Origin of the sequence: Mycobacterium sp. IS-1264 (assembly GCF_001954195.1) — a bacterium.
GTDB lineage: Bacteria > Actinomycetota > Actinomycetes > Mycobacteriales > Mycobacteriaceae > Mycobacterium.
In genome coordinates, this window is record NZ_MBES01000080.1 from 1 (window position 1) to 50097 (window position 50097).

Genomic DNA, 50097 nt, shown 5'->3' on the forward strand with positions numbered 1-50097 from the left:
CCCCCCCCCCCCCCCCCCCCCCCCCCCCCCCCGCCCCCCCCCCCCCGGCCGCCCCCCCCCGCCACCCCGCCCCCGCCGCGCCCCCCGGCGCCGCAAGTCGGGTTCGGGCGACGACAACGACGACGGACCGTCACCCGACGATCCGCCCAACACCGTCGTGCACGAGCGGGCCCCGCGCTCCGGCAAGGCCGACGACAATGACTCCAACGGCTCGGCCGCCGCCGAGATCAAGGGCATCAACGGCTCCACTCGACTCGAGGCCAAGCGCCAACGACGCCGCGACGGCCGCGATGCCGGGCGCCGTCGCCCGCCGGTGCTGACCGAGGCGGAATTCCTGGCGCGGCGCGAGGCCGTCGAACGCATGATGGTGGTGCGTGACCGGGTTCGCACCGAACCGCCGCACCCGGGCGCGCGATACACGCAGATCGCGGTGCTCGAGGACGGCATCGTCGTCGAGCATTTCGTCACCTCGGCCGCGTCGGCCTCCCTGGTGGGCAACATCTACCTGGGCATCGTGCAGAACGTGTTGCCGTCGATGGAGGCGGCCTTCGTCGACATCGGCCGCGGCCGCAACGGCGTGCTCTACGCCGGCGAGGTCAATTGGGAAGCCGCGGGTCTGGGTGGCGCCGACCGCAAGATCGAGCAGGCGCTCAAGCCCGGCGACTATGTCGTCGTCCAGGTCAGCAAGGACCCCGTCGGACACAAGGGTGCCCGGCTGACCACGCAGGTGTCGCTGGCGGGTCGCTACCTGGTTTACGTGCCGGGTGCATCCTCGACCGGGATCAGCCGCAAGCTGCCCGACACCGAACGCCAGCGGCTGAAGGAGATCTTGCGGGAGGTGGTGCCGTCGAACGCCGGCGTGATCATCCGCACCGCGTCGGAGGGCGTCAAGGAAGAGGACATCCGCAAGGACGTCACCCGCCTGCAGGAGCGCTGGGAGCAGATCGAGGCCAAGGCGACCGAGATCAAGGGGAAGGCAGCGGGCGCCGCCGTGGCGCTCTACGAAGAGCCCGATGTCTTGGTCAAGGTCATCCGCGATCTGTTCAACGAGGACTTCGCCGGCCTCATCGTCTCCGGTGATGAGGCGTGGAACACGATCAACGAGTACGTGAATTCCGTTGCCCCGGAACTTGTTTCGAAGCTCACGAAGTATGAGCCCGCCGCCGGGCCGGACGATTCGGCCGGGCCGGATGTGTTCGCGGTGCACCGCATCGACGAGCAACTGGCCAAGGCGCTGGACCGCAAGGTGTGGCTGCCCTCGGGTGGCACGCTGGTCATCGACCGGACCGAGGCGATGACGGTGATCGACGTCAACACCGGGAAATTCACCGGGTCCGGCGGCAACCTCGAGCAGACGGTCACCAAGAACAACCTCGAGGCGGCCGAGGAGATCGTCCGCCAGCTGCGGCTGCGTGACATCGGCGGCATCGTCGTCATCGACTTCATCGACATGGTGCTGGAGTCCAACCGCGACCTGGTGCTGCGCCGGCTCACCGAGTCGCTGGCCCGCGACCGCACCCGCCACCAGGTGTCGGAGGTGACTTCGCTGGGCCTGGTGCAACTGACCCGCAAGCGGTTGGGAACCGGACTGATCGAGGCGTTCACCACACCCTGTCCGAACTGCGCTGGGCGCGGGCTCCTGCTGCACGGCGACCCGGTCGATTCGGCCCCCGCGACCGGGCGCAAGTCCGAATCCGGCGGTCGGCGAGGCAAGCGATCGAAGAAGAGTCGATCCGATGAGCCCGCGGTGGCCAAGGTGCCCGCGCACGCTCCCGGCGAGCACCCGATGTTCAAGGCGATGGCAGCCGGTCGTGGCGACGGCGAAACCGGCGAATCCGATGAGGACACGGACACCACCACCGATATCGACGAGCGGACCGAGGAAAAGGTTCCCGCCGGCCTCGAGGACGCCGACCGGACCGACCTCGAGGACTCCGACGAGGACGTCGAGGACACTGACGAGGACGTCGACGAGTCTGACGAGGCCGACGAGGACTCCGACGACGAAGACGATGAGGACGAGCTCGACGACGAGGACCTCGATGACGAGGACCTCGACGACGATGACGAGGATCTCGACCTCGACGACGACGACCTGGACGTCGAGGATTCCGACGACGACTCCGACGCCGAGACGGGCGGGGCGGAACCCGGGGTGGTTGCGGGACGTCCGCGCCGGCGCCGCGCGGCGGGTAGGCCGGCCGGCCCGCCGATCCACGTGGACTGACCGCGGTCAGGCGAGCCGGTTTGACCCTGTAGCCGCTGGTCACGTACCCTTGGACAGTTGTCGTCAGGCCTGCCGGGCCGACGACAGCGGGAGAGATAAGGCCCGCGCCCTAGACTCCCGTGACCCAGACCCACCACGCGCACGCAACCGGTGACGCGTGCCCACGAGTAAACAGAGGTGCACCCACGATGGCGACCTACGCAATCGTCAAGACCGGCGGCAAGCAGTACAAGGTCGCCGTCGGAGACGTGGTCAAGGTCGAGAAGCTCGACTCCGAGCCGGGCGCCAAGGTGTCGCTGCCGGTCGCGCTCGTCGTCGACGGGGCCAAGGTCACCTCGGATGCCGCGGCGCTGGCCAAGGTCGCGGTGACCGGTGAGGTGCTCGAGCACACCAAGGGCCCCAAGATCCGCATCCACAAGTTCAAGAACAAGACCGGCTACCACAAGCGCCAGGGACACCGTCAGCAGCTGACGGTCCTGAAGGTCACCGGGATCAAGTAGCGGAGGCGACAGATATGGCACACAAGAAGGGCGCATCGAGCTCGCGCAACGGGCGCGATTCGGCCGCGCAGCGGCTGGGCGTCAAGCGGTTCGGTGGCCAGGTCGTCAAGGCCGGGGAGATCATCGTCCGCCAGCGCGGCACCAAGTTTCACCCCGGCAACAACGTGGGCCGCGGCGGTGACGACACGTTGTTTGCAACGGCGGCCGGTGCGGTCGTGTTCGGCGTCAAGCGTGGCCGCAAGACCGTCAACATCGTCGCCGCCGGGCAGACCACCGACTGAGGTCGCTGCGCCCGTGCATGCGGGTAGCTGAGAGGACCCCCGATGCCTCGGTTTGTCGATCGAGTCGTCATCCACGCGCGGGCGGGTTCCGGCGGTAACGGCTGCGCGTCGGTCCATCGCGAGAAATTCAAGCCGCTGGGCGGACCGGACGGCGGCAACGGCGGCCGCGGCGGCAGCATCATCCTGATCGTCGACCCGCAGGTGCATACGCTGCTGGACTTTCATTTCCATCCGCACGTCACCGCGCCGTCGGGCAAGCAGGGGATGGGCAACAATCGCGACGGCGCCGCCGGCGCGGACCTGGAAGTCAAGGTGCCCGACGGCACCATCGTGCTGGATGAAAACGGGCGGCTGCTCGCCGACCTGGTGGGGGCGGGCACCCGCTTCGAGGCTGCCGCCGGTGGTCGCGGCGGGCTGGGCAACGCCGCACTCGCCTCGCGGGCCCGCAAGGCCCCGGGCTTCGCGCTGCTCGGCGAGCCGGGCCAGGCTCGCGACCTCACCCTCGAACTCAAAACCGTCGCGGATGTCGGCCTGGTCGGATTCCCGTCCGCCGGGAAGTCCTCGCTGGTGTCGGTGATCTCGGCGGCGAAGCCCAAGGTGGCCGACTACCCGTTCACCACGCTGGTTCCCAACCTTGGCGTGGTCTCCGCCGGCGAGCACGCATTCACCGTGGCCGACGTGCCCGGCCTGATACCGGGCGCGTCGCAGGGCCGCGGCCTGGGCCTGGATTTCCTCCGGCACATCGAGCGCTGTGCCGTGCTGGTGCACGTCGTCGACTGCGCGACCGCGGAACCCGGCCGCGACCCCGTCTCCGACATCGACGCGCTGGAGACCGAGCTCGCGGCGTATACGCCCACGCTGCAGGGGGATCCGGCGCTGGTCGACCTGGCCGAGCGGCCGCGAGCGGTGGTACTCAACAAGATTGACGTGCCGGAAGCGCGTGAGCTAGCCGAGTTCGTCCGCGACGACATCGCCGAGCGTGGCTGGCCGGTTTTCCTGGTATCAACGGCAACCCGGGAAGGGTTGCAGCCGTTGATCTTTGGGCTCTGGGCGATGATCTCGGAGTACAACGCATCGCGACCGGCGCCAGTGGTTCGGCGCCCGGTGATCCGGCCGGTGCCGGTGGACGACAGCGGCTTCACCGTCGAGCCCGACGGGCACGGCGGTTTCACCGTCACCGGCGCGCGCCCCGAGCGTTGGGTGGGCCAAACGAATTTCGACAACGACGAGGCAGTCGGCTATCTCGCGGACCGGCTGGCGCGCCTCGGTGTCGAGGAGGAGCTGCTGCGGCTGGGCGCGCAACCGGGATGCGCGGTGACCATCGGCGAGATGACGTTCGACTGGGAGCCGCAAACCCCCGCCGGCCACCAGGTCGCGCTGTCGGGCCGCGGCACCGACGCGCGGCTGGAACGCACTGAGCGGGTCGGCGCCGCGGAGCGCAAGGCCGCCCGGCGTCAGCGGCGCGAGCACGGTCCCGAAACCGGTGGGGCCTCGTGAGCGCGCAGCGAGAAGCCATCCGGACCGCGCGCAGTCTGGTCGTCAAGGTAGGGACGAACGCCCTGACCACGCAAGAGGGGGTGTTCGACGCCGGGCGGTTGGCCGGACTGGCCGACGCGATAGAGGCGCGCATGAAAGCGGGCACCGACGTCGTCATCGTGTCCTCCGGCGCCATCGCCGCCGGCATCGATCCGCTCGGATTGGCCCGTCGCCCAAAGGATTTGGCGACCAAACAGGCGGCCGCCAGCGTCGGCCAGGTCGCGCTAGTGAATTCTTGGAGCGCGGCGTTCGCGCGCTATGGCCGCACGGTCGGGCAGGTGCTGCTGACCGCACACGATATTTCGCTGCGGGCCTCACACACCAACGCGCAGCGCACCCTGGATCGCTTGCGCGCGCTGCATGCGGTGGCGATCGTCAACGAAAACGACACGGTGGCCACCAACGAGATCCGGTTCGGCGACAACGATCGGCTCTCGGCGCTGGTGGCTCACCTGGTCGGCGCCGAGGCCTTGGTGTTGCTCTCCGACATCGACGGCCTCTACGACTCCGATCCCCGGAAGGTGCCGGCGGCGCGCTTCATTCCCGAGGTGGCGGGGGCGGCGGACCTGGACGGCGTGGTTGCCGGCCCGGGCAGCCACCTGGGCACCGGGGGGATGGCGTCGAAGGTGTCGTCGGCGCTGCTGGCCGCCGACGCCGGGGTTCCGGTGCTGCTGGCCGCCGCGACCGACGCCGCGACGGCGCTCACCGACGCCGCGACGGGAACCGTGTTCGCCGCGCGTCCCGCCCGGATGTCGGCCCGCCGATTCTGGGTGCGCTATGCCGCGGAATCGACCGGCACGCTCTCGCTCGACGAGGGGGCGGTGCGCGCGGTGGTGCACCAACGCCGTTCGCTGCTCGCCGCGGGCATCACCGCAGTGTCGGGCCGGTTCTACGCCGGAGATGTCGTCGAATTGCGCGGACCGGACACGACCGTGGTGGCACGCGGTGTGGTTGCCTACGACGCGGCCGAGCTGGCCACCATGATGGGCCGGTCCACGTCCGAGCTACCCGGCGAGCTGCGCCGTCCCGCGGTGCACGCCGACGATTTGGTGACCGTCTAGCTCATTTTGCTGGCATGGGCTTGAGATACAGTGCGCCCCAAGCGATCTCGGCCAGTGTCTCTGCCAGCTCTGCGTCGTAGTCGCGCGGATTGACCGGAAGGTTCTGATGACACGCCCGCTCAACCATCCACACCAGTGCGCTAGCAGTGGTGGCGGCAGGTAGTTCGCGACGGATTGCGCCGTCGGCCTGGCCGTCTTCAATGACACGAGTCATGCGCGCGGTGATGGCGGTCAGCAGATCGCGGTACGTCTGCCCCGTTTCCGGGTCGTAGGCCGCCATCTCGTTGAGGGCAACTAGCACCGCTTGGTGACGCCGATAGGTTTCGACGATGCCGGTCATCGCGGCGCGCACGGCGTCTGGATCGCGTCGCCGCGCAACCCCCCACCAGCGCTCGGCGCCGGCGACAAGATCACCGAATACCTGGACCGCGAGGCAGCGCAGCAGGTGGCCCTTGTCCTCGAAGTAGATGTAGAAGCTGGCCCGCGAAATGCCGGCCTCGGTGGACAGCCGGTCCACGCTGAGCTCGGTGAAACTGGCACCGTCGCGCATCAGCCGCTCGGTGGCATCCAGCAACCGGCGCTCCATCTGCTCGCGCCGCTGCTGGCGCGTCTGCTCGCGCCTGGCCTGCGGCTTCCGGGTGACCGACGGCATTTTCCGAGCATAACCGACAGTTCAACATATTGACTAGACAGAGTGTCTAGGCATATCGTCGGTGAACGGCTTTCGGTTCGTTGGAGGATCCCATGACGGCTACGCCCGCCACTGCCCGCGCCTACGACACCATCGATTTGTCCTCGCGCGCGTTTTGGTCCACCACCGCGGCGGACCGGGAGCGTGCGTTCGCCGTGCTGCGGGCCGAGCGCCCGGTGAGCTGGCATCCGCCGGTAGAGGACGCCCTGATGCCCGATCCCGACGATCCCGGCTATTGGGCCGTCACCAGACGGACGGACATCGTCGCGGTCAGCCGCAACAATGAGGTGTTTCTGTCCGGCCAGGGCGTGATGTTCGAGAGCATCCCGGTCGAGCTGCTCGAAGCGTCGCAGTCGTTCCTTGCGATGGATCCGCCACGGCATACCAAGCTGCGCAAGCTTGTCGGCGCCGCGTTCACCCCGCGCCAAGTGCGCCGCATCGAGGATTCGATCCAGGCGAACGCCAAGACCATCGTCGACGAGCTGCGGGCGGCCGGCAGCGGCGCGGATTTCGTCGACCTCTGCGCCAAGGAACTGCCCATTCGCACGCTGTCGGACATGGTCGGGATCCCGGAATCCGAGCGTGAGCACATGGCGCGCGCCACCGATGCCATGGTGTCGTGGGCCGACCCGGACTTCCTCGACGGCCGCAACCCGATGGAGGTGCTGTTCGAGAACCAGATCTACGTGCATCAGGTGGCCGGCGCGCTCGCCGCGGAGCGCCGCGCTCACCCGGGCGACGATCTGATCAGCGGCCTGGTGAACGCCGAGGTGGACGGCGACCGGCTGTCCGATGCCGACGTGGCCGCATTCTTCGTGCTGCTTTCCGTGGCGGCCAACGACACAACCCGCCAGACCACGAGTCATGCGATGAAGGCGCTCACCGACTTCGGAGACCAAAGGGCATGGCTGCTCGAGGATTTCGACAACAGGATCGGCACCGCGGTCGAGGAATTCGTCCGCTGGGCCTCGCCGGTGATGACCTTCCGCCGCACGGCCGCAACGGATTTCGAGCTGGGCGGCCAGTCCATCCTGGCGGGGGAGAAGGTGGTCATGTTCTATTCGTCCGGCAACTGGGACACCGAGGTCTTCGACCATCCGGAGCGGTTGGACTTGAGCCGCAGCCCCAACCCGCACGTCGGCTTTGGCGGCGGCGGACTGCACTTTTGCCTCGGGGCTCACGTGGCCCGTGCGCAGCTGCGCGCCATCTTCGGCGAGCTGCTCCGGCAGCTGCCGGACATCCAGGCGGGCGATCCGACCTACGTGGCGGGCAATTTCATCCACGCCGTGCGCAGCATGCCCTGCACCTTCTGATTGTTTGCAAGAGTTCGTCGAGGCCCCACGCCGAGCCTGTAAATCTGCAGACCCTCACTCGAACTTCTTCTGCAGATTTACAGGCTCGGCGCTAACAGCGTCCCTCCCAGTTCCCGCCCTAGTTCGGAGGCCAACAGCGTCAGCAGTTCCGAGCACCCGCCGTCGACCTTGACGGTGGCTAGGTCGTCGCCGCGGGTGGGGCCGCGGTTGACGATCGCGATCGGTATGCCCAGTGTGTCGGCGTGACGCACGAACCGGTAGCCGGAGAACACCGTCAGCGACGAGCCCGCGACCAGCAGCGCCTCGGCATGATCGACCACTGAGTAAGCTTGGGCCACAGTATCTTTGGGCACGCTCTCGCCAAAGTAGACGATGTCGGGCTTGAGCATGCCGGCGCAGCGCGGGCAGTCGAGGTAGCGAAACGACGCGGTATCGGCGACAACAGCGTCGGCGTCGGGCGCCACCGCCAACCCGCCGATGGCTTCGGCGCGCTCGATGAATCCGGGGTTGAGCGCCTCGAGTCGTTCGGCTAGCGCGGCACGGCTCATGGTGTAGCCGCAGCTCAGGCAGATCACCTGGGCGTAGGTGCCGTGCAAGTTGACCACGTTCGCGCTGCCGGCCTTGGTGTGCAGCAGGTCGACGTTCTGGGTGATGATTCCGGTCACCACGCCGGCGCGCTCCAGCGCGCCCAACGCACGGTGCCCGGCGTTGGGCTGCGTGTCATCCATGTGCCGCCAGCCGACATGGTTGCGCGCCCAGTATCGCTGCCGGAACACCGGATCCGACGTGAACTGGCCGATGGTCATGGGGTTGCTGGGCGGCGAATCGGGGCCACGATAGTCGGGAATGCCCGAGTCGGTGGAAATCCCCGCGCCCGTGAGCACCGCGACCCGGCGCCCCGCCAACAGCGCGACCAACTCCGGAGCGTCCACGGCTCAAGGCTAGCCACTGCTGCGATGCCTGCGCGAGCGCGCTTGTCTGCACACCGACACACCGCCAGTGCCGGCATTCTGCGCACGCTCGCCCCGGTGCGTTAGCCGAGACGGGATGATGGCGTCGATACTGACCTCGGCTTATGGTGGGTGACATGGCTCCGAATGTCGCCGAGTACTTCGACGTGCTGATCATCGGCGCCGGATTCTCGGGCATCGGTGCTGCCCACCGCATACACGAGCGCAATCCGCAGCTGAGTTATGCGGTACTCGAACGGCGTGCGCGAGTCGGCGGAACGTGGGACCTGTTCCGCTATCCGGGCGTGCGTTCCGACAGCGATATCTACACGCTCTGCTTTCCGTGGGAGCCCTGGACGCGGCCCGAGATGATCGTCGACGGTGACAACATCTGGGAGTATCTGGACGAGACGGCGCGCAAGCATCACATCGACGAGCACATCCGATTCGACACCTACGTGCGTTCGGCGGACTGGAGCTCCGACACCGACACCTGGACGGTGCAGACCGGGCGGGACGGCGCCGAAAAGACGTACCGATGCCGATTCCTGTTCTTCGGGACGGGCTATTACGACTATGACAATCCGTACAACCCGACGTTCCCAGGTATTGCGGATTTCGCCGGAGAGGTGATCCACCCGCAACACTGGCCAGAGTCATTCGAGTATGCCGGCAAGCGGATCGTGGTCATCGGCAGCGGTGCCACGGCGGTCAGTCTGATCCCGTCGTTAGCCGAAAAAGCGGCGCACGTCACGATGCTGCAACGCACGCCGTCCTACATGATCTCCGCGGTGAAAAAGGAGCCGACGGCGATTGCGCTGCGAAAAGCGTTGCCGCTGCGGGTCGCTCACTGGATCGTTCGGTGGCGCAACGCATTCGTCGCTCAGCTGATGTGGGTTGTCGCGCGCAAGACGCCAGAATTCAGCAAGCGGGCGCTGCGCCGCATCGCGGAACGCAATCTGCCCGAAGGCTATCCGATCGACACCCACTTCACGCCGCCGTACGACCCGTGGGATCAGCGCTTGTGCTTCATCGTGGAGGGTGACCTGTACAAGGCGATCAGTGACGGCAAGGTCGAGGTGGTGACCGACCACATCGATCACTTCGACGCCACCGGCATCGCGCTGAAGTCGGGGCGGCGCATCGAAGCCGACATCGTTATCACGGCGACCGGGCTGCGGTTGCAGGCGCTGGGCGGCGTCACCGTCAGCATCGACGGCCAGCAGATCGATCCCCACGAGCACTTCCTGTACAGGCGACACATGCTCGAAGATGTTCCGAACATGGCCTGGAGCTTCGGCTACATCAACGCGTCCTGGACATTGGGCGCCGACCTGACTGCACGGTCCGTCGCAAAACTATTGGAGTACATGAACTCTCGCGGCTACACCCACGCATATCCGCATCTGGGCGAAACGGAGATGCCTGAGCAGCCGACGTTCCATCTGGAATCGGGTTACGTGAAGCGTGGTCGACATGTGCACCCGAAATCCGGCACGCGTCGACCGTGGAAGGTGAGCCATAACTTTTTGAGTGACGTGCTCAGCAGGCGCTTCGAGCGCATCGAGGACTCAATGGTCTTCGGCCGTGCCCAGGCCGAACGCCGGGAGCCGCTCAGCGCGCCGCGCTCGGCCAGTGGATGAGTCTCGACGGGCGATAGGCCATCGCGGCGGCGGGCTCAGGGCTGAGCTTCTCGGCGATTCTGCGAGGGTGGCGGTTATGTAGTCGAGACTACGGGTATGCCTCGTGACCGATAGCCGTCATGGCATCGCCTCAGCCCATGCGATGTGGCCCTCGAACTCGAGCCTTGCGGCGATGTCGCGGTAGCGGTCCCGGAAGTGCTTATAAGCCGCGGCGTCGCCATTCGCTTGCGCTAGCAAGGAACGCAGCCGCAATAGCCAGACCTCATGCAGCACCAACCCCGGGTCGGCCTGAATGACCGCCAGGCGTTCGATCGCGGTCCGCGCTGCCTCAAGGTCGCCGTCGCCCGCTCGTTTCAATAGCGCTTCAACCAATACCGCGATCGCCAAAGCATCCCAGATGGAGCCATTCGAAGCGGACAGGTTGTCAACCACAGCGTTGGCGGATTCGATGGCGCCGTCAAGATCGCCCAATTTGGCCCTATCCCTTGCGATGTGGATCTCCATAATCGGCAGACCTATCAACCCAAATCGCTCCGTTAACAATCTCTCTCGCACCCTCTCTAAAAGAGCTAGGCCAGGTTCACGATGTTTGCCGCCCTGATGGAGAAGAACGATGCCGCGAACGATTTGGGCGATCTCGAGCGCAAGGTTATCGCCGAACTTCTCTGCTACTGATAGGAATTCGGACGTATCGCGTACGGCCGTCGCGCTCGGCAGCAGCACGCCGGCCGCGATCCCGTGAGGGTGCGTGAACCACATCACCCCGGCAAGTATCGTCGGGTCACCCAAGCGTTCATGAGCCATAGCCAAGGCCTCGTCGAAATCGCTCTTCCAGCCGGGGATTCCGAGGAAGCAGCGGGCGACGCCCCGCATTCCGATGGCGAATGTCAATGGAGATGGGAACACCAGGTTCCCCCTGGCGGGGTCACCCTCAGCGAGTTCGACAACCAGTTGCGCCAAGCGTAAGACGTCGGCCATTTCGCCGGTCTCGTACTTCGCGAGCATTGCCGGAAATGCCAGAGCGACGGTCAGCGTCGGATCTGCGATCGACTCGAGCAGTTCGGCGAGTTCGCCGGCAAGGCGCGAAGCCTCCCGGCGCTGCGCGTTCATGTAGTGGGCTATCACCAGCCCCGCCATGCCGATGGCGAGCGACCGCTGGTCGCCGGCGGCTGTGCACAGGTCACGCAACTCGTCGAAACCGGTGTCAGCGCTAGTGATTCGCCACGCGGTTCCACACAACATCGTGCGCGGGGCAATGCGCACCGACATCCGATCCGGGTGGTCGGCGGGAATCCGATCGGCGACCTCACGTGCGCGCCGCCAGCTGGTTTGCGCCGCGGCGATGTCACGAGCGCTGGCCCAAGTGGCCGCCCGCATGTGCCAGTCATAGGCGGCGTAGAGGTCACCGGCGGACTCCAGGTGCTCGGCGATTGCCGCAGCGTTCTGATCCACCGATTCCGGCTCGCGAGCTTGGATCGCGGAGGCGACCCGACGGTGCAGCTCGGCGCGATCGGATTTGAGTTGTGATTCGTAGGCCACGGCGCGGATCAGCGGATGGTGGAACACGTACTCTCGCTGTCGCGTGAATCGGATGCGATCGATCATGCCGCCGATCACGAGGCCCTCCAGCGCAGGATCGACCCCTAGCGTTTCGAGCAGGGGCTGGCTGAACCGCGAGCCGATGACCGCAGCCGCGCTCAGTGTGTGCTTGGCGCGCGGATCGAGGCGGTCGATGCGCGCGGCGATGGTCGCCTGCAACGTCGCCGGCACACTGACCTCGGCGACTTGTGCCGTCGACACGTAGGCGCCGCGGCTTCCATGCAGCACGCCGCGCTCCGCCAGTTCCCGCACCATCTCCTCCGCAAAGAACGGATTGCCGGCGGCCTGCTTGGTGATCATCGTGGCCAATCCCCCGACCGACGGGTCCGGCCCGAGGAGGTGCGAGACCAGCGCTGCGGTCTCCGGTCCGCTCAGTGGCTCGAGGGCGAGGGTCTGTGCGCCGGACACCCGGCTCAGCGCGGCGCGATATTCGGGGCGGTAGGTGATGATTACCAGCGAGGGCGTCTGCGGGATGACGGTCAGAAAGTCGACCAGCATCGACTCGCTGACCTCATCGATCCAATGCACGTCCTCAATGACGTAAACCGACGGGGCTTTGCGTGTGAGCGAGGCGGCATTGACCAGCGCGGTCAAACGCCGCCGCCGCGCGTCGGGGTCGATCAGCGGCAGCTCCACACCGGCATCGGCGATGCCCAGCAGGTCGTAGACGAGTAACAGATCCTCGGGGTCCGCGCCGGGCATCCGCGCCTGTACCTGCGAGCGGGCGGCCGGGCCATCCAGCTCACTGACGCCAATAGCCACACGCAGTAGCCGGGCCACTGTGTAAAAAGGGACATCATTGGCGTGCGACTCGCAGTGCGCGGTGAATGCGTCCATGCCCCGAGCGGCGGCCAGCGCGGTGACCTCGCGAGCCAGCCGGCTTTTGCCGATGCCCGGCGATCCGACCACGGTCACCACCGTGCCGTTGCCAGCGACGGCGCGCTCTAGCAGATCCCCGACAGCGGACAGCTCCCATTGCCGATCGATCAGCTTCGATTCAGGACGTCCGGCTGGGCGATGTCCTTCACGCATGCCCAACAGCCGACGGGCGCGAACCGGCCCCTTGGCTCCCTTGATCTGGACCAGCTCTGATTCGCCGAGAGTCGTCGCGTCCTCGACAAGGCGCACCGTTGAGCCGCTGAGCATCACCCCGCCCGGTGGGGCGGCGGATTCCATCCGCTGGGCCATCCCGACTTGTTCGCCGATGGCTGTGTAACCCAAAGCAACCGAACCGATTTCGCCGGCAATCACCTGCCCGGAGCTCAGACCCACACGCAGCTGCAAGACGGCGCCGTCGCGCGCCTTGACCTCTGCCGCAAGTCTCGCTGTCTCCGCCTGGATCCCCAGCGCCGCAAGACAACCGCGCACAGCGTGGTCCTCCAACGCGACCGGCGCACCGAACACCGCCATGATTCCGTCGCCGGTGAACTTATCTACCGTGCCTCCGAACCGCCGGACAGCGATACTTGCGCGGTCCACCAGCTCCGTCATGATCTCCCGCAACCGCTCGGCACCCAAGGCTGCCGCGATATCCATCGAATGCACCACATCTGCGAACAGCACGGTTACTTGCTTGTACTCCGCGTGCGTGTCGGCCGCGGTAAGCGCTGCGCCGCACTCATGGCAAAACCGCGCGTGCTCCAGCGCCTCGGTGCCGCACGTCCGGCACACTGCTCCTGCCGCCATCCGACCCTCCGCCAATCCTGGTCTCCAGCATGTGCAGTGGTCCTCAAAGGATAGGCCGTTGGACACTCCACTAGGACGGATCGGCTTCACATCGGTGACGCCGACGCGAAGATTTTGCGGCCAGTGCTCTCCGGCGCTCAGCCGAGGCAGTCGGCCGCGGTGGTGAGTTCGGCGGACATGTTCTGCTCCATCATCTTCAGCGCCGCCGCGCCCAGGTCGGCGTCGATGTGGGCGACTCCGTCGGTGGGAATCACCACCTGGAAGTGGCGCACGTAGGCATCGAGCGCCGTGTACAGGATGCACTGCTCGGTGACCTGGCCGGTCAGGATCAACCGCTTGGTCTCGAGGCGGGCGAGCAGATAAGCCAGCGCCGTGGCGTAGAAGGCGCTGTGCCGGACCTTGGTCATGACGCGGCAATCCCCGGACGGCACGATCGGTTTCACCAGATCGGGCCGCGCGCCGTCGAGGGCGGAGCGAACGATGTCGGAGAACTGGGCGGTGAAATCGCCGTAGTTGTCGTTGACGTACACCAGGTCGACGCCGCCGGATTCGCGTGCGCGCCGGACCAAATCGGCTAGCGGATCGATGATCTTGCCGACATTGGGTATTAGATCTTCAGCATCGGGATGCTGATAGGTGTTCATCATGTCGATCACGACGACGGCGGTGTCGCTCATCTGTTGTGGATACCCGGCGCGTGCTTATTGACACTGGCCAGGCGACAATGGAAGGGCGATGGACTTTTACAACTGCTACAGCCAGGGCTTTGTCCGGGTCGCCGCGTGCACGCACCACACCACGATCGGCGATCCGGCGGCCAATGCCGAGTCGGTCCTGCGGTTGGCGCGCGAGTGCCACGACGACGGCGTAGCCCTGGCCGTCTTCCCGGAGCTGACGCTGTCCGGTTACTCGATCGAAGACATCGTGCTGCAAGACCTGTTGCTCGACGACGTCGAAGCCGCCGTTTCCGACATCGTCGCCGCCTCGGCCGATCTGTTGCCGGTGCTGGTGGTCGGCGCCCCGCTGCGATACGGGCAGCGCATCTACAACACCGCCGTCGTCATCCACCGGGGTGTGGTGCTGGGGGTGGCGCCCAAGTCGTACCTGCCGACCTACCGCGAGTTCTACGAGCGCCGACAGATCTCGCCGGGGGACGACGAGCGCGGCGTCATCCGGTTCGGCGATATCGAGGCTCCGTTCGGTCCCGATCTGCTGTTCGCCGCGTCCGACCTACCCGACTTTGTACTGCACGTCGAAATCTGCGAGGACATGTTCGTGCCGATCCCGCCCAGCGCGGAGGCGGCCTTGGCGGGTGCCACGGTGCTGGCGAACTTGTCCGGCAGCCCGATCACGATCGGTCGCGCCGAGGACCGCTGCCTGCTGGCCCGCTCGGCATCGTCCCGGTGCCTGGCCGCCTACGTCTACGCCGCAGCGGGCGAGGGCGAATCCACCACCGACCTGGCCTGGGACGGCCAGACGATGATCTGGGAGAACGGCGTGCAGCTGGCCTCGTCCGAGCGCTTCCCCAAAGGGGAGCGGCGGTCGGTCGCCGACGTCGACCTCGGGCTGTTGCGCTCCGAGCGGTTGCGGATGGGGACGTTCGACGACAACCGCCGTCACCATCGCGTGTCGGCGGAGTCATTCCGCCGCATCGAGTTCGGGCTGGACCCGCCGGCCGGCGACATCGGGCTGCGGCGCGTGGTCGAGCGCTTTCCGTTCGTTCCCGCCGATCCGCAACGGCTGCAACAGGATTGCTACGAGGCGTACAACATCCAGGTCGCCGGGCTGGAACAGCGGCTGCGTGCCCTGGACTACCCGAAGGTCGTCATCGGCATTTCCGGCGGGCTGGATTCGACGCACGCGCTGATCGTCGCGGCGCGCGCGATGGACCGCGAAGAACGGCCGCGCAGCGACATCCTGGCCTTCACGCTGCCCGGCTTCGCCACCGGAGACCGCACCAAGCGCAACGCGATCGAGCTGTGCCGCGCGCTCGGTGTCACCTTCTCCGAGATCGACATCCGCGACACCGCGGCACTGATGCTCAAGGAGATCGATCACCCGTTCTCGCGTGGCGAAAAGGTCTACGACGTCACATTCGAGAACGTCCAGGCCGGATTGCGCACCGACTACCTGTTCCGGCTGGCAAACCAGCGCGGCGGCATCGTGCTGGGCACCGGTGATCTCTCCGAGCTCGGGCTGGGCTGGTCGACATACGGTGTCGGCGACCAGATGTCGCACTACAACGTCAATGCTGGCGTCCCCAAGACCCTCATCCAGCACCTGATCCGCTGGGTCATCTCGTCGGGGCAATTCGAATCTGACGTGTGCGAGGTGCTGCAGTCGGTGCTCGACACCGAGATCACCCCGGAACTCGTCCCCAGCGGTGAAGAGGAGGAGCTGCAGAGCAGCGAGGCGAAGGTCGGGCCGTTTGCCCTGCAAGACTTTTCGCTGTTCCACGTCCTGCGCTTCGGATTCCGGCCGTCGAAGATCGCGTTTCTGGCCTGGCATGCGTGGAGCGATCCCGAGCGTGGCACGTGGCCTTCCGGATTCCCCGAGGACAAGCGACCGTCCTATTCGCTCAAGGAGATCCGGCACTGGCTGGGCGTCTTTGTGCAGCGGTTCTACTCGTTCAGCCAGTTCAAGCGCTCGGCATTGCCCAACGGGCCCAAGGTGTCTCACGGCGGTGCGCTATCGCCGCGCGGGGATTGGCGTGCTCCATCCGACATGTCCGCGCGGATCTGGCTCGACGAGATCGAGCGCGAAGTGCCCGAAGACTAGGGAACGCTCACTAGCGCAGCGCGGCCTCGATCGCGGCGGCATCCGGTGCGCAGTCGCCGGCACCCGCAACCAGTGTCGACAGCGCGGCGGCGGCGCAGGCGCACTGCAGCGCCCGCAGCCGCTCGGCTCGCACCCCCGGATGGCGTGGCCAGTTCGCGGCCAGCACTCCGGCGAAGACGTCGCCGGCACCGGTGGTGTCCACCGCTTTGACGGCCGGGGCGGGTACCCAGAACTCGTCGTCGGCGCTGACGCAGCTCGCTCCGCGCGCACCCAAGGTGGTCACCAAGTAGGTTGGGCGCCAAGGCCATTCATCGGCTTCGGCTTCGTTGGCGATCACCACGTCCGCAACGGAGGCCAGCTCGGCCAGCGAGCTTTGGTCCTGGCCGGCCGGTGAGGCATTGACCATGACGACGGCTCCCGCGGACCGCGCCGCACGAGCGCCGGCCACCGCCGTCGGAACCGGAATTTCCAACTGGGTCAACAACACGTCGCAACCGGTGATCACCGAGCGCGCGGCGCCGGCCAACATCAATCGCCCGTTAGCGCCCGGTGCCACCACGATGGTGTTCTCCGCGGCGGCGTCGACGACGATGATCGCCGTTCCGCTCGGTCCGTGTACCGCGATGGTGCCGTCGAGCCCAACCCCGTTGACCGAGAGGTGCGTCCGTAACTGTTCGGCGGCCGGATCGTCGCCGAGGGCGCCGACGAATTGCACGCTTGCGCCGGCGCGAGCGGCGGCGACCGCTTGGTTGCCGCCCTTGCCGCCGGGCGCGTAGGTCAGCGACGACGCCAACACCGTCTCGCCAGGCCGGGGCAGGGCATTGACGTCGAACGTCAGGTCCATGTTCACGCTGCCGACGACACAAACGCGTGCCATTCCACCGACGTTAGTCGCGTCCGTCCCGCGTTTCGACGTTGAACGCTTAGTGCAAACGCCAATTTCTTGAGTTCCGCGCGCTACTCTGCTGCGTTAGCGATGCCGAATCCAGAAAGGCGGAAGGCATTGACGTCGAGCGAGCTAAAAGACACCGAGCCGGCCCCCGATACGGCGAGGGAAGCCGCGCCGGAATCCGCCCCCGGCCAAAAGACCCCCTGGGGCGCGCGGCGGCCGTTTGTGTGGCGCCGTTTCCGGTTCGGCATCCAGTCCAAGATCTTGGTGGCGATGCTGCTCGCGGGCATCCTCGGCGTCGCGGTGATCGGTCTCATCGGGGCCTTGACCGGCCGCGGCGCGTTGCGGCAGGTCGAGTCCGAGCGGCTGATCGAATTGCGCGAGTCGCAGCGGCGGCAGATGGAGGCGCTGTTCCGGGAAGTGACGAATTCGCTGGTCGTCTACAGCAGCGGATTCAGCATCAACGAGGCAACGGCGGCGCTTACGGCGGGCTTTAACCAATTGGCCAACGCCACGATCACACCCGCGCAGCAGCAGGAACTCGTCAATTACTACGACACTCAAATGATTCAGCCGATCAAGCGCACGACCGGCGACATGATCGACGTCAACGCGGTGCTGCCGAGTTCGCCCTCGCAGAAATACCTTCAGGCGCACTACACCGCACCGCCCCGGCCGGCCGCCGACGCATTGCCCGTCGCGGATGCCGGTGACGGCAGCGCATGGACGGCGGCCAATGCCCGCTTCGACTTCTACCTCCGAGACATCGTCACCCGCTTCGAATACAAGGACGCGCTGCTGATCGACCTGCAGGGCAACGTCGTCTACAGCGTCATGAAAGGGCCCGACCTCGGCACCAATATCCTGACCGGCCCGTATCGCGAATCAAACCTGCGCGAAGCGTACGAAAAAGCGTTGCGCTCCAACGACGTAGAGTTCGTCTGGATCACCGACTTCCAGCCGTATCAGCCGCAGCTCGACGCGCCGACGGCGTGGGTGGTGTCTCCGGTGGGCATGAACGGCAAGGTCGACGGCGTGATGGCGCTGCCGCTGCCGATCTCCAAGATCAACCGGATCATGACCGCCAACAAGCAGTGGCAAGCCGCCGGCATGGGCCCCTCGACGGAGACGTATCTGGCCGGCCCCGACAACTTGATGCGTTCCGATTCACGGCTTTTCCTGGAGGACCCGCAAGAGTACCGGCGCGAGGCCATCGCCGCCGGCACCCCGCCCGACGTCGTGGACCGGGCGATCCGGTTGGGCGGCACGACGCTGGTGCAGCCGGTCGCAAGCGCCGGTCTGCGCGCCGCCCAACGCGGGGAAACTGGAGTCGTCACCGGCACCGATTACACCGGTAACAGGGAATTGGAAGCGTACGCTCCGCTGAACATTGCCAACTCCGACCTGCACTGGTCGATCCTGGCGACGCGCGACGACTCCGACGCCTTCGCGCGGCTGGGCCACTTCAGCAAGACCCTCGTCATTGCGGTCACCACACTGGTTTTCGTCATCTGCGTGGCGTCGATGTTCATCGCCCAGGCGGCGGTGCGACCGGTCCGGCGCCTCGAGGAGGGCACGCGAAAAATCAGCTCGGGCGACTACGACATCAACATTCCGGCACGGGGACACGACGAAATCAGCGAGCTCACTGCGGCTTTCAATGAAATGAGCCGCAATCTCGCGATCAAGGAAGAACTGCTCAACGAGCAACGCAACGAAAACAATCGCCTGCTGCTGACGCTGATGCCCGAGTCGGTTGTCCAGCGCTATCGCGACGGTGAGGCGACCATCGCGCAGAAACATCAGGACGTCGCCATCATCTTCGCCGACATCGTCGGGCTCGACGAGCTGTCCAACGACCTTGCGGGCCATGAATTGGTCGGCATCGTCGAAGACCTGTTCCGCCAGTTTGATTCCGCGGCCGAAACGCTTGGCGTGGAACGGATCCGCACGTTCCACAACAGCTACCTGGCCACCTGCGGAGTGATCACCCCGCGCCTGGACAGCATTCACCGAAGCGTGGACTTCGCGGCCGAAATGCGTCGCATCATCGATCGCTTCAACAGCCAGACCGGTCACGAGCTTGGCCTTCGGGTTGGCATCAACACCGGCAACGTGATCAGCGGACTGGTCGGCGGCTCGAGCCTGGTCTACGACATGTGGGGGGCCGCAGTAAGCCTGGCATACCAAATGCACAGGGGCGCACCGCAACCCGGCATCTATGTCAGCTCCCAGGTCTACGAAGCGATGCGGGACGTGCGCCAGTTCACGCCCGCCGGAACGATTTCGGTCGGCGGAACCGACCAACCGATGTACCGCCTCTCGGAGCGATGATGAACACGTTTCACTCCTCGTGGTTCTACTGGTCGATCGGTATCGCGGTCGGGTTTCCGGTCGGGCTGATCATCCTGACCGAGCTGCAGCAAACGCTCGCCCGCCGGCATAGCCACCTGGCCAGGCAGGTAAGCCTGCTGCGCAACTACCTGCTGCCGCTGGGCGCACTGCTGCTGTTGCTCGTTAAGGCCTCGGAGATCCCGGCCCGAGATGTCCCCGTGCGGATGCTCACCACGCTGTTCGGCTTCCTGGTGCTGGTGCTGCTGCTGTCCGGGTTCAACGCCACCGTGTTTGCGAACGCGCCCGAAGAGAGCTGGCGCAAACGGCTGCCCGCGATCTTCCTCGACGTCGCACGCTTCGCCCTGATCGGTGTGGGCCTGGTTCTGATCCTGTCCTACATCTGGGGCGTCCGCGTCGGCGGCTTGTTCACCGCGCTCGGCGTGACGTCGGTCGTCATCGGCCTGATGCTGCAGAACTCCGTCGGCCAGATCGTCTCGGGCTTGTTCATGCTGTTCGAGCAGCCCTTCCGGATCAACGACTGGCTGGACACCGGGACGGTGCGGGGGCGTGTCATCGAAGTGAACTGGCGGGCCGTGCACATCGACACCGGCAGCGGGATGCGGATCACGCCGAACTCGGTACTCGCCACGACGGCGTTCACCAACCTCAGCCGCCCGCCGGGCTCGCACAAATTGGCGATCACGACCACATTTTCGGTGGCCGACCCGCCCGACCGCGTTTGCGCGATGCTGTCGCGGGTCGCCCTCGGGCTACCGCAGCTCATGAGCGACGGCGTGCCGCGCTCGGTGCCGATCGGCGGCGGCGAATACCGAACCACCATCCGGTTGGGCTCACCGGCCGACGATGGCGCCGCGCGCACGACGTTTCTGCGCTGGATCTGGTATGCCGCACGGCGGGAAGAGCTGCACCTGGACAACTGCGACGACGACTACTCGACCATCGAGCGTGTCGAGAAAGCGGTGCGCACCGTGGTGGCACCGGCATTGCGGCTCAACACCGACGAGCAGCGATCGCTGTATTCCTCCGCCAGGCTCGTCCGATACGGCGCCGACGAAACCGTGGAGTACGTCGGCCAGGTACCCGACGGGATGACGTTCGTGGTCGCGGGGCGCGTTCAGCTCATCGCGACAGCCGACGACGGGTCGGTGGTGCCGATCAGCACGCTGGTCGAGGGCTCGTTCCTCGGGTTGACGGCGCTGACTCGGCAACCGAACACCGCGAGCGCGTATGCGCTCGACGAAGTGACCGCATTGGAGATCGATCGGGAACACCTCGAGCATCTCGTCATGCGTGAACCGTTGCTGCTACAGAACTTTGGCCACATCCTCGAAGAACGTCAAAGCAAGGTGCGGCAGGCCCGGCGCGGTGAGCGCGTCGCCTGAGCCGCCGCCATCGGGCGCCCACGTGGGGCAGCCAAACTTGGCCAGGTAACGACCGATACCCTTGTTAAATGAGTCTGCAAGCACCCTCGCTTCCCGACTTGCGCCGAGAAGTCCATGATGCCGCCCGCCGCGCCCGGGTCGCTTCGCGCGTCCTGGCGTTGTTGCCGACGGTGGCCAAGGACCAGGCGCTGCAGTCCGCCGCCGACGCGATAACCTCCCACGTCGATCTGATCCTCGCCGCCAACGCCGAGGATATCGAGGCCGCCCGGGCCGCGGGCACACCGACCGCGATGCTCGACCGGCTGGCACTGGACCCCAAGCGCGTCGACGGGATTGCCGCCGGCCTGCGCCAGGTCGCGGGGCTGCCGGACCCGGTGGGCGAGGTGCTGCGCGGCTACACCCTGCCCAATGGGCTCCAGCTGCGCCAGCAGCGGGTTCCGCTCGGCGTCGTCGGCATGATCTACGAGGGCCGGCCTAACGTCACCGTCGACGCTTTCGGTTTGGGGCTCAAGTCCGGCAACGCCGTGTTGCTGCGCGGAAGCTCGTCCGCGGCCAGGTCGAACCAGGTCCTTGTCGAGGTGCTGCGGGCTTCGCTGGTCAGCGAGGACCTGCCCGCCGACTCGGTTCAGCTGCTTTCGGCCACGGACCGGTCCACCGTGACGCACCTGATTCAGGCCCGCGGCCTGGTCGACGTGGTGATTCCGCGCGGGGGAGCCGGCCTGATCGACGCCGTGGTCCGCGACGCACAGGTGCCCACCATCGAGACCGGTGTCGGCAACTGTCACGTCTACGTGCATGAAGGCGCCGACCTGGAGGTGGCGGAACGGATCTTGCTGAACTCCAAGACCCGGCGGCCCAGTGTCTGCAATGCCGCCGAGACGCTGCTGGTGGACGCCGCGATCGCCGCGGAGGCCGTGCCGAGGCTGGTCGCCGTGCTGCAAGACGCCGGGGTCACGGTGCACCTCGACCCCGACGAGGAGAACCTGCGGCGCGAATACCTCTCGATGGACATCGCCGTTGCAGTGGTCGACGGCGTCGACGCCGCGATCGCTCACATCAACGAATACGGAACCGGACACACCGAGGCCATCGTGACCAGCAATATGGCTGCCGCACAACGGTTTACGGATGGCGTCGATTCGGCGGCGGTGATGGTCAACGCGTCGACGGCGTTCACCGACGGCGAGCAGTTCGGTTTCGGCGCCGAAATCGGCATCTCCACTCAGAAGCTGCATGCCCGCGGGCCGATGGGATTGCCGGAATTGACCTCGACCAAATGGATCGCGTGGGGAGACGGCCACGTCCGTCCGGCCTGACGGCCCGCGAATGCTTTTAGGAGAATTGACATTGTGAGTGTGCCCGCCCGGCCCGTGCCGCTGTTCGCGGACATCAACGACGTATCGCGACGGCTGGCCGAAACCGGTTATCTGCCGGACACGGCCACCGCCACGGCCGTGTTCCTGGCCGATCGACTCGGCAAGCCGCTTCTGGTGGAAGGCCCAGCCGGAGTGGGAAAGACCGAGCTGGCCCGCGCCGTCGCCCAGGCCACCGGGTCAGGCTTGGTTCGGCTGCAGTGCTACGAGGGCGTCGACGAGGCGCGGGCGCTGTACGAGTGGAACCACGCCAAGCAGATTCTGCGGATTCAGGCCGGCTCCGGAGACTGGGATGCGACCAAGAGCGACGTGTTCAGCGAGGAGTTCCTGCTGTCCCGGCCGCTGCTAACCGCCATTCGGCGCACCGAGCCGACCGTGTTGCTGATCGACGAGACCGACAAGGCCGACATCGAGATCGAGGGCCTGCTGTTGGAGGTGCTATCCGACTTCGCGGTGACCGTGCCGGAACTGGGCACACTGACGGCCGAGCGGGCGCCGTTCGTGTTGCTCACCTCCAACGCCACGCGTGAACTGTCGGAAGCGCTCAAGCGCCGCTGCCTGTTCTTGCACATCGACTTTCCCAGCCCCGACCTGGAACGGCGCATCTTGTTGTCCCGAGTCCCCGAGTTGCCCGCGCACCTCGCCGAGGAATTGGTGCGCATCATCGGTGTGCTGCGCGGGATGCAGCTCAAGAAAGTGCCGTCCATCGCCGAAACCATCGACTGGGGCCGCACGCTGCTCGCGCTGGGCCTGGACACCATCGACGACGCGGTAGTCGCCCAAACGCTCGGCGTGGTCCTCAAGCACCAATCCGACCAACAACGCGCCAGTGGCGAGTTGCGGCTGAACTAGGAAACACCGATGGCCGTCCGCCGCATCCGCCCTACCAGACCGCTCGCCCCGCACGGGCTACCCGGCCATCTGGTCGGCTTCGTGGAAGCGCTTCGCGGACAGGGAATTTCGGTGGGCCCGTCGGAGACGGTGGACGCGGGCCGGGTGATGGCCACCCTTGGGCTGGGTGATCGCGAGGTGCTGCGCGAAGGTATCGCCTGCGCGGTGTTGCGCCGCCCCGATCACCGCGAAACCTATGACGCCATGTTCGACCTGTGGTTTCCCCCGGCGTTGGGGGCGCGCGCGGTGGTCACCGAGGACGAGGCCGGCGACGCAACGGCCGACGACTCCCTGCCGCCCGACGATGTTGAGGCGATGCGCCAGATGCTGCTGGACCTGCTCACCGAGAATCCCGAGCTCGGCGACATGGACGAGCGCCTGGTCGCGATGATCGCGCGGATCGTCGAGGCCTACGGCAAATACAGTTCCAGCCGCGGCCCGTCGTTCTCGTCGTACCAGGCGCTCAAGGCGATGGCGCTGGACGAGCTGGAAGGCAAGCTGCTGGCCGGACTTCTCGCCCCCTACGGCGACGAGCCCACGCCCACCCAGGAGCAGATCGCCAAAGCGCTTGCCGCGCAGCGGATCACCCAGCTGCGCAAGCTGGTCGACGCCGAGACCAAGCGGCGCACCGCCGAGCAACTCGGCCGCGACCACGTCCAGATGTACGGCATTCCACAGCTTTCCGAGAACGTCGAGTTCCTGCGCGCCTCCGGCGATCAGCTACGCCAGATGCAGCGGGTGGTGGCTCCGCTCGCCCGCACCCTCGCGACCCGGCTCGCGGCCCGTCGGCGCCGCGCCCGCGCCGGGTCGATCGATCTGCGTAAAACGCTGCGCAAGTCGATGTCCACCGGCGGTGTGCCGATCGACGTGGTGTTGGCCAAACCGCGACCGGCCCGCCCGGAATTGGTCGTGCTGTGCGACGTGTCGGGTTCGGTCGCCGGGTTCAGCCACTTCACCCTGTTGCTGGTACACGCGTTGCGCCAACAGTTTTCGCGCGTCCGGGTATTTGCCTTCATCGACACCACCGACGAGGTGACCCACATGTTCGGGCCGGAAGCCGACCTGGCTGTCGCGATCCAGCGGATCACCCGGGAGGCGGGCGTATACAGCCGCGACGGTCATTCCGACTACGGCAACGCTTTCGTTTCTTTCCTGCAGGCGCATCCGAATGTGCTCTCGCCGCGCAGTTCCCTGCTGGTGCTCGGGGACGGCCGCACCAACTACCGTGACCCGGCCATCGACGTGCTGACCGACATGGTGACCGCCAGCCGGCACGCGCACTGGCTCAACCCCGAGCCCAAACACCTGTGGGGTAGCGGCGACTCGGCGGTGCCGCGCTACCAAGAGGTGATCACGATGCACGAGTGCCGGTCCGCCAAGCAGCTGGCCGCGGTGATCGACCAGCTGCTTCCCGTCTGACTTGCTGGGGGAGCGTGGCCGCGAGCTGCGGAATCGGCCCTGGTCGCGCGCTCAAGTAAGCTGGCAAACCGTGCAAAAGCAGCTGCGCAGGCTCGGCGTGATGGGCGGGACGTTCGATCCCATCCATTACGGTCACCTGGTTGCTGCCAGCGAGGTCGCCGACCTGTTCGATCTCGACGAAGTGGTGTTCGTGCCCAGCGGGCAGCCGTGGCAGAAGGACCGGCAGGTGTCGGCCGCCGAGGACCGCTACCTGATGACGGTGATCGCCACCGCCTCCAATCCCCGATTCTCCGTGAGCCGGGTCGACATCGACCGCGCCGGGCCCACCTACACCCGCGACACGTTGCGCGATCTGCACGCCCTGAACCCGGATTCCGAGCTGTACTTCATCACCGGCGCCGACGCGCTGGCCTCCATTCTGTCGTGGCAGGGCTGGGACGAGCTCTTCGAGCTGGCGCGCTTCGTCGGGGTCAGCCGGCCCGGGTACGAGCTGCGCCGTGATCACATCACCGGTGTCGTGGGCGAACTGGCCGAGGACGCACTGACCCTGGTCGAGATTCCGGCACTGGCGATTTCGTCGACGGACTGTCGTCAGCGCGCCGAACAGCACCGCCCGCTGTGGTATCTGATGCCCGACGGTGTCGTGCAGTACGTCTCGAAGCGCGGGCTTTACAGCAAGCCGGGCGCCGAGGGGTCGGCATGAGCGCGACCCCGGAAGCCATCGACATGGCGACGGTGGCGGCCGGCGCGGCCGCGGCCAAGCTTGCCGAGGATGTCGTGGTCATCGACGTCTCCGGCCAATTGGTGATCACGGATTGCTTCGTCATCGCCTCGGCGTCCAACGAGCGGCAGGTCAACGCGATCGTCGACGAGGTCGAGGAGAAAATGCGCAAGGCGGGCTACCGTCCAGCGCGCCGCGAGGGTGCCCGCGAAGGCCGTTGGACGCTGCTGGATTACCGCGACATCGTCGTGCACATCCAGCATCAGGATGACCGCAACTTCTATGCGCTGGACCGCCTCTGGAGCGACTGCCCCGTGGTGCCGGTGGATTTGGGTGAGAACGACGACTCGGCGAGCGCGCGATGAGGGTGCGTCGCCTGGTGATGTTGCGGCACGGGCAAACCGACTTCAACGCCGGTAGCCGCATGCAGGGGCAACTGGACTCCGCGCTGACGGACCTGGGCCGCGCGCAGGCGGTTGCCGCCGCTGAGGTGCTGGGCAAGCTGCAGCCGCTGCTGATCGTGTCGTCGGACCTCCATCGCGCCTACGACACGGCGGTCAAGCTGGGGGAACGGACCGGGCAGCAGGTTCGCGTGGATCGGCGGCTACGGGAGACCCACCTCGGGGACTGGCAGGGCCTGACTCACGCCCAGATCGATGCCGAGGCCCCGGGAGCCCGCCTGGCGTGGCGCGAGGACGCGTCGTGGGCGCCGCACGGCGGGGAAAGCAGGGTCGACGTCGCGGCGCGCAGTGTGCCATTGATCGCCGAACTGGTAGCCGGAGAACCGGAATGGGGTGGGGCCGGCGAGCCGGGCCGGCCGGTGGTGCTGGTCGCCCACGGCGGGCTGATCGCCGCGCTGTCGGCCGCGCTGCTGAAGCTTCCCGTCTCGAACTGGCCCGTTTTGGGCGGCATGGGCAATGCGAGTTGGGTGCAGCTGTCCGGCCATTCCGACGACTCCGGCGTTACCGACCTCGAGGGCATCCGCTGGCGCCTCGACGTGTGGAACGCCTCGGCTCAGGTGTCCAACGATGTCCTCTAATACGCGACCGGTGCTGCTGGTCTTCGCGGACTCGCTGGCCTACTACGGTCCCACCGGCGGCTTGCCCTCCGACGATGCCCGCATCTGGCCCAATATCGTTGCCTCACAACTGGGTTGGGATGTGGAACTGATTGGGCGCATCGGCTGGACATGCCGCGACATCTGGTGGGCGGCGACCCAGGATCCCCGCGCCTGGGCGGCGCTGCCCAGGGCCGGGGCGGTGATATTCGCCACCGGGGGGATGGATTCACTGCCCTCGGTGCTGCCTACCGCGCTGCGCGAGCTGATCCGCTATGTGCGGCCGCCGTGGCTGCGGCGCTGGGTCCGCGACGGCTATGGCTGGCTGCAGCCCAGGCTTTCGCCGGTGGCCAGGTCCGCGTTGCCGCCGCACTTGAGCGCCGAATACCTCGAACAAACCCGCGGCGCAATCGATTTCAACCGGCCCGGAATCCCGATCGTGGCGTCGCTGCCGTCGGTGCACATCGCGCAGACGTACGGCAAGGCCCACCACGGTCGAGCGGGGACCGCCGCGGCGATCACCGAGTGGGCGCAAAGCCACGACGTTCCCCTGGTCGATCTCAAAGCCGCTGTGGCCGAGCATATTATGAGCGGACGCGGCAACCCCGACGGAATTCACTGGAATTTCGAGGCCCACCAGGCGGTCGCGGAGCTGATGCTCAAGGCGCTGGCCGAGGCCGGGATATCGACCGAGAAACCACGCGGGTAGCGCTATGTCCGTCGTGGTGGTAACCGATGCGTCGTCGCGGCTGCCGGCCGAGTTGCTCGAAAAGTGGTCGATACGGGTGGTTCCCCTGCACGTCTTGCTCGACGGCGACGACCTGCGCGACGGCGTCGACGAGATCCCCGACGACATCTACAAGCTGCACGCCACGACCGCGGCGGCGACGCCGGCCGAGCTGGCGAACGTCTACCAGGAGGCGCTTGCCGACAGCGACGGTGACGGCGTAGTGGCGGTGCACATTTCGTCGGCCCTGTCGGGCACCTACGGCAACGCGGAACGGACCGCGGCCGATCTTGATCCGGCGATACGGGTGATCGATTCGAGGTCAGCCGCGATGGGCACCGGTTTTGCGGTGCTGGCCGCCGCACGGGCCGCGGCAGCCGGCGGCGACCTGGAGACCGTCGCGGCCGCCGCGACTTCGGCCGTGGGCCGCGGCCACGCGTTCATCGTGGTACATCGCCTGGACAACCTGCGGCGCAGCGGCCGGATCGGTGGCGCCACCGCGTGGCTTGGCACCGCGTTGTCGCTCAAACCATTGCTGCGCGTCGACGACGGCAAACTCGTTCTGGCCCAACGGGTGCGCACGGTCAGCAGCGCGACCGCGACGATGATCGATCGGGTCTGCGGGATCGTCGGCGATGGCCGTGCCGCGTTGGCGGTGCACCACGTCGCCAACCCCGACGGCGCGAGCGAGGTGGCGGCGACACTGGCGCGGCGGCTGCCGGCGTGCGAGCCGGCGATCGTCACACCGCTCGGACCGGTGCTCGCGCTGCACGTCGGCGCGGGAGCCGTCGCGGTGTGTCTGGAACTGCCGGAGAGCTAGGTCCCGGTCGAAACTGGCGGGCCGGCGAAGGGGACTTCCACGCCTTTTTGAAATGACAACGCCCCACTTTGGACAATGAGCGCGGCACTGAGCAGGGCAAGCCAGAGCCAGGCTTCCGCCGGGGCGATATGTACGGACGGACTCGTATAGCGCAGCCCCACGATGGAGCGCACCAAAGCGGCGGCGACGACGCCGACGGTGATGTACGGGACGACCGTTCGGGCAAGTAGCGCAACACGTCCGGAGGGTGACTGCGAACGCCGTCGCCCAATTCCGGCGACCCACACCGCGGCGCACACGACCAAGATCCCCAGCGGTATAGGAATCGCGAGCCGGTTGGCCCAGTCCCACAGCGGTTGAAGGGGCCGGCGCGTTTCCGGATCACCCAGCGAGAGCGCCAGATGCGTGAGCGTGTCTTCGACGAAGAACACGGTAATCGGGGGAACGAAAATCGCCAGGATGAACACGCAGTGCTTGGCCAGCACGCCGGCGGTGCCCGAAAAGAACTGCACGACAGCGTAAAGCAACATATAGATGGACGCCGCGAACGAAACGGCGGTCAGCACCTCCGCGGACGCGGCCCGGCCGGAGATCAGCGCGCAGCCGTTCTCACCGGCAAGCAAGCTATAGCGCAGGGTCGTCAGCAACAGGCCGAGAAACGCACACACCAGCGCGATTCCCACTTGGGTCTCGTGTTCCACCTCGCGCGGCTCCAGCGAACGCGCGTCGGAGCGGCGCCGATAGGCGCGGTCGATCACGAGATTCACGACGACAAAGGCAAAACCGGCGAGGATGCCGGTTAACTGCGCGTAGCTCCTGGCCACGATCGATATGTCGAAGCCAGTCCACAGGAAGCAGGAGTCAGCGAGGTGCACCGTGGCCATTGTCGGGATAATAGCCGCACCGAACGGCCCAGTGCGTCAAGTTCGTCGGGCGTTGTCACCGCGCGGATGGACGACTTGCGGCCACCAGAACCAACGTCCCAGCAGGGTTGCGATCGACGGCATCAACAGGGTGCGCACGATCAGCGTGTCGAGCAACAGACCAATGCAGACGGTGGATCCGAACTGGCCCAACACCCGCAGGTCGCTGCCCAGCATGGACGCCATGGTGAAGGCGAACACCAGGCCCGCCGCGGTCACCACCCCGCCGGTCCCGGCCATCGACCGGATGATTCCGGTCTTGAGCCCGCCATGGATCTCCTCCCTGAACCGGGATACCAGGAGCAGGTTGTAGTCGGACCCGACGGCCAGCAGGATGATGACCGATAGCGCCGCGACGATCCAGTGGATCTTGATGCCGAACAGATCCTGCCAAATCAGCACGGACAGGCCGAATGACGCCGCGATGGAGCTGGCCGCGGTGCCCACGATCACCAGCGCCGCGACCACGCTCCTGGTGAGCAGCAGCATGATCATGAAGATCAGCGTGAGGGCCGACACCACCGCGATCATCAGGTCGAATTTCGCGCCGTCGTGCATGTCCTTGAAGGTCGCGGCGGTGCCGCCGAGATAGACCTTGGCGTCCGACAGCGAGGATTGTTTGAGTGCCTCCTGAGCGGCGGTGCGTTCCGAGGCGACGCGCGAGATCCCTTCCGGGGTCATCGGATCGCCCTGGTGGGTGATGAAGAACCGCGCCGACTTGCCGTCTGGCGACAAGAACATTCGCAGGCCCGTCTGGAAGTCCGGGTTCTGGAAGGCCTCCGGCGGCAGGTAGAAGAAGTCGTCGTTCTTGGAGGCGTCGAAGCTTTGCCCCATTACGATCGCGGTATCGCTCATCGCCTCCATCTGATCGATCATCGCCTTGAACGTCTGGTACAGCGTCAGCGTGATGCCCCGGGTCGTCTTCAGCGTCGCAATCAGCATGGGGAACAGCGCCATCAAGTCGTGTGTCGCCGAGGCGGTGTGCTGGATGTCGGCCGTGAGGTCGTGAAACTTCTCGGCAAGCTGGTCGAAGCCGTCCAGCGAGTCGAAGAGGGACCGAGTCGACCAGCAAAGGGGAATGTCGTAGCAGTGCTTCTCCCAGTAGAAGTAACTGCGCATCGGCCGCCAGAAGTCGTCGAAATCCGCGATGTGGTTGCGCAACGTATCGGTGATTTCCGACGTTTCCGCCGTGGTCCTAGCGCTGTCGTCGGCGGCCTTGGAAAGATCTTGCGACACTTCGTACTGGCGCTGCGTGACGTTGATTTGGTCCTGCAGCAGGTCGGCCATCTTGAGGATGTCGGCCATGCGGTCCTTGAGGAACGCCATGTTTTGCATCGTCGTCTGACTCTGCATGCTGTTCTGGAACGGAATCGAGCTGTGCTGGATCGGAATGCCCAACGGCCTGGTGATGTCCTGGACCATGGCGATGCCCACCGTGCGCATGACGTTCTTGGCCACCCGGTCCAACACCAGCATGTCGGCCGGATTTCGCATGTCGTGGTCGGCTTCGACCATCAACATGTCGGGGTTCATCCGGGCCTGCGAGAAATGCCGGTCCGCCGCCGCTTGCCCGAGATTCGACGGGGCGGAGGTCGGCAGGTAGTACCGGTCGTTGTAACTCGTGACGTAGCTGGGCAGTGCGACCATGCCGACCAGCACGACCGCGGCGCTGATGGCCAGAACCGGTGCGGGCCAACGCACTACCGCGGTGCCCACTCGCCGCCACAGCCGACCCCGCTTGACCGCCCGCTTGGACTCGAAGAAATGGAAGCGACTGCCCACGAACACGACCGCGGGTCCCAGCGTGAGGCCGGCCAGCACCACGACGAGCATGCCGATCGCGACGGGTGCGCCCATGGTGTTGAACCAGGGCAGGCGAGCAAAACTCAGGCAGTACGTCGCCCCGGCGATCGTCAGGCCCGACCCCAGGACGACCGGAGCCACCCCGCGAAATGTGGTGTAGTACGCGGTTTCTCGGTCCTCACCGGCACGCAGCGCCTCTTGATAGCGGCCGACGAGGAAGATCCCGTAGTCGGTGCCCGCCGCGATCGCCAACATGGTCAGGATGTTGGCGGCGAACGTGGTCAGCCCGAATGCGTTGTGATAGGCCAGAACCGCGACGACTCCCCGCGAACACGCCAACGCGACGAACGTCATGAACAGCTGGACCAGCGTGGTGACGATGGAGCGATAGACCAGCAGCAGCATGATCGCGATCGCGCCCAGGGTGAACAGGGTGATCTTGGCCAGGCTCGCGTTACCGATGAGGTGCATGTCATCGGACAATGCGGCGGGACCGGTGACGTAGGCCTTCACCCCGGGCGGCGCCTGATTGCGATCGATCACCTTGCGGACGGCGTCCACCGATTCGTTCGCCTGCGTCGTGCCTTGGTTGCCGGCGAGGTTCAACATGACGTAGGCGCCCTTGGCGTCGGCGCTCTGCGCCCCCGCCGCGGTGAGCCGGTCTCCCCAGAAGTCCTGGATGTGCTGGATGTGTTGGGGATCCTGGCGCAGTTGGCGAATCAGATTGTCGTAGTAGCGATGCGCGTCGTCGCCAAGGGGTTTCTGACCTTCCAGCACGATCATCACGGTGCTGTTGGAATCGAATTCGTGGAAGTTGTGGCCCAGCAGCATCATCGCCTTCATGGACGGGGCGTCCAGTGGCGTCATCGGCGCCGAGTGCGCTTCGCCGACGACTTCCAAACGCGGGACGATGACGTTCACCAGTACCGTCACGAAGACCCAGCCCAGGATGATGGGCACCGCGAAGATGCGGATTGTGTGGGGGAGGGCCGGCCGGTGGCCGCGCGCGGGCTCGGCGGGGCTCTGGGTGCGGATCGGGCCCGTGTCCGCGTCCGCGGCGGTCGTCTGGCTCTTGTTGTTGAGGTCGCTCATGCGGACTTCACCAGGCAGAAGGTCTGGGCGTTGTGGCCGTCGGAGTTCTGCTGCTCGCGCACGACGCCGTCCACGGTGATTTTGCAGCTGATGTTGCTGCCGTCGCTCTGCGCCATGATGTTGGCGCTGACCGCGGGCAGTGTCGTCGAAATCGTGGTGGACCACGGCAGCGGCGCGGCGTTGACCTGGTGCGTGTTGGCGTTCTCGTCCCAGTAGTTGATGTTGGCCGTGGCGCCCGGGGGGCCGGACACCTCGTAGACGACGACCTTGGGGTTGAACTGCACGATCTCGATGCCGGCGCCGGCGTTCGCGTTGAGGTCCTGCGAGCCGAAGATCTTGTGCAGGCGCATGACGACCAGGCCCGAGACGGCGAGAACCGCGACCAGGAGCAGCGGTATCCAGGCTCGTTTCAACATGCGGGTCAGCGCACCGGTCGTTGAACCTGGACTAGTCATCACCTGACCGCCTTCCGCTCACCGCTGGCGGGCCTGCCGTCCCGCCCGAAAGCTCACCACCGTCTTCGGCGACGTCCATTGTCGCCAGGAACCTTTGCTCGGCTAAGTATGCTAACCCTTAGAGGACGGAAGCGTTCCTCCGGGTGTGCCCGGTGTGATACCGGTCTAGCGCGCAACCCGTCCCGTCACCGGCGGCAAGTCCGCCAAAGTCGCGATGCCCGGCTTAGCGGCCACCACCGCCGGGACTGCATTGGTAACCGGCATCGCCGTGTAGATCATTCCCAGACCCATGAACCCGGGCTCGGTCCAATCCTTCGGTGGCAGGCAGTGCAGGACGGTGCGCATATTGGGCAGCCCGAAAACCTGGATGACGTGGCCGTGTTCGAGCGGCTTGGGCGGCACCACGTGGCTGCCCATGACCCAGTTGAATCCGACGCTGACAACGTTGCGGTCGCCTTCCCAGCCGCGGTGGTAGCCATACACGCTGCCGACCGTCCCCCCTGGGATCTTCATGAAGCCCAGATCGGAATCGGCGGTGGCCGCGGTGAAGGTGACGTCGAAGGTCATCTTGTCCAGCTTCGCGCCGATCGCGTCGGCCATCATCGCCGCCGACTCCGCAAAGACCTCGCTTTCCCGGCGAACGCTGTCGGCCAGCCCGGGGGTGTCGGGATCTTGCGAGAACCCCATCGCCGTCTGGGTTTCCGCCGACTCGTAGGTCGAGCAATCCACCGATTCGGTGATCCGGATCTCGTCGACGCGCTCGCAGGAGGCCGACAACACCATGCCGACCATGTTCGTCATCCCGGGGTGCGCGCCGCTGCCGAAAATCGTCGAATTGCCTTTCCGGCAGGCGTCCTCGATGCGTTTGCGGTCTTGCGGCGTCTGCTTGCCGCCGGTGATCCACGCCGCGCTGGTGCACACATTGACGCCCGATCCCAGCAGGCGGACCAGTTCGTCGATGTTGGGCCACAACGGGTTATAGCAACACGCGTCGGGCTTCAGCGCGAGCAGCGCGTCGACGTCGTTGGTCGCATGCACCCCGGTCGGCTCCGGCCAGCCGGCCAGTTTGGCGGCATCGACACCGACCTTGTCCTGCCCATGCGCGTAGACGCCGACCAGCTCCATGTCGGGCCTGCCGATGATGGCGTGCAGCGATCGCCGCCCGATGTTGCCGGTCGTCCACTGGATCACGCGCAACGGGCGGTGTTCGCCGGTAGTGCTCATCGGGTGCTCCTTCGCCATAGGCGCTTCGCGCTCAGTCGCATTCAGTCGCTGATATCGAATCCGGCGACGACCTTGGTCGGGCGCACACGCACCACGAGTTCGCCGGGAACGGCGTTGCGGCGGCCGAATTCGTCGGCGCGGTCGGCGCCCATGTACCGCGCGCCGGTCCTGGTTGTGAACTCCAGCACGTCCCCGGGATCGTCGGTCGTCGTCGCCACACCCTGCACCTGTACGAACGAATAGGGCGGGTGGGGGTCGTCGACGCAGATGGCGACTCGCGAATCACGTGCCAGGGCACGGCCTTTCGACGTGTCACGGCCGGTGGTGAACACCAATTCGCCGCCGTCGACGACAAACCACACCGGCGCGACCAGCGGCCTGCCGTCGGCCGCAACGTAACCCAGCATCCCGGTGCGGGTGCCGGCCGACAGGAACTCGACGACCCGGTCTGACAGCTCCGGCTTTTCGGCCATCACGCTAGAGCCGAGCCAGGTCGTAGTCGGCGATGTGGTCGATGAGCACGTGCAGGTGGTCCTGCGAGGAGCCCAGCGTGTGCTCGATCGCGGTGAGCCGGGCCGCGTAGTGGGCGACCGGATACTCGGCGGTCATGCCGATGCCGCCGTGCAGCTGGATGGACTCCTGCGCGATGTGCCGTGCGGACCGGCCGATCTGCAGCTTGGCGCGCGAGGCGATCACCGGGTCGAGGTTGCCGTCGGCGATCGACATCGCGGCGTAGAAGCTCATGCTGCGGGCCAACTCCAGCGACACATACATGTCCGCGGCGCGCTGGGTGAGCGCCTGAAATTTATTGAGCGTGACGCCGAATTGCTTGCGGCTCTTGAGGTAATCGGTGGTCAGACGCAGCGCTTCCTCCATCGCACCGACGGCTTCGCAGCACAACGCCGACTGGATGCGGACAAGCGCGTCGAGGATGGCGGGCGAGGCGTCCACCGCGTCGCCGAGGGGCTCGGCGGGCGCGGCCTCCAGGTCGATCTGGGCGCCGCGCTGGCCGTCAAAGGTCGGGTACGGGTGCCGGGTGACCGCATCGCCGTCGACCAGGAACAATCCAGTTCCGCCGTCGGGCAATGCGGCGCTGACCACCAGCTTGTCGGCGCAGTCGCCGGCCGGGACCGGGTTCTTCGTTCCGGTCAGGGTCCACGAATCGCCTTGCCGCGCAGCCTGCGTGGACACGGTCGCGGTCGTTTTCCGGTGGCCCGTCTCCAGATGGGCGAACGCGAGCAACTTTTGGCCCGCCGCACCCTCGTCCAGCAGTTGCTTTTGCGCGTCGCTGCCGCGTTCGGCGATCAGTGCGCCGGGTGCCAGGGCGGCGTGCACGACGGGCTCGGGCGCCAGCCGCCGCCCGATCTCGGTGAGCACCACCATGATCTCGATCTGGCCCGCCTCGTCCGGCTCGAACCCGAGGCCCAGAATTCCGGTGTCGGCGAGCTGGCTCCAGACGTCGCGGCTCCAGCCGAGCTCGCTCTCGATGATCTTGTTGCGGCTCTCGGGATCGTAGGTGCGCGACAGGAGGTCGCGGGTGGTGTCGCGGAGCAGGGCCTGCTCGTCGCTCAGCTGAAAGTCCATGGCTGCCTCACAATCCCAGAATGGTGGACGCGATGATGTTGCGCTGCACTTCGTTGCTGCCGCCGTAGATCGACGTCTTGCGGTAGTTGAGGTAGCGCGGGGCGGCCGATTGCGCCCAGGCCGGCGACGCGATGTCGTCGCCGTCGACCGGCAGCGCGTCCGGTCCGGCGACTTCGACGAGCAGCTCGGTGGCGATCTGCTGCAGTTGACTGCCGCGCATCTTGAGCACTGACGATGCCGGATTGGGTTTACCGTCCGCGGAGTCCGTGGTAACCCGGGACTGCGTGAGTTCCAGTGCCAGCACCTCGTTTTCGGCCTCGGCCAGCCGTGCCGCGAACAGTGGGTCGTCGAGCAGTCCGGTCTCGATGGCGTGCTTTTTCACCTCGGCCAGACGGACCTTGGTGCGGCCGACCCCCGCAATGCCGGTGCGCTCGTTGCCCAGCAGGAACTTCGCGTACGTCCAGCCCTGATTCTCTTCTCCCACAAGCTGATTGGCCGGCACCCGAACGTCTTCGAAGAACACCTCGTTGACTTCGCGGCCGCCGTCGATCGTCTTGATCGGCCGCAGCGTGATGCCCGGCGTCGCCATGTCGAAGAGCAGGAACGAAATGCCGGCTTGGCGCTTGGGCGCCTGCGGGTCGGTGCGCACCAGGCAGAAGATCCAGTCCGCGTACTGGCCCAGCGTGGTCCACGTCTTCTGTCCGTTGACGACATAGGTGTCGCCATCGCGGACCGCGGTGGTGCGCAGCGAGGCGAGGTCCGAGCCAGCCTCGGGCTCGGAGAACCCCTGGCACCACCAGATGTCGATGCTGGCCGTCGGGGGCAGGAAGCGCTCCTTGATTTCCTGGGACCCGAACTCGGCGATCACCGGACCGACCATCTTGGTGTTGAAGTTCAGCGGCTCCGGGACGCACGCCAGTTGCATCTCGTCGGCCCAGATCTGGTACTGGGTCGGCGTCCAATCCTTGCCGCCCCATTCGACCGGCCAGTTGGGCACCGCGAGCCCGTGCTCGTTGAGGATCTTGTGGCTGGTGACGATGTGGTCCTTGGTCACCGGTGCCCCCTGGCGCACCGCCTCGCGGAGCTCCTCGGGGATCTGGGTGGTGTAGAAGGTGCGAAGCTCGTCGCGGAACGCGGCTTCCTCGGGTGTGAGCGCCAACTGCATGGCAGCCTCCTGTCGTCTGGGGGTGAAGCCGCGGATGGGTTTGCAGTCCCGGCCGATCGCTTCGGCTTCCTATCTTGGCCCATCGCCCGCTGTGCTTGTGCACAGCCTCGGGTTAGTCCACAAACGAGCGCCGCGACGCCCCGGACGGGGTCGTTGTGGCGGTCGCCGCCCTTACCGTCGCCGCATGCGAACAGAACTGCCCGCCGAGCGCCTGCAGCGGCGGCTCGGCGCCGAGCCCGATACCGATTCGCAGGACGATCCCGAGGATTCCCAGCATGACCCGGACGCGCCGGACGACGATCAGAATTCGTTGCTGCCCCGATGGCTTCCCGACGCTTCCCAGCGCGGCGGCTGGGTCGCAAGGCTGCGCGCCGATCCCGGCCGCGCCGGTGCCATCGCGATGGCGGTGGTCGCCGCGCTGGCCGTGCTGGTCACGATATTCACGTTGGTGCGCGATAGGCCCGCGCCGGTGATGTCCGCCAAGCTTCCTCCGGTCGAGAAGGCGTCCACGGCGAGCCCCAGATCGTCGGCGGGTCCGGTCGCGGGCCAGCCGGCGGGCGATCGGCCCTGCGTGGTCAGCGTCGTCGGCCTGGTCCGCACCCCCGGGCTGGTCACGCTGGCGCCCGGCGCGCGGATCGCCGATGCGCTGCAGGCCGCCGGCGGTGCGGTGGACGGTGCGGACACCATCGGATTGAACATGGCCCGTCCGGTCGGCGACGGCGAACAGATCGTGGTCGGGCTGGCGCCGATCTCGGGGCGGCCGACGGCTCTCGGCAGCTCGGTGGCCTCCGGCTCAACGCCAACGCCCGGGACGCCGGCACCGGTTTCGGGATCGGCCAAGCCGAAACCGGGGCAGGCGCTCGACCTCAACACCGCGAGCGTGGAGCAGCTAGACGCCCTGCCCGGGGTCGGGCCCGTCACCGCCGCCGCGATCGTGGCGTGGCGGCAGGCCAACGGCAAGTTCACCAGCGTCGACCAGCTCGCCGACGTCGACGGTATCGGCCCGGCGCGGCTGGAAAAGCTGCGTGCCCTGGTCCGCGTCTGACACCGCAGGCCTCGACGGATCGCCACTGGCGCACCTCGATGTCCGCTTGGTCCCGGCCGCCGTCACGGGATGGACGGTCACCGCCGCCGGGATCGTGTGGCCGGTCGGCCGGGCGCTGGCTTGCTGCTGCGTCGTGCTGGTTGCCGCCTCGTGTGCGCTGCTGTGCGTGGCGCGCAGGCACGCGCGCCTGCGGGCGATCGGCGCCGGCGTGCTGGCGATCGGTGTCGTGGGTGCGGGCTTCGGGCTGGCGATTGCCCTGCGCACGGACGCGGTGGCGCGCCATCCCGTCGCCGCGGCGTTCGGCGCTGCCGCGCCGGTGACGGTTACTCCAACCGAGAGCCCGCGCCCGGTGGGCCGGGGCAGGCTGATGTTTCGCGCCACCTTGCGGCAGCTGCGCACCGACGAAATGTCGGGCCGAGTAGTCGTTTTCGCGCGTACGTCGGACTTCGGTGGTGTGATGGCCGGCCAGCCGGTGCGTTTCACCGCGCGCATCAACCGTCCGGCCCGTCATGATCTGACGGTCGCCGTGCTCAACGCGACGGGCCGCCCGACGATGGGCGAGGCCGGCGCGGCGCAGCGAGCCGCTCACACTGTGCGCACGCGGTTCGCCGCCGCCGCCCGCGATGCTCTGCCCGCGGAGCAGGCCGCGATGCTGCCCGCCCTGGTCCTCGGCGACACCGCGGCGGTGAACGCGGAGACCACTCGCGACTTTCGCGCCGCCGGCATGACGCACCTGACCGCGGTATCGGGGGCCAACGTCACGATCGTGTGCGGGGCGGTGCTGTTCTCGGCCCGGCTGATCGGCCCGCGCGCGGCCGTGGCGCTGGCCGCGGTGGCACTGGTCGCCTTCGTCATCGTCGTCCAACCGACGCCGAGCGTGTTGCGCGCGGCCGTGATGGGTGCCATCGCGCTGGCGGGGGTCCTGTCGTCGCGCCGGCGGCAAGCGATTCCGGCCCTCTCGGCGGCGGTGCTGATACTGCTGACCGTCGCCCCCCACCTTGCCGTCGACGTGGGCTTCGCGCTGTCGGTGCTGGCGACGGCCGCGCTGGTCGTCATCGCGCCAGTCTGGTCGCGGCGCCTCGCCGCAAGAGGCTGTCCCAAGCCGCTGGCCGATGCGCTCGCGGTGGCGTGTGCCGCGCATGCGGTGACCGCGCCGCTGGTCGCCGCCATTTCGGGGCGGCTCAGCCTGGTCGCCGTGGTCGCGAATCTCGCGGCCGCGCCGGCGATAGCGCCGATCACGGTGCTGGGTAGCGCGGCGGCGGTCTTGTGCATGTCGTGGCCAGCCGGCGCCGAACTGTTGATCCGATTCGCCGGCCCCGAGCTCTGGTGGGTGCTGAGCGTGGCGCGCTGGGCGGCCGAGGTTCCCGCGGCGACCGTGCCCGTTCCGTCCGGCGTGGCCGGCGTGCTGATCGTCGGCGGCGCCACCGTCATGGTCGTCCTGCTGACGCGGGTGTTGTGGCGGTGGCACGGGTTTCGCGTGGCGGTCGTGGCGGGCGCCGCGCTCGCCGTGTGGGTGGCGGCCTGGTCGCTGTCGGGACTAATGGCGATTCCAAGCGCGGCGTAGCCGGGCGTGGCGGGTCACCATCATCGGACTGGGCGGACCCTAGTCGGACCCACGTGACACCATCGTGGGGTGAGCGAGCCTGCGCCGTTGCACCTGGTCCTGGGAGACGAGGAACTGCTGGTCGAGCGGGCGGTGGCCGACGTGCTGCGGTCGGCGCGGCAGCGTGCGGGCGCCGACTCGGGGGCCAATGACGTGCCGGTCAGCCGGATGCGGGCCGGCGACGTCAGCACCTACGAACTCGCCGAGTTGCTGAGCCCGTCACTGTTCGCCGACGAGCGCATCGTCGTGCTGGAGGCCGCGGGCGACGCGGGCAAGGACGCGGCCGCGATGATCGCCGCGGCCGCCGCCGACATCCCGGCGGGCACGGTGCTGGTCGTGGTGCACTCAGGCGGCGGGAGGGCCAAGGCGCTGGCCGGCGAGCTGCAAAAGCTCGGTGCGCAGGTACATCCCTGCGCGCGGATCACCAAACTCAGCGAGCGGATCGACTTCATCCGCAAGGAGTTCCGCGCGCTGCGCATCAAAGTCGACGAGGAGACGGTGACCGCCCTGCTCGACGCAGTCGGATCCGACGTGCGCGAACTGGCCTCGGCCTGTTCGCAGCTGGTCGCCGACACCGGCGGTGCCGTCGATGCGGCCGCGGTGCGCCGCTATCACAGCGGCAAAGCGGAGGTGAAAGGGTTCGACATCGCCGACAAGGCGGTGGCCGGCGACATCGAAGGAGCCACAGAGGCGCTGCGCTGGGCGATGATGCGCGGCGAGCCCCTGGTGGTCCTGGCCGACGCCCTGGCCGAGGCCGTGCACACCATCGGCCGGGTCGGGCCGCTGTCCGGCGACCCCTACCGCCTTGCGGCACAGCTGGGGATGCCGCCCTGGCGGGTACAGAAGGCGCAGAAACAGGCCCGGCGCTGGTCGCGCGACACGGTGGCGGTCGCGATGAAAGTGGTGGCGGAACTCAACGCCAACGTCAAGGGCGCCGTCGCGGACGCCGACTACGCGCTGGAATCCGCGGTCAGGCAGGTCGCCGAGCTGGTGGCCGACCGCGGCCGGTGAGCGGCGTCGGGCTCAGAGCTTGTTCAGGGCCTTGGCCAGTGCGGACTTCTTGTTGGCCGCCTGGTTCTTGTGGATAACGCCCTTGCTGGCCGCCTTGTCCAGCTTGCGGTTGGTCGACACCAGCAACTCCGCGGCCTTGTCCTTGTCGCCGGCGTCGGTGGCCTCGCGGAACGCGCGCACGGCAGTGCGCAGCGAAGACTTCACCGACTTGTTGCGCAGGCGGGCGCGCTCGTTCGTGCGATTGCGCTTCTGCTGCGACTTTATGTTGGCCACGCGTTGTTTCCTTCTTAGATTCGGTGTTGGCTTGAGGCGCCCGATGTACCCGGCGGCGATTGCCCAGGTTATCAGTCGGTTACGTTTTCTCCCAAAAGGGGAAACCGTGACCTGCCGCAACGTCAATTTGAGGCAGCATCTGAAAAGTGAGTTTTACGAGCCAGCTTGAGGAGACCAGGCAGAGGTCGCGCGGCCCGGCGCGACCGCAGGCACGCTCCGAGCGCATCTTCGGCGGATACAACCACACGGACGCCTACGCGATGGCCTTCGACGAGATGTTCGACGCCGCGGGCAACGTCCGCGGCCCGTACAAGGGCATCTACGCCGAGCTCGCGCCGTCGGACGTCTCGGATCTCATGGCCAGGTCCGAAGCGCTGGCCCGGGCGTTCCTCGACCAGGGCATCACGTTTTCGCTGTCGGGTCAGGAGCGGCCCTTCCCGCTGGACCTGGTGCCGCGGGTGATCTCGGCCGCGGAGTGGAGCCGGCTGGAGCGCGGCATCACCCAGCGGGTCAAAGCCCTCGAGCTGTATCTCGACGATATCTACGGCGACCAGGAGATCCTGAACGACGGCGTCATCCCGCGCCGGCTGGTCACATCGTGCGAGCACTTTCACCGCCAGGCCGTGGGCATCGTCCCGCCCAACGGCGTGCGAATCCACGTCGCCGGCATCGACCTGATCCGCGACGAGAAGGGCAATTTCCGCGTCCTGGAGGACAACCTGCGCTCCCCCTCGGGGGTGTCATACGTCATGGAGAACAGGCGCACCATGGCGCGGGTTTTCCCGAACTTGTTCGCCACCCATCGCGTGCGTGCCGTCGACGACTACTCCTCGCATCTATTGCGCGCGCTGCGCAACTCCGCGGCCACCAACGAGGCGGACCCGACGGTCGTCGTGCTGACTCCCGGGGTCTACAACTCGGCGTACTTCGAGCATTCGCTGCTGGCGCGGCAGATGGGCGTCGAGCTGGTCGAGGGCCGCGACCTGTTCTGCCGCGACAACCAGGTGTACATGCGCACCACCGAGGGCGAGCGCCAGGTCGACGTCATCTATCGGCGCATCGACGACGCCTTCTTGGACCCGCTGCAGTTCCGCGCCGACTCGGTGCTGGGGGTGGCGGGTTTGGTCAACGCGGCCCGGGCCGGCAACGTCGTCATCTCCAGCGCGATCGGCAACGGCGTCGGCGACGACAAGCTGGTCTACACCTACGTGCCCACCATGATCGAGTACTACCTGGGCGAGAAGCCGCTGCTGGCCAACGTGGAGACCTACCGGTGCTGGCTGGACGACGAGCGGGAAGAGGTGCTCGACCGGATCGACGAGTTGGTCGTCAAGCCGGTCGAGGGGTCCGGCGGCTACGGCATCGTGTTCGGACCCGAGGCCTCCGAGAAGGAGCTGGCGGCGGTCAGCAAGAAGATTCGCGACGATCCCCGAAGCTGGATCGCCCAACCGATGATGGAGCTGTCCACGGTCCCGACCCAGATCGACGACGAACTGGCGCCCCGCTATGTCGACCTGCGGCCGTTCGCGGTCAACGACGGCGACGACGTGTGGGTGCTGCCGGGTGGGCTGACCCGGGTGGCGCTGGTCGAGGGGTCGCGGGTGGTGAACTCCAGCCAGGGGGGTGGCTCCAAGGACACCTGGGTGCTCGCGCCGCGCGCCGCGGCCGTCGCGAGGGAGCTGGGCGCCGCCGAGGTGGTGCGTTCGCTGCCGACATCCATCCCCGACCCGGCTCCGGACGGGTCACGGGCGCAACAGCCGCTGCAGGTCGAACAGCCGCAGGACGAGCAGCCGCAGCAACAGCAGCAACAACAGCAGCAGCAACGACAGAAGGCGATCCGCTGATGCTGGCCCGCAACGCCGAGGCGCTGTATTGGATCGGTCGCTACGTCGAGCGGGCGGACGACACGGCGCGCATCCTCGACGTCGCGCTGCACCAACTGCTCGAGGATTCCAGCGTCGATCCCGATCAGGCGTCACGCTTGCTGCTGCGCGTCCTCGGTATCGAGCCCCCGGACCACGACCTGGATGTGTGGTCGCTGACCGACCTCGTCGCCTATAGCACCGACAACAAGGGTGGGTGCTCGATCGTCGACGCGATCACGGCGGCGCGCGAGAACGCGAAGTCGGCGCGCGAGGTGACGTCCAGTGAGATCTGGGAGTGCCTGAACACCACCTACCATGCCCTGCCCGAACGCGAACGCGCCGCCAAACGCCTTGGGCCACACGAGTTTTTGTCGTTCATCGAAAGTCGCGCCGCGATGTTCGCCGGCCTGGCCGACTCGACGCTGTCCCGTGACGACGGATACCGCTTCCTGTTGCTGGGCCGCGCGATCGAGCGCGTCGACATGACGGTGCGGTTGTTGCTGTCGCGGGTCGGAGACAGCGCGTCATCGCCGGCATGGGTAACGCTGTTGCGTTCGGCGGGCGCGCACGACACCTACCTGCGCACCTACCGGGGGGTGCTGGATGCGACGCGGGTGGTCGAGTTCATGCTGCTCGATCGGCTGTTTCCGCGTTCGGTGTTCTATTCGCTCCGGCTGGCCGAACACAACCTCGACGAGTTGCTGCACAATCCGCAGAGCCGAATCGGGGCCACCGCGGAGGCGCAACGGCTGCTCGGCCAGGCTCGTAGCGAGCTGGAATTCTTGCAGCCCGGTGTGCTGCTGGAGTCACTCGAAAGCCGCTTGGCGGGCTTGCAGAGAACCTGCCGCGATGTCGGAGAAGCATTGTCGCTGCAGTACTTCCACGTCACCCCGTGGGTGGCGTGGTCGGATGCGGGCGAGCGGACCGGATTGGCCACCAGGAAGGGGGACGCCTGATGTGGCGGATGCGGGTGGTGCACACCACGGGGTACGCATACCAGTCGCCGGTGACCGCCTCGTATAACGAAGCCCGGCTGACGCCGCGGTCGGACACCCGGCAGAACGTCATCCTCAACCGTGTCGAAACCATTCCGGCCACGCGGTCCTATCGCTACATCGACTATTGGGGCACCGCCGTGACGGCGTTCGATCTGCATGCGCCGCACGCCGACCTCACCGTGACGTCGTCGTCGGTCATCGAGACCGAAGCGCCGGAGCCGGCCGAGATGGAGGCGGGGTGGGGCGACCTGCGATCCGAGGCCGTGATCGACCGGTTCGATGAACTGCTCCGCCCCACCGCACACACCCCGACAAGCAAACGCGTTGCGTCCGTGGGCAAGAAGATCGCGAAAAGCCATAAGCCCCAGGAAGCCGTCGTCGCCGCGGCCAAGTGGGCGCACGAGGAGCTCGACTACCTTCCGGGTACCACCGGCGTGCATTCGTCCGGCCTCGACGCACTGCACGAGGGCAAGGGCGTCTGCCAGGACTTCGTGCACCTGTCGCTAATGACCTTGCGCAGCATGGGAATTCCCGCGCGCTATGTGTCGGGCTATCTGCACCCCAAACGCAACGCCACCGTGGGCGATACCGTCGACGGGCGAAGTCATGCCTGGATTCAAGCCTGGACCGGGAGTTGGTGGAACTACGACCCCACCAACGACACCGAAATCACCGAGCAGTACGTCAGTGTGGGCGTCGGCCGCGACTACACCGACGTCGCCCCGCTCAAAGGGATCTACTCGGGCGAGGGCGCAACCGACCTCGACGTGATCGTGGAGGTCACTCGGCTCGCCTAGGGGATGGCCGGATGCAAGATTCGTCAGCGCCGGGCCGGCCGGTTTTGCCGGGCCTCGCGCTCCTGTGCATCGGGCTACTGTTCGGCGGAGTGGCAGTCGGCGTGGCGCTGGGCGGCGTGCTGCCGTTGCCCTATGGCCCGATGGGTGCGGTCGTCGCCTACGTCCGGGCGGAGCCGGTCGCGCTGCAAGTGATCGCCACCGCGGTGTTCGCATCGTCGGTACCCCTGGCGATCTACGCGGCGATGGCCGCCGCCCGGTTGCGGCAGCTCGGTGTGGCCCGGTCCGCGGCGGCGATCGCGCTAACAGGTGGGACCTTGGCGGCCGGCGCGCTCGGTCTGACGGCGTTGTTGGGCTGGACATTGTCGCGATCCGAGATAAGCGCGGACGCCGCGCTGGTTCGGGCGATCTACGTGTTGGCGTTTCTGGTCGGCGGCCCCGGCCACTTGGTGGCGTTGGGCCTGTTGGTCGCCGGGATGGCCGTGCCGGGTCGCGCGCGGGGCTTGCTGCTCGGGCCGCTGGCCTGGGCCGGCCTGGCGGTTGCCGCGCTCGCCGAAGTGACGGCGCTGGTGCTGGCGTGGCCGGAACTGGGTGTGCTTCTGCCGATCGCACGAGTCGCGGCGCTGGTCTGGCTGGTGGCGGCCGGCCTGCAGCTAGGTCCGCCGCGACGGCCTAGGTGACTTCGACCCGATGCAGGTCGTCGCCGAGCTCGATCTGTCCGGTGAACTCGGTGGCGGCCAGCGTCCGCCACTGCTCCTCCTGCCCCGGGACCAGGGCCGGCACGTAGTGCGTCATGACCAGGGTGCCCACCCCCGCGCGGGCCGCGGTCGCCGCCGCTTGCTCGACCGACGAGTGGTAATCGCAGATGTCCTGCAGCCGCTGTTGCGGGATGTTCGAGACGATGTCCTTGCGGATCACGGTGTGCACCAAAGCGCCTGCACCGGTTGCCAATTCGTCCAAGCTCTCGCAGGGGACCGTGTCGCCGGCCAGCACGACCGATGCCGACTCGAATTCGATCCGGAACCCGATGGTGGGCGCCACCGGCCGGTGATCGGTAGGCGCCACCCGGATCGAGACGCCGTCGCGGTCCCACACCGGCCCCTCGGTGTATTCGTGGACGTCGACGGGCGGCGGCGCGTTGAGGTCGGCGTGGTGAGCGATGCGGTAACCGATGTCGTGGCGCAATGCGTTCAGCGTTGCTTCAACCGTTTCCGCGGTGCCGGGCGGTCCGATGACAGGCAGCGGGACGGGCTCCGGGCTGAAGGTGCTGACCCAGCGCGTGATCAGCACGTCGCCGAGGTCGCCGATGTGATCGCTGTGCAGGTGGGTGAGCAGCAGCGCCGATAGTCCGCTGGCGCCCACGCCGATCGCGGCCGCACGTTGCAGCACGCCGCGGCCGCAATCCACGAGGAACACCTGCCCGCCGGCCCGCACCAGGGTCGACGGACCCGCGCGGTTCGGGTCGGGAATGGGGCTTCCGGTTCCGAGCAGGGTGACCTCGATCATGGCCCTATCCTCGCGGACACCGTCGGCGAACGTGCGTGTCTGTACGCCGACACGCCGTCACGTCCGCCATTCTGCGCACCCTCGTCAGGTTTGTTTCGGGGCGGGGGTGTGAGGGTAATGGACAGCATCGGCTCTCGGTCCTCGAGTCGGCTTTCCCGCCGCGCAAGTTGGCCGTAGCCTGATGTGAAGCAGCTCACAACCGCCTGGGAGGCCTGAATGCGGATCGCGGACGTTTTGCGCAACAAGGGTGCGGCGGTGGTGACGATCAACCCCGAGGCAACCGTCAAGGAGCTGCTCGCCGGCCTCGCCGAGCAGAACATCGGCGCCATGGTCGTGGTTGGTGCCGAAGGTGTGGTCGGGATCGTGTCGGAACGCGACGTCGTGCGCCAACTGCACAAACACGGCGCGAGCGTGCTGTCCCGCCCGGTCTCGAAGATCATGACCTCCACGATCGCCACGTGCACCAAGTCCGACACGGTCGACTCGTTGACCATGCTGATGACCAAGAACCGGGTGCGCCACGTGCCGGTGCTGGAGGGCAAAAAGCTGATCGGCATCGTCAGCATCGGTGACGTGGTGAAGACCCGGATGGAAGAACTCGAGGCCGAGCAGCAGCAGCTGCAGTCCTACATCACGCAGGGCTGACCCGCCGCACGTTCAGCGCCAGGCGTACTCGGCCCGCAGCCGGGCGCCCACCACGTCGAAGATCTCGCGTCGCAGGATCGCGCCCTCGCGTCGTATCCCTTCCTCGGGCACGTCGAGCACCCGGTCCAGCCGGACCCAGCTCGGTCTGCCCTCGTAATCCCAAGCGCCGGAACCGATCCCAACCCAGTCGGGGTCGTTGGCGTGACGCTCCTGGCTGGACACCATCAGCCCGAGCAGCACGCTGCGGTCACGGCCCACGACCAGCACCGGCCGGTCCTTGCCACGGGTGGGATCGTCCTCGTAGACCACCCATGTCCACACGATTTCCCCGGGGTCGGCGCGGCCGTCGAGGTCCGGCGCGTAGACCAGTTTGCGGGCGCGCTGCGCGGTGGGAAAGCTGGTGCTGGTCACCGGGCGGCCCGCGGTGATCGCGGCCGGCGGCTGCGGAGCGACGGCGGCGATGACGTTCGCGGTGATCTTCACCGCGTGCTGGAGTTCCCGCAGCACGGCTTGCGAGTTCTGCACCTGCCGTACCAGCCGCGGAGCGCGATCGAAAACCAGGTTCTCCGCGAAGCGCTGAAACGTCTTCCACTGCGATTTCCGGGGAGACGGCATATTCGCAGCATAGACGCGCCAATTGTGTCCGGGCCGCGACGCGTGGATACCCTTGACGCACCACCGAACCGCCAGTCGACCAGGAGATTCCCATCAGCAGTTTCGCCGACAAGACCTTCACGGCGCCGGCGCAGATTCGGAATTTCTGCATCATCGCCCACATCGATCACGGCAAGTCCACGCTCGCCGACCGGATGCTTCAGCTCACCGGCGTCGTCGACGAGCGGTCGATGCGTGCCCAATACCTCGACCGGATGGATATCGAGCGTGAGCGCGGCATCACCATCAAGGCGCAGAACGTGCGGCTGCCGTGGAAAGTCGGAGACGAAGACTACGTCCTGCACCTGATCGACACCCCGGGCCACGTCGACTTCACCTACGAGGTGTCCCGCGCGCTGGAAGCCTGCGAGGGCGCGGTGCTGTTGGTCGACGCGGCGCAGGGCATCGAAGCTCAGACGCTGGCCAACCTCTATCTGGCGCTGGATCGAGATCTGCACATCATCCCGGTGCTCAACAAGATCGACCTCCCCGCGGCCGACCCCGATCGCTACGCCGCCGAGATCGCCCACATCATCGGCTGCGAACCCGGCGACGTGTTGCGGGTGTCCGGGAAAACCGGGGAGGGCGTCGCGGACCTGCTCGACCATGTGGTGCGGGAGGTGCCGCCGCCCCAAGGCGATGCCGACGCCCCGACCCGCGCGATGATCTTCGACTCCGTCTACGACATCTATCGCGGCGTGGTGACGTATGTCCGCGTGGTGGATGGCAAGATCACCCCGCGCGAACGCATCGCGATGATGTCCACCGGCGCCACCCACGAGCTGCTCGAGGTCGGCATCGTCTCGCCCGAACCGAAGGCCAGCGAGGGCCTGGGGGTGGGCGAGGTCGGCTACCTGATCACCGGGGTGAAGGACGTACGGCAGTCCAAGGTCGGTGACACCGTCACCACCGCCCGGCACGGCGCCACCGAAGCGTTGACCGGTTACCGCGAACCCAAGCCGATGGTCTACTCGGGCCTGTACCCCGTCGACGGCTCCGACTATCCGGATCTGCGCGACGCCCTGGACCGGCTGCAACTCAACGACGCCGCCCTGACGTACGAACCGGAGACGTCGGTGGCGCTGGGCTTCGGGTTCCGCTGCGGGTTCCTGGGCCTGCTGCACATGGAGATCACCCGCGAGCGCCTGGAGCGCGAGTTCGACCTGGACCTGATCTCGACGTCGCCGAACGTCGTCTACCGGGTGATCAAAGAGGACGACACCGAGATCGTGGTGACCAACCCATCGGACTGGCCGGAGGGCAAGGTCCGCACCGTCTACGAGCCCGTCGTGAAGACCACCATCATCGCCCCCAGCGAGTTCATCGGCACCATCATGGAGCTCTGCCAGTCGCGCCGCGGCGAGCTCGGCGGGATGGACTACCTGTCACCCGAACGGGTGGAACTGCGCTACACGATGCCGCTGGGCGAGATCATCTTCGACTTCTTCGATTCGCTGAAGTCGCGCACCCGCGGTTATGCCAGCCTCGACTACGAGGAGGCCGGCGAACAAGAGGCACAGCTGGTCAAGGTCGACATCCTGCTGCAGGGCGAGGCCGTCGACGCGTTCAGCGCGATCGTGCACAAGGATTCGGCGTATGCCTATGGCAACAAGATGACCACCAAGCTCAAGGAACTGATCCCGCGCCAGCAGTTCGAGGTGCCGGTGCAGGCGGCGATTGGCTCGAAAATCATTGCGCGCGAAAATATTCGAGCGATCCGCAAGGACGTGCTGTCCAAGTGCTACGGCGGTGACATCACCCGCAAGCGCAAACTTCTGGAAAAGCAGAAGGAAGGCAAGAAGCGGATGAAAACCATCGGACGGGTCGAGGTGCCGCAGGAAGCGTTTGTGGCCGCGTTGTCCACCGATGCCGCGGGGGACAAGGCAAAGAAGTAGATGAGGCCCAGCTGGCGCACCGCGGTGGCGCTGTTGGTCGCAGCGCTGGCCACCGCGTGCACGACGGCGATCGACGGCACGGCGCGGCCGGCGCCGACCCTGCGGCCGCATCCGCTCACGGGCCCAGCCATTAAGCAGGTCCTGCTCGACGATGCCGCGCTGTCAAAGATGCTCAACCAGACCTTCGAAGCCATGTCGATCGTTCCGCCGCGGTTTGGCGGTCCCGAGATGTTGTCGCCGGGCGTCGAGCTGGTGTCGCCGGCTAACTGCGCGGGCGTCACCTCGATGATGATCACCAAGGTCTACGGATCCGCTGATGTCGTGAATGTCGCGCGGGAATCGTGGTGGAACCTGCACGCGGCGAAGGTGATGAGCGCTTCGGAGGGTGTGGTCGCCTTGTCCAGCGCCGCGGGCGCCGGCGCGCTTTTCCAAAAGTTCTCGCAGCAGTGGCGCGACTGCGACGGCACCACCGTGACCAGCGACAGCCCCAGCATCATCATCGACCGTCCCGGAATGAGCTTCTCGGACAAGGTTTCCGACGTGCGCGTCGCCGATTCGGTTGTCGCGGCGACCCTGGTGGAGAAACAATTGACACCCGCGCCGCCGGGCGAACCCATCCCCAAGGCGCGCGCCGTCGGCGTTCGGGGGAATTGCCTCGTCGAAGTCGATGTGGCGTTTTTCGGTGCGGTGGACCCTTCCTACCCGGGGTCGCACGACGTCGACACCACCGCCGTCAACATCGCACACGTGATGATGGACAAGGTCAGCGAGCTGAGCTGAACCGCTACGTCGGCGCGTTGGCGGGCTGGCACGTTCGTCACTGGGTAGTTCTTTCCAGCTCGTGCTCGAGTATTTGGCCGATCGCGGCAATCGGCTCCGGCATGTCCATGTCAGAATGCTGGCTTTCAATTTTGTGGGCGGACACAGTTCCTTTCAGGTACGGCGCCCATGCCGCGAGGTATTCCTCCGGTGGTCTTGGCTCGTTGACAGTCGGTATGAACAGTACCGAGCGACCGTCGTAGCTTGGCGACACGAAGTCGTTGAGCATTTCGACACTATTTTTGGTCAAGGCGATGACGACGTTCGCCAGCGATTCGTATTCAGGATCGTCGATCGAAACACCGTAGCGATCGTTCGCCCATGCGTTGATCAGACGGCGGGTATCGCTTTCGGAGAAGTCTGACAGTAATAGCGGGTCGTCCTCATACCTAGGAACGCTGGCGATCAGCCCCAACAGTGCGACCTCGTGTTCGCGGCGCTGGAGCTCTGCCGCCATCGCATGAGCCACCACACCGCCGAAGGACCAACCCAGCAGAATGAAGGGCCCTTGCGGCTGCACGGCCAGTATTTGCTCGACGTAGTCGTTCGCCATGGCGGGTATCGACGCCGCGAACGGCGTCTTGCCGTCGAGTCCTCGCGCCTGCAACCCGTAGATGGGCCGGTCATGAAGATGCTCGGCCAGCCCGCGGTAACCCCACGCCATTCCACCCGCCGGGTGGATGCACCACACCGGCGGCTTGGTTCCGCCTAAGCGGAGCGGTAAGACGGTCGCCAACGGATCCACGAACTCAGAAGAGGGTTCTCGGGCGATCCATTGGGCGAGTTGGGTGACGGTGGGGGCGTCGAAGATTGCTCGGATGGGGATTTCGACGTCGAGTTCGGT

General features: G+C 66.8%; 42 protein-coding genes and 2 pseudogenes. 28 read left to right on the plus strand and 16 right to left on the minus strand.

All coding sequences use genetic code 11. The annotated features are described in order from the left end of the window. Nucleotides 1-67: 67 nt before the first annotated feature. The 5 genes and pseudogenes from A5744_RS21390 to proB form a co-directional block, all read left to right on the plus strand. Nucleotides 68-2227: pseudogene (locus A5744_RS21390) on the plus strand (Rne/Rng family ribonuclease); the annotation flags it as partial. 188 nt (nt 2228-2415) lie between these two features. Continuing rightward, entirely contained in the window at nt 2416-2727 is a 312-nt protein-coding gene (gene rplU / locus A5744_RS21395) for a 50S ribosomal protein L21 (protein ID WP_076064380.1), read from the plus strand. A gap of 14 nt (nt 2728-2741) precedes the next feature. Beyond that, the gene (rpmA, locus tag A5744_RS21400) at nt 2742-3008 is read left to right on the plus strand and encodes a 50S ribosomal protein L27 (protein WP_076064381.1); all 267 of its coding nucleotides are present in this window, start codon (nt 2742-2744) and stop codon (nt 3006-3008) included. Between the two features lie 42 nt (nt 3009-3050). After that, nucleotides 3051-4505, plus strand: a complete 1455-nt coding sequence (gene obgE / locus A5744_RS21405; RefSeq protein ID WP_076064382.1) for a GTPase ObgE — start codon at nt 3051-3053, stop codon at nt 4503-4505. Further along, nucleotides 4502-5605 (plus strand): glutamate 5-kinase, encoded by a 1104-nt coding sequence (proB, locus tag A5744_RS21410; protein WP_076064383.1) that lies wholly within the window; start codon nt 4502-4504, stop codon nt 5603-5605. The genes obgE and proB overlap by 4 nt, the downstream gene beginning before the upstream one ends. 1 nt (nt 5606) lies before the next feature. Here the strand turns inward: proB and A5744_RS21415 are convergent, their stop codons facing one another. Next, nucleotides 5607-6257, minus strand: coding sequence for a TetR/AcrR family transcriptional regulator (locus A5744_RS21415; RefSeq protein ID WP_076064384.1), 651 nt, complete (start codon nt 6255-6257; stop codon nt 5607-5609). Nucleotides 6258-6349: 92 nt separating this feature from the next. Between A5744_RS21415 and A5744_RS21420 the strand changes: the two genes are divergently transcribed. Then, nucleotides 6350-7609: a cytochrome P450 gene (locus tag A5744_RS21420; protein ID WP_076064385.1), complete on the plus strand. Its 1260-nt coding sequence runs from the start codon at nt 6350-6352 to the stop codon at nt 7607-7609. Nucleotides 7610-7686: 77 nt separating this feature from the next. On the opposite strand, the gene A5744_RS21425 is transcribed toward A5744_RS21420, so the two are convergent. Beyond that, nucleotides 7687-8541, minus strand: a complete 855-nt coding sequence (locus A5744_RS21425; protein WP_076064386.1) for an NAD-dependent deacetylase — start codon at nt 8539-8541, stop codon at nt 7687-7689. A gap of 155 nt (nt 8542-8696) precedes the next feature. On the opposite strand from A5744_RS21425, the gene A5744_RS21430 reads away from it, so the two are divergent. Further along, the gene (locus A5744_RS21430) at nt 8697-10202 is read left to right on the plus strand and encodes an NAD(P)/FAD-dependent oxidoreductase (RefSeq protein ID WP_076064416.1); all 1506 of its coding nucleotides are present in this window, start codon (nt 8697-8699) and stop codon (nt 10200-10202) included. 117 nt (nt 10203-10319) lie between these two features. On the opposite strand, the gene A5744_RS21435 is transcribed toward A5744_RS21430, so the two are convergent. Both A5744_RS21435 and A5744_RS21440 read right to left on the minus strand, forming a co-directional pair. Then, on the minus strand, nt 10320-13487 hold the full coding sequence (locus A5744_RS21435) for an adenylate/guanylate cyclase domain-containing protein (protein ID WP_076064387.1): 3168 nt from the start codon (nt 13485-13487) through the stop codon (nt 10320-10322). A gap of 137 nt (nt 13488-13624) precedes the next feature. Further along, entirely contained in the window at nt 13625-14164 is a 540-nt protein-coding gene (locus A5744_RS21440; protein ID WP_076064388.1) for an isochorismatase family cysteine hydrolase, read from the minus strand. A gap of 58 nt (nt 14165-14222) precedes the next feature. On the opposite strand from A5744_RS21440, the gene A5744_RS21445 reads away from it, so the two are divergent. Beyond that, a complete protein-coding gene (locus A5744_RS21445) occupies nt 14223-16265 on the plus strand; it encodes an NAD(+) synthase (RefSeq protein WP_076064389.1) in 2043 nt (680 codons plus the stop codon). A gap of 10 nt (nt 16266-16275) precedes the next feature. Here A5744_RS21445 and A5744_RS21450 read toward each other — a convergent pair whose 3' ends face one another. Further along, entirely contained in the window at nt 16276-17142 is an 867-nt protein-coding gene (locus tag A5744_RS21450; RefSeq protein ID WP_076064390.1) for a ribokinase, read from the minus strand. A 126-nt stretch (nt 17143-17268) separates the two neighbouring features. Here A5744_RS21450 and A5744_RS21455 point away from each other — a divergent pair, with 126 nt between their 5' ends. The 10 genes from A5744_RS21455 (at nt 17269) to A5744_RS21500 (ending at nt 27899) form a co-directional block, all read left to right on the plus strand. Continuing rightward, nucleotides 17269-19488 (plus strand): adenylate/guanylate cyclase domain-containing protein, encoded by a 2220-nt coding sequence (locus A5744_RS21455; RefSeq protein ID WP_076064391.1) that lies wholly within the window; start codon nt 17269-17271, stop codon nt 19486-19488. Continuing rightward, on the plus strand, nt 19488-20891 hold the full coding sequence (locus A5744_RS21460; protein WP_076064392.1) for a mechanosensitive ion channel family protein: 1404 nt from the start codon (nt 19488-19490) through the stop codon (nt 20889-20891). The genes A5744_RS21455 and A5744_RS21460 overlap by 1 nt, the downstream gene beginning before the upstream one ends. A gap of 68 nt (nt 20892-20959) precedes the next feature. After that, on the plus strand, nt 20960-22207 hold the full coding sequence (locus tag A5744_RS21465; RefSeq protein WP_076064393.1) for a glutamate-5-semialdehyde dehydrogenase: 1248 nt from the start codon (nt 20960-20962) through the stop codon (nt 22205-22207). A 33-nt stretch (nt 22208-22240) separates the two neighbouring features. Then, nucleotides 22241-23116, plus strand: a complete 876-nt coding sequence (locus A5744_RS21470; protein ID WP_076064394.1) for a MoxR family ATPase — start codon at nt 22241-22243, stop codon at nt 23114-23116. A 9-nt stretch (nt 23117-23125) separates the two neighbouring features. Continuing rightward, nucleotides 23126-24574, plus strand: coding sequence for a VWA domain-containing protein (locus A5744_RS21475; RefSeq protein WP_076064395.1), 1449 nt, complete (start codon nt 23126-23128; stop codon nt 24572-24574). A gap of 100 nt (nt 24575-24674) precedes the next feature. After that, nucleotides 24675-25277 (plus strand): nicotinate-nucleotide adenylyltransferase, encoded by a 603-nt coding sequence (gene nadD / locus A5744_RS21480; protein ID WP_240563142.1) that lies wholly within the window; start codon nt 24675-24677, stop codon nt 25275-25277. Continuing rightward, a complete protein-coding gene (gene rsfS / locus A5744_RS21485) occupies nt 25274-25660 on the plus strand; it encodes a ribosome silencing factor (RefSeq protein ID WP_076064397.1) in 387 nt (128 codons plus the stop codon). Before nadD ends, rsfS begins: the two co-directional genes overlap by 4 nt. After that, a complete protein-coding gene (gene gpgP, locus A5744_RS21490) occupies nt 25657-26334 on the plus strand; it encodes a glucosyl-3-phosphoglycerate phosphatase (protein ID WP_076064398.1) in 678 nt (225 codons plus the stop codon). The genes rsfS and gpgP overlap by 4 nt, the downstream gene beginning before the upstream one ends. Beyond that, entirely contained in the window at nt 26324-27061 is a 738-nt protein-coding gene (gene octT / locus A5744_RS21495) for a diglucosylglycerate octanoyltransferase (protein WP_076064399.1), read from the plus strand. The genes gpgP and octT overlap by 11 nt, the downstream gene beginning before the upstream one ends. A 4-nt stretch (nt 27062-27065) precedes the next feature. Further along, nucleotides 27066-27899 carry a DegV family protein gene (locus A5744_RS21500; protein WP_076064400.1) on the plus strand — a complete coding sequence of 278 codons (834 nt, stop codon included), beginning with the start codon at nt 27066-27068 and terminating at the stop codon, nt 27897-27899. Here A5744_RS21500 and A5744_RS21505 read toward each other — a convergent pair. The 7 genes from A5744_RS21505 to A5744_RS21535 all read right to left on the minus strand — a co-directional run bounded on the left by A5744_RS21505 (nt 27896) and on the right by A5744_RS21535 (nt 36145). Then, a complete protein-coding gene (locus tag A5744_RS21505) occupies nt 27896-28783 on the minus strand; it encodes a hypothetical protein (protein WP_076064401.1) in 888 nt (295 codons plus the stop codon). The two genes, A5744_RS21500 and A5744_RS21505, sit on opposite strands and share 4 nt — an antisense overlap. A 36-nt stretch (nt 28784-28819) precedes the next feature. Then, on the minus strand, nt 28820-31717 hold the full coding sequence (locus A5744_RS21510) for an MMPL family transporter (RefSeq protein WP_076064402.1): 2898 nt from the start codon (nt 31715-31717) through the stop codon (nt 28820-28822). Beyond that, a complete protein-coding gene (locus tag A5744_RS21515; protein ID WP_076064403.1) occupies nt 31714-32133 on the minus strand; it encodes an MmpS family transport accessory protein in 420 nt (139 codons plus the stop codon). The genes A5744_RS21510 and A5744_RS21515 overlap by 4 nt, the downstream gene beginning before the upstream one ends. A gap of 204 nt (nt 32134-32337) precedes the next feature. Further along, entirely contained in the window at nt 32338-33396 is a 1059-nt protein-coding gene (locus A5744_RS21520) for a dihydrodipicolinate reductase (protein WP_076064417.1), read from the minus strand. Between the two features lie 41 nt (nt 33397-33437). Further along, a complete protein-coding gene (locus A5744_RS21525; protein WP_076064418.1) occupies nt 33438-33869 on the minus strand; it encodes a PPOX class F420-dependent oxidoreductase in 432 nt (143 codons plus the stop codon). Between the two features lie 4 nt (nt 33870-33873). Further along, on the minus strand, nt 33874-34980 hold the full coding sequence (locus tag A5744_RS21530; protein WP_076064404.1) for an acyl-CoA dehydrogenase: 1107 nt from the start codon (nt 34978-34980) through the stop codon (nt 33874-33876). A gap of 7 nt (nt 34981-34987) precedes the next feature. Further along, nucleotides 34988-36145 (minus strand): acyl-CoA dehydrogenase family protein, encoded by a 1158-nt coding sequence (locus A5744_RS21535; protein ID WP_076064405.1) that lies wholly within the window; start codon nt 36143-36145, stop codon nt 34988-34990. A gap of 184 nt (nt 36146-36329) precedes the next feature. On the opposite strand from A5744_RS21535, the gene A5744_RS21540 reads away from it, so the two are divergent. The 3 genes from A5744_RS21540 (at nt 36330) to holA (ending at nt 39804) form a co-directional block, all read left to right on the plus strand. Then, nucleotides 36330-37190 carry a ComEA family DNA-binding protein gene (locus A5744_RS21540; protein WP_076064406.1) on the plus strand — a complete coding sequence of 287 codons (861 nt, stop codon included), beginning with the start codon at nt 36330-36332 and terminating at the stop codon, nt 37188-37190. A gap of 25 nt (nt 37191-37215) precedes the next feature. After that, nucleotides 37216-38754 carry a ComEC/Rec2 family competence protein gene (locus A5744_RS21545; RefSeq protein ID WP_076064419.1) on the plus strand — a complete coding sequence of 513 codons (1539 nt, stop codon included), beginning with the start codon at nt 37216-37218 and terminating at the stop codon, nt 38752-38754. 87 nt (nt 38755-38841) lie between these two features. Next, on the plus strand, nt 38842-39804 hold the full coding sequence (gene holA / locus A5744_RS21550; protein ID WP_139331449.1) for a DNA polymerase III subunit delta: 963 nt from the start codon (nt 38842-38844) through the stop codon (nt 39802-39804). A 12-nt stretch (nt 39805-39816) separates the two neighbouring features. Here the strand turns inward: holA and rpsT are convergent, their stop codons facing one another. Continuing rightward, a complete protein-coding gene (gene rpsT, locus A5744_RS21555) occupies nt 39817-40077 on the minus strand; it encodes a 30S ribosomal protein S20 (RefSeq protein ID WP_076064408.1) in 261 nt (86 codons plus the stop codon). A gap of 146 nt (nt 40078-40223) precedes the next feature. Here rpsT and A5744_RS21560 point away from each other — a divergent pair, with 146 nt between their 5' ends. Genes A5744_RS21560 through A5744_RS21575 form a run of 4 tightly spaced genes read left to right on the plus strand, consistent with a single transcriptional unit; the run spans nt 40224 to nt 44414 of the window. Next, a complete protein-coding gene (locus A5744_RS21560; protein WP_076064409.1) occupies nt 40224-41921 on the plus strand; it encodes a circularly permuted type 2 ATP-grasp protein in 1698 nt (565 codons plus the stop codon). After that, nucleotides 41921-42898 (plus strand): alpha-E domain-containing protein, encoded by a 978-nt coding sequence (locus A5744_RS21565; protein WP_076064410.1) that lies wholly within the window; start codon nt 41921-41923, stop codon nt 42896-42898. The genes A5744_RS21560 and A5744_RS21565 overlap by 1 nt, the downstream gene beginning before the upstream one ends. Next, complete coding sequence (locus A5744_RS21570) at nt 42898-43737, plus strand: transglutaminase family protein (RefSeq protein WP_076064411.1); 840 nt, start codon at nt 42898-42900, stop codon at nt 43735-43737. The genes A5744_RS21565 and A5744_RS21570 overlap by 1 nt, the downstream gene beginning before the upstream one ends. 11 nt (nt 43738-43748) lie before the next feature. Then, nucleotides 43749-44414 (plus strand): hypothetical protein, encoded by a 666-nt coding sequence (locus tag A5744_RS21575; RefSeq protein ID WP_240563141.1) that lies wholly within the window; start codon nt 43749-43751, stop codon nt 44412-44414. Here A5744_RS21575 and A5744_RS21580 read toward each other — a convergent pair. Next, nucleotides 44407-45240: a ribonuclease Z gene (locus tag A5744_RS21580; protein WP_076064412.1), complete on the minus strand. Its 834-nt coding sequence runs from the start codon at nt 45238-45240 to the stop codon at nt 44407-44409. The two genes, A5744_RS21575 and A5744_RS21580, sit on opposite strands and share 8 nt — an antisense overlap. 216 nt (nt 45241-45456) lie before the next feature. Between A5744_RS21580 and A5744_RS21585 the strand changes: the two genes are divergently transcribed. Further along, nucleotides 45457-45885 (plus strand): CBS domain-containing protein, encoded by a 429-nt coding sequence (locus tag A5744_RS21585; protein WP_076064413.1) that lies wholly within the window; start codon nt 45457-45459, stop codon nt 45883-45885. A 12-nt stretch (nt 45886-45897) separates the two neighbouring features. On the opposite strand, the gene A5744_RS21590 is transcribed toward A5744_RS21585, so the two are convergent. After that, nucleotides 45898-46500, minus strand: a complete 603-nt coding sequence (locus A5744_RS21590) for a type II toxin-antitoxin system PemK/MazF family toxin (RefSeq protein WP_076064414.1) — start codon at nt 46498-46500, stop codon at nt 45898-45900. Nucleotides 46501-46521: 21 nt separating this feature from the next. Between A5744_RS21590 and lepA the strand changes: the two are divergent. Both lepA and A5744_RS21600 read left to right on the plus strand, forming a co-directional pair. Further along, nucleotides 46522-48434: pseudogene (gene lepA, locus A5744_RS21595) on the plus strand (translation elongation factor 4). Further along, on the plus strand, nt 48435-49214 hold the full coding sequence (locus A5744_RS21600) for a sensor domain-containing protein (protein ID WP_076064415.1): 780 nt from the start codon (nt 48435-48437) through the stop codon (nt 49212-49214). It begins immediately after the preceding pseudogene. Between the two features lie 37 nt (nt 49215-49251). Here the strand turns inward: A5744_RS21600 and A5744_RS21605 are convergent. Continuing rightward, a partial coding sequence (locus tag A5744_RS21605; protein WP_139331448.1) for an alpha/beta fold hydrolase occupies nt 49252-50097 on the minus strand: 846 nt, incomplete at its 5' end.

Bases quoted from the DNA above. Each gene is read 5' to 3' on its own strand.
- rplU (WP_076064380.1), top strand. From the start codon at position 2,416: ATGGCGACCTACGCAATCGTCAAGACCGGCGGCAAGCAGTACAAGGTC.
- rpmA (WP_076064381.1), top strand. From the start codon at position 2,742: ATGGCACACAAGAAGGGCGCATCGAGCTCGCGCAACGGGCGCGATTCG.
- obgE (WP_076064382.1), top strand. From the start codon at position 3,051: ATGCCTCGGTTTGTCGATCGAGTCGTCATCCACGCGCGGGCGGGTTCC.
- A5744_RS21415 (WP_076064384.1), bottom strand. From the start codon at position 6,257: ATGCCGTCGGTCACCCGGAAGCCGCAGGCCAGGCGCGAGCAGACGCGC.
- A5744_RS21420 (WP_076064385.1), top strand. From the start codon at position 6,350: ATGACGGCTACGCCCGCCACTGCCCGCGCCTACGACACCATCGATTTG.
- A5744_RS21430 (WP_076064416.1), top strand. From the start codon at position 8,697: ATGGCTCCGAATGTCGCCGAGTACTTCGACGTGCTGATCATCGGCGCC.
- A5744_RS21435 (WP_076064387.1), bottom strand. From the start codon at position 13,487: ATGGCGGCAGGAGCAGTGTGCCGGACGTGCGGCACCGAGGCGCTGGAG.
- A5744_RS21440 (WP_076064388.1), bottom strand. From the start codon at position 14,164: ATGAGCGACACCGCCGTCGTCGTGATCGACATGATGAACACCTATCAG.
- A5744_RS21445 (WP_076064389.1), top strand. From the start codon at position 14,223: ATGGACTTTTACAACTGCTACAGCCAGGGCTTTGTCCGGGTCGCCGCG.
- A5744_RS21450 (WP_076064390.1), bottom strand. From the start codon at position 17,142: ATGGCACGCGTTTGTGTCGTCGGCAGCGTGAACATGGACCTGACGTTC.
- A5744_RS21460 (WP_076064392.1), top strand. From the start codon at position 19,488: ATGAACACGTTTCACTCCTCGTGGTTCTACTGGTCGATCGGTATCGCG.
- A5744_RS21465 (WP_076064393.1), top strand. From the start codon at position 20,960: ATGAGTCTGCAAGCACCCTCGCTTCCCGACTTGCGCCGAGAAGTCCAT.
- A5744_RS21475 (WP_076064395.1), top strand. From the start codon at position 23,126: ATGGCCGTCCGCCGCATCCGCCCTACCAGACCGCTCGCCCCGCACGGG.
- nadD (WP_240563142.1), top strand. From the start codon at position 24,675: ATGGGCGGGACGTTCGATCCCATCCATTACGGTCACCTGGTTGCTGCC.
- rsfS (WP_076064397.1), top strand. From the start codon at position 25,274: ATGAGCGCGACCCCGGAAGCCATCGACATGGCGACGGTGGCGGCCGGC.
- gpgP (WP_076064398.1), top strand. From the start codon at position 25,657: ATGAGGGTGCGTCGCCTGGTGATGTTGCGGCACGGGCAAACCGACTTC.
- octT (WP_076064399.1), top strand. From the start codon at position 26,324: ATGTCCTCTAATACGCGACCGGTGCTGCTGGTCTTCGCGGACTCGCTG.
- A5744_RS21500 (WP_076064400.1), top strand. From the start codon at position 27,066: ATGTCCGTCGTGGTGGTAACCGATGCGTCGTCGCGGCTGCCGGCCGAG.
- A5744_RS21505 (WP_076064401.1), bottom strand. From the start codon at position 28,783: ATGGCCACGGTGCACCTCGCTGACTCCTGCTTCCTGTGGACTGGCTTC.
- A5744_RS21510 (WP_076064402.1), bottom strand. From the start codon at position 31,717: ATGAGCGACCTCAACAACAAGAGCCAGACGACCGCCGCGGACGCGGAC.
- A5744_RS21515 (WP_076064403.1), bottom strand. From the start codon at position 32,133: ATGTTGAAACGAGCCTGGATACCGCTGCTCCTGGTCGCGGTTCTCGCC.
- A5744_RS21520 (WP_076064417.1), bottom strand. From the start codon at position 33,396: ATGAGCACTACCGGCGAACACCGCCCGTTGCGCGTGATCCAGTGGACG.
- A5744_RS21525 (WP_076064418.1), bottom strand. From the start codon at position 33,869: ATGGCCGAAAAGCCGGAGCTGTCAGACCGGGTCGTCGAGTTCCTGTCG.
- A5744_RS21530 (WP_076064404.1), bottom strand. From the start codon at position 34,980: ATGGACTTTCAGCTGAGCGACGAGCAGGCCCTGCTCCGCGACACCACC.
- A5744_RS21535 (WP_076064405.1), bottom strand. From the start codon at position 36,145: ATGCAGTTGGCGCTCACACCCGAGGAAGCCGCGTTCCGCGACGAGCTT.
- A5744_RS21540 (WP_076064406.1), top strand. From the start codon at position 36,330: ATGCGAACAGAACTGCCCGCCGAGCGCCTGCAGCGGCGGCTCGGCGCC.
- A5744_RS21565 (WP_076064410.1), top strand. From the start codon at position 41,921: ATGCTGGCCCGCAACGCCGAGGCGCTGTATTGGATCGGTCGCTACGTC.
- A5744_RS21570 (WP_076064411.1), top strand. From the start codon at position 42,898: ATGTGGCGGATGCGGGTGGTGCACACCACGGGGTACGCATACCAGTCG.
- A5744_RS21575 (WP_240563141.1), top strand. From the start codon at position 43,749: ATGCAAGATTCGTCAGCGCCGGGCCGGCCGGTTTTGCCGGGCCTCGCG.
- A5744_RS21580 (WP_076064412.1), bottom strand. From the start codon at position 45,240: ATGATCGAGGTCACCCTGCTCGGAACCGGAAGCCCCATTCCCGACCCG.
- A5744_RS21585 (WP_076064413.1), top strand. From the start codon at position 45,457: ATGCGGATCGCGGACGTTTTGCGCAACAAGGGTGCGGCGGTGGTGACG.
- A5744_RS21590 (WP_076064414.1), bottom strand. From the start codon at position 46,500: ATGCCGTCTCCCCGGAAATCGCAGTGGAAGACGTTTCAGCGCTTCGCG.
- A5744_RS21600 (WP_076064415.1), top strand. From the start codon at position 48,435: ATGAGGCCCAGCTGGCGCACCGCGGTGGCGCTGTTGGTCGCAGCGCTG.